Source organism: Pseudorhodobacter ferrugineus DSM 5888 (assembly GCF_000420745.1).
Classification (GTDB): domain Bacteria; phylum Pseudomonadota; class Alphaproteobacteria; order Rhodobacterales; family Rhodobacteraceae; genus Pseudorhodobacter; species Pseudorhodobacter ferrugineus.
The window spans coordinates 57,672-108,126 of the sequence record NZ_ATVN01000012.1 but is presented as its reverse complement, the minus strand read 5'-3'; the positions used below and the strand labels follow the sequence as shown (position 1 = coordinate 108,126).

50 protein-coding genes and 4 pseudogenes (1 of these 54 running past the window's edge) are annotated in these 50,455 nt (G+C 59.8%); 22 read left to right on the top strand and 32 right to left on the bottom strand.

Features of this window, described 5'->3' with window-relative positions:
• Positions 1 to 296 (top strand): transposase (locus tag G560_RS20675; protein ID WP_155947257.1); only part of this gene is annotated, 296 nt, incomplete at its 5' end.
• On the opposite strand, the gene G560_RS21030 is transcribed toward G560_RS20675, so the two are convergent.
• The 17 genes and pseudogenes from G560_RS21030 to atpD form a co-directional block, all read right to left on the bottom strand.
• Positions 280 to 993 carry a hypothetical protein gene (locus G560_RS21030; RefSeq protein ID WP_155947255.1) on the bottom strand — a complete coding sequence of 238 codons (714 nt, stop codon included), beginning with the start codon at positions 991 to 993 and terminating at the stop codon, positions 280 to 282. The genes G560_RS20675 and G560_RS21030 overlap by 17 nt on opposite strands.
• 370 nt (positions 994 to 1,363) lie before the next feature.
• A pseudogene (locus tag G560_RS20010) lies at positions 1,364 to 2,709 on the bottom strand (IS5 family transposase).
• Between the two features lie 263 nt (positions 2,710 to 2,972).
• The gene (locus G560_RS0112080; protein WP_022704568.1) at positions 2,973 to 3,320 is read right to left on the bottom strand and encodes a DUF4440 domain-containing protein; all 348 of its coding nucleotides are present in this window, start codon (positions 3,318 to 3,320) and stop codon (positions 2,973 to 2,975) included.
• A gap of 51 nt (positions 3,321 to 3,371) precedes the next feature.
• On the bottom strand, positions 3,372 to 3,788 hold the full coding sequence (locus G560_RS0112075) for a hypothetical protein (RefSeq protein WP_022704567.1): 417 nt from the start codon (positions 3,786 to 3,788) through the stop codon (positions 3,372 to 3,374).
• A gap of 77 nt (positions 3,789 to 3,865) precedes the next feature.
• On the bottom strand, positions 3,866 to 5,071 hold the full coding sequence (locus G560_RS0112070; protein WP_022704566.1) for an acetate/propionate family kinase: 1,206 nt from the start codon (positions 5,069 to 5,071) through the stop codon (positions 3,866 to 3,868).
• On the bottom strand, positions 5,068 to 6,495 hold the full coding sequence (locus G560_RS0112065) for a bifunctional enoyl-CoA hydratase/phosphate acetyltransferase (protein ID WP_022704565.1): 1,428 nt from the start codon (positions 6,493 to 6,495) through the stop codon (positions 5,068 to 5,070). The genes G560_RS0112070 and G560_RS0112065 overlap by 4 nt, the downstream gene beginning before the upstream one ends.
• Positions 6,482 to 7,246 (bottom strand): enoyl-ACP reductase FabI, encoded by a 765-nt coding sequence (gene fabI, locus G560_RS0112060; protein WP_022704564.1) that lies wholly within the window; start codon positions 7,244 to 7,246, stop codon positions 6,482 to 6,484. The genes G560_RS0112065 and fabI overlap by 14 nt, the downstream gene beginning before the upstream one ends.
• Positions 7,243 to 8,985, bottom strand: coding sequence for a PHA/PHB synthase family protein (locus G560_RS0112055; protein ID WP_197082909.1), 1,743 nt, complete (start codon positions 8,983 to 8,985; stop codon positions 7,243 to 7,245). The genes fabI and G560_RS0112055 overlap by 4 nt, the downstream gene beginning before the upstream one ends.
• 135 nt (positions 8,986 to 9,120) lie before the next feature.
• A complete protein-coding gene (locus G560_RS0112050; RefSeq protein WP_022704562.1) occupies positions 9,121 to 9,963 on the bottom strand; it encodes a F0F1 ATP synthase subunit gamma in 843 nt (280 codons plus the stop codon).
• Entirely contained in the window at positions 9,960 to 11,489 is a 1,530-nt protein-coding gene (locus G560_RS0112045; RefSeq protein WP_022704561.1) for a F0F1 ATP synthase subunit alpha, read from the bottom strand. Before G560_RS0112045 ends, G560_RS0112050 begins: the two co-directional genes overlap by 4 nt.
• Complete coding sequence (locus G560_RS0112040; protein ID WP_022704560.1) at positions 11,479 to 12,225, bottom strand: F0F1 ATP synthase subunit B; 747 nt, start codon at positions 12,223 to 12,225, stop codon at positions 11,479 to 11,481. The genes G560_RS0112045 and G560_RS0112040 overlap by 11 nt, the downstream gene beginning before the upstream one ends.
• 4 nt (positions 12,226 to 12,229) lie before the next feature.
• Positions 12,230 to 12,475 (bottom strand): F0F1 ATP synthase subunit C, encoded by a 246-nt coding sequence (locus G560_RS0112035; protein ID WP_022704559.1) that lies wholly within the window; start codon positions 12,473 to 12,475, stop codon positions 12,230 to 12,232.
• Complete coding sequence (locus tag G560_RS0112030) at positions 12,475 to 13,170, bottom strand: F0F1 ATP synthase subunit A (RefSeq protein WP_022704558.1); 696 nt, start codon at positions 13,168 to 13,170, stop codon at positions 12,475 to 12,477. Before G560_RS0112030 ends, G560_RS0112035 begins: the two co-directional genes overlap by 1 nt.
• Positions 13,167 to 13,472, bottom strand: a complete 306-nt coding sequence (locus G560_RS0112025; protein WP_028914036.1) for an N-ATPase subunit AtpR — start codon at positions 13,470 to 13,472, stop codon at positions 13,167 to 13,169. Before G560_RS0112025 ends, G560_RS0112030 begins: the two co-directional genes overlap by 4 nt.
• Positions 13,454 to 13,747, bottom strand: a complete 294-nt coding sequence (locus tag G560_RS0112020) for an AtpZ/AtpI family protein (protein ID WP_022704556.1) — start codon at positions 13,745 to 13,747, stop codon at positions 13,454 to 13,456. Before G560_RS0112020 ends, G560_RS0112025 begins: the two co-directional genes overlap by 19 nt.
• Positions 13,744 to 14,154 (bottom strand): F0F1 ATP synthase subunit epsilon, encoded by a 411-nt coding sequence (locus tag G560_RS0112015; protein ID WP_022704555.1) that lies wholly within the window; start codon positions 14,152 to 14,154, stop codon positions 13,744 to 13,746. The genes G560_RS0112020 and G560_RS0112015 overlap by 4 nt, the downstream gene beginning before the upstream one ends.
• Complete coding sequence (gene atpD, locus G560_RS19200) at positions 14,151 to 15,593, bottom strand: F0F1 ATP synthase subunit beta (RefSeq protein ID WP_022704554.1); 1,443 nt, start codon at positions 15,591 to 15,593, stop codon at positions 14,151 to 14,153. Before atpD ends, G560_RS0112015 begins: the two co-directional genes overlap by 4 nt.
• A gap of 217 nt (positions 15,594 to 15,810) precedes the next feature.
• On the opposite strand from atpD, the gene G560_RS0112005 reads away from it, so the two are divergent.
• The 3 genes from G560_RS0112005 (at position 15,811) to G560_RS19195 (ending at position 16,990) form a co-directional block, all read left to right on the top strand.
• Positions 15,811 to 16,230, top strand: coding sequence for a cupin domain-containing protein (locus tag G560_RS0112005; RefSeq protein ID WP_022704553.1), 420 nt, complete (start codon positions 15,811 to 15,813; stop codon positions 16,228 to 16,230).
• An 89-nt stretch (positions 16,231 to 16,319) separates the two neighbouring features.
• Entirely contained in the window at positions 16,320 to 16,616 is a 297-nt protein-coding gene (locus G560_RS0112000) for an ElaB/YgaM/YqjD family protein (protein ID WP_155947253.1), read from the top strand.
• A 5-nt stretch (positions 16,617 to 16,621) separates the two neighbouring features.
• Positions 16,622 to 16,990: a hypothetical protein gene (locus G560_RS19195; RefSeq protein WP_022704551.1), complete on the top strand. Its 369-nt coding sequence runs from the start codon at positions 16,622 to 16,624 to the stop codon at positions 16,988 to 16,990.
• Between the two features lie 419 nt (positions 16,991 to 17,409).
• On the opposite strand, the gene G560_RS0111990 is transcribed toward G560_RS19195, so the two are convergent.
• The 3 genes from G560_RS0111990 to G560_RS0111980 are packed head-to-tail and all read right to left on the bottom strand — an operon-like array spanning position 17,410 to position 20,461.
• The gene (locus G560_RS0111990; protein WP_022704550.1) at positions 17,410 to 18,087 is read right to left on the bottom strand and encodes an ABC transporter ATP-binding protein; all 678 of its coding nucleotides are present in this window, start codon (positions 18,085 to 18,087) and stop codon (positions 17,410 to 17,412) included.
• Positions 18,084 to 19,301, bottom strand: coding sequence for an ABC transporter permease (locus G560_RS0111985; RefSeq protein WP_022704549.1), 1,218 nt, complete (start codon positions 19,299 to 19,301; stop codon positions 18,084 to 18,086). The genes G560_RS0111990 and G560_RS0111985 overlap by 4 nt, the downstream gene beginning before the upstream one ends.
• Positions 19,301 to 20,461, bottom strand: coding sequence for an efflux RND transporter periplasmic adaptor subunit (locus tag G560_RS0111980; protein WP_231575927.1), 1,161 nt, complete (start codon positions 20,459 to 20,461; stop codon positions 19,301 to 19,303). The genes G560_RS0111985 and G560_RS0111980 overlap by 1 nt, the downstream gene beginning before the upstream one ends.
• 192 nt (positions 20,462 to 20,653) lie before the next feature.
• Here G560_RS0111980 and G560_RS0111975 point away from each other — a divergent pair, with 192 nt between their 5' ends.
• Together G560_RS0111975 and G560_RS0111970 are read left to right on the top strand one after the other, a co-directional pair.
• The gene (locus tag G560_RS0111975; RefSeq protein WP_022704546.1) at positions 20,654 to 21,601 is read left to right on the top strand and encodes a DnaJ C-terminal domain-containing protein; all 948 of its coding nucleotides are present in this window, start codon (positions 20,654 to 20,656) and stop codon (positions 21,599 to 21,601) included.
• On the top strand, positions 21,598 to 21,936 hold the full coding sequence (locus G560_RS0111970) for a chaperone modulator CbpM (RefSeq protein WP_022704545.1): 339 nt from the start codon (positions 21,598 to 21,600) through the stop codon (positions 21,934 to 21,936). Before G560_RS0111975 ends, G560_RS0111970 begins: the two co-directional genes overlap by 4 nt.
• A gap of 573 nt (positions 21,937 to 22,509) precedes the next feature.
• Here the strand turns inward: G560_RS0111970 and G560_RS20005 are convergent.
• From G560_RS20005 to G560_RS0111940, 4 genes and pseudogenes are all read right to left on the bottom strand, one after another.
• A pseudogene (locus G560_RS20005) lies at positions 22,510 to 23,531 on the bottom strand (IS110 family RNA-guided transposase).
• Between the two features lie 114 nt (positions 23,532 to 23,645).
• Positions 23,646 to 24,531: pseudogene (locus G560_RS20670) on the bottom strand (IS5 family transposase).
• A gap of 232 nt (positions 24,532 to 24,763) precedes the next feature.
• A complete protein-coding gene (locus G560_RS20000; RefSeq protein ID WP_050525299.1) occupies positions 24,764 to 25,147 on the bottom strand; it encodes a class I SAM-dependent methyltransferase in 384 nt (127 codons plus the stop codon).
• Positions 25,148 to 25,165: 18 nt separating this feature from the next.
• Positions 25,166 to 25,627 carry an RrF2 family transcriptional regulator gene (locus tag G560_RS0111940; RefSeq protein ID WP_028914033.1) on the bottom strand — a complete coding sequence of 154 codons (462 nt, stop codon included), beginning with the start codon at positions 25,625 to 25,627 and terminating at the stop codon, positions 25,166 to 25,168.
• Positions 25,628 to 25,747: 120 nt separating this feature from the next.
• Between G560_RS0111940 and G560_RS0111935 the strand changes: the two genes are divergently transcribed.
• From G560_RS0111935 to G560_RS0111915, 5 genes are all read left to right on the top strand, one after another.
• Positions 25,748 to 27,157: a cytochrome ubiquinol oxidase subunit I gene (locus G560_RS0111935; RefSeq protein ID WP_022704541.1), complete on the top strand. Its 1,410-nt coding sequence runs from the start codon at positions 25,748 to 25,750 to the stop codon at positions 27,155 to 27,157.
• 6 nt (positions 27,158 to 27,163) lie between these two features.
• Entirely contained in the window at positions 27,164 to 28,168 is a 1,005-nt protein-coding gene (cydB, locus tag G560_RS0111930) for a cytochrome d ubiquinol oxidase subunit II (protein ID WP_022704540.1), read from the top strand.
• Positions 28,168 to 28,272, top strand: coding sequence for a hypothetical protein (locus G560_RS21025; protein ID WP_022704539.1), 105 nt, complete (start codon positions 28,168 to 28,170; stop codon positions 28,270 to 28,272). Before cydB ends, G560_RS21025 begins: the two co-directional genes overlap by 1 nt.
• Positions 28,273 to 28,303: 31 nt before the next feature.
• Positions 28,304 to 28,750, top strand: a complete 447-nt coding sequence (locus G560_RS0111920; RefSeq protein WP_022704538.1) for a DsrE family protein — start codon at positions 28,304 to 28,306, stop codon at positions 28,748 to 28,750.
• 89 nt (positions 28,751 to 28,839) lie between these two features.
• Complete coding sequence (locus G560_RS0111915) at positions 28,840 to 29,421, top strand: CIA30 family protein (protein ID WP_022704537.1); 582 nt, start codon at positions 28,840 to 28,842, stop codon at positions 29,419 to 29,421.
• A gap of 628 nt (positions 29,422 to 30,049) precedes the next feature.
• Here G560_RS0111915 and G560_RS21360 read toward each other — a convergent pair.
• On the bottom strand, positions 30,050 to 30,685 hold the full coding sequence (locus tag G560_RS21360) for a tyrosine-type recombinase/integrase (protein WP_197082908.1): 636 nt from the start codon (positions 30,683 to 30,685) through the stop codon (positions 30,050 to 30,052).
• Between the two features lie 30 nt (positions 30,686 to 30,715).
• Entirely contained in the window at positions 30,716 to 31,138 is a 423-nt protein-coding gene (locus G560_RS21355) for a hypothetical protein (protein WP_197082907.1), read from the bottom strand.
• A gap of 110 nt (positions 31,139 to 31,248) precedes the next feature.
• Between G560_RS21355 and dusA the strand changes: the two genes are divergently transcribed.
• Together dusA and G560_RS0111900 are read left to right on the top strand one after the other, a co-directional pair.
• On the top strand, positions 31,249 to 32,271 hold the full coding sequence (gene dusA / locus G560_RS0111905; RefSeq protein ID WP_022704536.1) for a tRNA dihydrouridine(20/20a) synthase DusA: 1,023 nt from the start codon (positions 31,249 to 31,251) through the stop codon (positions 32,269 to 32,271).
• Between the two features lie 70 nt (positions 32,272 to 32,341).
• A complete protein-coding gene (locus G560_RS0111900) occupies positions 32,342 to 33,160 on the top strand; it encodes a sulfite exporter TauE/SafE family protein (RefSeq protein ID WP_022704535.1) in 819 nt (272 codons plus the stop codon).
• A gap of 3 nt (positions 33,161 to 33,163) precedes the next feature.
• Here the strand turns inward: G560_RS0111900 and G560_RS0111895 are convergent, their stop codons facing one another.
• From G560_RS0111895 to ccmI, 3 genes are read right to left on the bottom strand one after another with little or no spacing between them, the layout of a single operon-like run.
• Positions 33,164 to 33,388 (bottom strand): DUF1289 domain-containing protein, encoded by a 225-nt coding sequence (locus G560_RS0111895; protein ID WP_022704534.1) that lies wholly within the window; start codon positions 33,386 to 33,388, stop codon positions 33,164 to 33,166.
• Positions 33,381 to 33,851, bottom strand: a complete 471-nt coding sequence (gene ruvX / locus G560_RS0111890) for a Holliday junction resolvase RuvX (RefSeq protein WP_033419382.1) — start codon at positions 33,849 to 33,851, stop codon at positions 33,381 to 33,383. Before ruvX ends, G560_RS0111895 begins: the two co-directional genes overlap by 8 nt.
• A gap of 50 nt (positions 33,852 to 33,901) precedes the next feature.
• On the bottom strand, positions 33,902 to 35,134 hold the full coding sequence (gene ccmI, locus G560_RS0111885; protein ID WP_022704532.1) for a c-type cytochrome biogenesis protein CcmI: 1,233 nt from the start codon (positions 35,132 to 35,134) through the stop codon (positions 33,902 to 33,904).
• Positions 35,135 to 35,394: 260 nt separating this feature from the next.
• On the opposite strand from ccmI, the gene G560_RS0111880 reads away from it, so the two are divergent.
• The 6 genes from G560_RS0111880 (at position 35,395) to rarD (ending at position 42,359) form a co-directional block, all read left to right on the top strand.
• Complete coding sequence (locus G560_RS0111880; protein WP_022704531.1) at positions 35,395 to 36,642, top strand: sarcosine oxidase subunit beta family protein; 1,248 nt, start codon at positions 35,395 to 35,397, stop codon at positions 36,640 to 36,642.
• Positions 36,643 to 36,754: 112 nt separating this feature from the next.
• Positions 36,755 to 37,078: a sarcosine oxidase subunit delta gene (locus G560_RS0111875; RefSeq protein ID WP_022704530.1), complete on the top strand. Its 324-nt coding sequence runs from the start codon at positions 36,755 to 36,757 to the stop codon at positions 37,076 to 37,078.
• Positions 37,075 to 40,044 carry a sarcosine oxidase subunit alpha family protein gene (locus tag G560_RS0111870; protein WP_022704529.1) on the top strand — a complete coding sequence of 990 codons (2,970 nt, stop codon included), beginning with the start codon at positions 37,075 to 37,077 and terminating at the stop codon, positions 40,042 to 40,044. Before G560_RS0111875 ends, G560_RS0111870 begins: the two co-directional genes overlap by 4 nt.
• Complete coding sequence (locus G560_RS0111865; protein WP_022704528.1) at positions 40,037 to 40,591, top strand: sarcosine oxidase subunit gamma; 555 nt, start codon at positions 40,037 to 40,039, stop codon at positions 40,589 to 40,591. Before G560_RS0111870 ends, G560_RS0111865 begins: the two co-directional genes overlap by 8 nt.
• Positions 40,592 to 40,744: 153 nt before the next feature.
• Positions 40,745 to 41,344, top strand: coding sequence for a superoxide dismutase (locus G560_RS0111860; protein ID WP_022704527.1), 600 nt, complete (start codon positions 40,745 to 40,747; stop codon positions 41,342 to 41,344).
• A gap of 76 nt (positions 41,345 to 41,420) precedes the next feature.
• Positions 41,421 to 42,359 carry an EamA family transporter RarD gene (gene rarD / locus G560_RS0111855; RefSeq protein WP_022704526.1) on the top strand — a complete coding sequence of 313 codons (939 nt, stop codon included), beginning with the start codon at positions 41,421 to 41,423 and terminating at the stop codon, positions 42,357 to 42,359.
• Here rarD and G560_RS0111850 read toward each other — a convergent pair.
• On the bottom strand, positions 42,275 to 42,850 hold the full coding sequence (locus G560_RS0111850) for an LOG family protein (RefSeq protein WP_022704525.1): 576 nt from the start codon (positions 42,848 to 42,850) through the stop codon (positions 42,275 to 42,277). The genes rarD and G560_RS0111850 overlap by 85 nt on opposite strands.
• A 90-nt stretch (positions 42,851 to 42,940) precedes the next feature.
• Here G560_RS0111850 and G560_RS19165 point away from each other — a divergent pair, with 90 nt between their 5' ends.
• The 3 genes and pseudogenes from G560_RS19165 (at position 42,941) to G560_RS20665 (ending at position 48,035) form a co-directional block, all read left to right on the top strand.
• Positions 42,941 to 44,341, top strand: a complete 1,401-nt coding sequence (locus tag G560_RS19165; RefSeq protein WP_022704524.1) for a LysM peptidoglycan-binding domain-containing protein — start codon at positions 42,941 to 42,943, stop codon at positions 44,339 to 44,341.
• Between the two features lie 129 nt (positions 44,342 to 44,470).
• Positions 44,471 to 46,267 (top strand): ABCB family ABC transporter ATP-binding protein/permease, encoded by a 1,797-nt coding sequence (locus G560_RS0111840; RefSeq protein ID WP_022704523.1) that lies wholly within the window; start codon positions 44,471 to 44,473, stop codon positions 46,265 to 46,267.
• A 219-nt stretch (positions 46,268 to 46,486) separates the two neighbouring features.
• Positions 46,487 to 48,035: pseudogene (locus G560_RS20665) on the top strand (IS3 family transposase).
• Between the two features lie 44 nt (positions 48,036 to 48,079).
• On the opposite strand, the gene G560_RS20345 reads toward G560_RS20665, so the two are convergent.
• Together G560_RS20345 and G560_RS19140 are read right to left on the bottom strand one after the other, a co-directional pair.
• Positions 48,080 to 49,021 (bottom strand): calcium-binding protein, encoded by a 942-nt coding sequence (locus G560_RS20345; protein ID WP_022704522.1) that lies wholly within the window; start codon positions 49,019 to 49,021, stop codon positions 48,080 to 48,082.
• Between the two features lie 147 nt (positions 49,022 to 49,168).
• Positions 49,169 to 50,455 carry the final stretch of an efflux RND transporter permease subunit gene (locus tag G560_RS19140; RefSeq protein ID WP_022704521.1) on the bottom strand. The gene runs 2,463 nt beyond the window's last position, so the window shows 1,287 of its 3,750 coding nt (coding positions 2,464-3,750); its start codon lies beyond the right edge, outside the window; it ends in the stop codon at positions 49,169 to 49,171.

Here is a 50,455-nt window from a genome sequence, read left to right as displayed (position 1 = left end):
TGGCTTTGCTGAGCAGTTTGCCAAATGCAGAATGGCTGCTTGCAGATCGAGGCTATGATGCCGACTGGTTCCGCGAAGCCTTGTCAGAAAGGGGTACAAGGCCCTGTATCCCAGGTCGCAAATCACGCAACAAGACCATTCGATACGACAAGCGCCGTTACAAACGCCGCAACCGCATCGAAAGAATGTTTGGCAGGCTCAAAGATTGGCGACGCGTCGCAACCCGCTACGACCGCTGTCCAAAGGTATTCCTGTCAGCAATTGCACTCGCTGCAACCGTCATATTCTGGTTATGAGTCCTGAACCTAGAACGTCGATATCCGCCCCATGCATCTCGACTGTGAGAAGAGGCTCTTCATTGTCGACTTCATCAGGAAATTTCAGTGAAGAGAAGCTGCAGCTGATGTCGCAACGACCGTAGACATGCCGATCATTCAATATCGGGAACTTGGACACCACCACGAGGCCGTTAAACGTCCATCCTCCCGGGGACTCAAGATACCGATTATCTTCTATAACCCAAAATGCATCGTTAAAACTCTCAAAGTCCATTGATGACAACATGTCCGTCGACACCCAAGTGCGTTTGCTGTTCCCAGTGATCTGGGCGGCAGGTAGAAGGTTTTCCAACCGAAACTTGTCCAGTTGGCTATTTCTACTAGAAATATAAAAGTCGAGGTATCTTAACGGCCCGGAAGGATGACCCGTCGATATCCCGAATAGATTGGGAAGTTCATCCCGTGCGCCATAGCCAAAACGTGCAAGATCAGTGTACTCATTAACCAGTCCAAAGCCCCTTTCAATTCGATTGTCAGGTCCAGTTTCAAGATACAAGTCAAAACTGAGATTCCACCAAACTGTGCAACAACCTGAACCAGTTGAGTAGTTCTTGCTAAACCAGGACTCTTTTGCCTTTATACCAATTGGAAGAACTCCAAAAAAGCTGCCGTAGGCTGGAAAGTAATAATTTGAACCATCCACTTCGTAAGTCATATACCCCATTGGAAATTGACTACAATCTCGTATCCGGCAAAGTGTATTCCAATCTTGCGCGAGTCCCTTTTTGTCTGAGGAAATTGTTTTGAAAAAAAGTGTAAGGGCTAATGCCAAGCCAAGCCAAGCCAAGTAAAGTAAAGTAAAGTATACAAAAAGATACGCATCTTACAGCTCCAAGCAGAGGAATTGGAATTTGCTTGCCTTTTCAACTTACAGCATCACGCTAAGGTTCACAGCCCATTTTAGTTGAGAAGTCGCCATTCGAACCCAGTGCTGCATTCGGACCATTCTTGCTACTCGCTACCTTTCCCGAAACCCTCCTTTTGGGAACGGTGGTAAAGGGATTAGTTCGCCCTGAACAAAGCTTTCAGGCTGCTGAGAGCAGCTGACGCTGCTCATCTGGATCTGTTTGGGCGGCGATGATGGCGGCGAACATCCAGGCAAGCCAAGCCCGGAGGTGGGCAAGGATCTTTCGGATGTTGTGGCCGCAGGCGCAGAGGACGGCAAAGAGGGTGTCGCCGAGTGTGCCTTTAACGGGCATCGCGACAGGCGGCCATCGGTTTTCATGTGGCCGATCTCGGCTTCGATGGCGCTGCGACGACGGAGGTCTGCGATCAGTTTCGGCGTCAACCCGCGCCTTGTGCCGCTGATCAGGACACGGGTCGCCTCAACGCCGTGGCCGCGGTATCCACGATCGACGACGGCGAGGTCGGGGCGCTGATCGGTAAGGATGGCTACCTGTTCCAGCGCTTGCCTCAGGGTGTGGCCGTCGTAAGGGTTGCCCGGAAAGCTGCGCATGCCGACCACGAAGCCTTCGTCCAGCGTGGTGGTAATGCTGACCTTGCAGCCGAATTCATAGCGCACCCGGGCCTTGCCCTTGGATATGCAATCCACTTCGGGTTCGTGCAGGGCATAGATCTTGTCGGCCCCCTTGGGTGCCTGGTGCAGCAGCTGCGAGACAAGGGCGAGTTTGGCAATGATGCGATCCCGCAGGCTACCCTCGGGGATATCCTGCAGGTGACGGCGGAGGTCACGCATGACCCTACCAGTATAGCCTTTCAGCTTTTTCAATGCCTTGCGCATGCGCTTGAACTGTTTTGCATGGGCATAGCGACCAACCTGCAGCGCCAGTCGCGGCGCAAGGCGGGCGTAGGATTGCCGCAGTTCCACCCCGGCCTCTTGCGCCAGGGCGACCAGTTGATCGCGTGCCCGCTCGTAAAGCCGGGAGTCCGTCGGATAGGGAATATTCTTCTCCATCACGGTGGTATCCACCGCCACGCGCTTGGCGCTGTCCTCATTGATCGCGCCGGATTTCTGCCCGGCCAGGATTGTCTGGGTCAGCAGCCACTCCACGCCCTCTTCGCCGATGCGCTTGCGCCAACGCGTCCGCGACGATGGGTCAATTGGCAGCTTGTGCTGGAAAAAGGTCTCGCCGCTGAGGTGCTGGTAATAGGGATTTTCGACCCAGCGGGCGACTACCGCCTCGTCCGACAACCGATAGGCATGCTGGAGGTAGAACAACCCCGCGACCAGGCGCGGCGGCGTGGCCGCTCGGCCTTTGCCCGATGGAAAGAACCCCGACCATTCCCGCTCGAACACCTCCCAGTCGATCAGGGCTGCAAGCTTCACCAGCTCGTGCCGCGGGTCGATCATGTCGACCAGTCGCGGACGCAGCAGATCATCCTGTTCGGCAGGGCGAGAACGGTGCTTCATGGGCAGAACCAAAATTGCAGGGTTTCACCGCAAATCATACAAAACCCTGCAGGTCATGGCGAGAAAAAACGCGGCTTTTCATCGTAAAATCAACGGTATGGGTGTTGTTCAGGGCGAACGGATTAGCTTTCGGCTCCCGCAAACCCCTTTTAATACCAAACTGGTTGTTGAAGGTTTTTGGCCGTCGAGCGATAGCCGACGTTCAAACACACTGCAGCATCAGTCACTTCGGGCTCGAAGCGGACAGTCCGCATAGCCACCCTTTACCCCACCGGGGTTTGCTGATGCGTCAGGCGCAGCCATTTGGTGTCGTCTTTCACATAGGTCGAGGTGCAGAGTGCCGTGTAGATCGGCGCGTCGCCGCGTTCGGCGGAAACGCCGTAGGTCAGCACGGCGATGGCACCCAACCTTGAAAGATGCCGATCAGACATCACGACCGACCGCCAGCGTTGCGCCACATCTGCCTCGCGCCAAAGCGTCTCGCCGCGGAGGATCCCTGCAGGATACGGATAGACGAAAACCGCATCCTTTGCGGTCATATGGCGCGCAGCATCAGCGCCTTGGGTCCAGAAGCGTTCCTCCATCTCCCATAATGTGTTGTCTGTGGTCATGTCAGGCACCTTTCACAGATGAAATCCGAAGTCTGCGGCGGGTCGGACGTTTCAGTTTCCTTGCGCCAGCGACGCGATCCAGCCGAGGACAAGCACTGTCGCGATAATCCAGTAAATCGGCGCGCCCGCTGGTGGAATCGTCAATGGATCGGATCCGGGTTTGGCCACCGGCCTTGCCGCCGGGGCGTGACTGGGCAGAAGTGCCAGGATTTCCAAGGCGACCCGGCCCTGATCCGACGCAAGTGTCGGCACGTCGGTGAACCGCGTCAGCAACCCCTCCAGCCTTTGGCGTGCAGGGGCGTCTTGCAGATGCGCCAGTTTGGCTGCCTCGACCCATGGATCGATATCAAGCCGGGCCAGCATTGACAGGACGGATACCTTTGCGCCTGTCTCATCCGCACCAACCGCAGCCGTCAGAAAGGGCGCATAGGTGGGATCATGGGTGAACTGGGTCATGGAAAGTGCCATCGCAGACTCCTTGCTGACCGGTGTTGGACCGATCTTGCAAGGATAGACCGGAATTCCTGTCACCGGGCTGATGCAGATCAGGCCTGGGCGGCTTTGGTTGGGGAAACAGGGCTGATCAGCGCCAGCGTGGCGCGCGCAATGACGGCTTCTTCATTCGTCGGGATGATCAGCACATCAATAGTCGAGTCTGGTGGGCTGATGCGGGTGGCGTGGCTTTCGTTGGCGCCTGTGTCGAGGTCCACGCCCATCCAGTGCAACTGCGCACATATGCCCCTGCGCACCCGTGCGGATTTCTCGCCGATGCCCGCCGTGAAGACAATCGCGTCCAACCCGCCAAGGGCAGGCACAAGGGCCGCCAACTGGCTGGCAGCGCGATAGCAAAACAGGTCTATCGCCTCTTGCGCCTGTGGGGCGGTGCTGGCCTCCAGAATGGCCATATCACTGCTGATGCCTGATACGCCCAGCAGGCCAGACTCTTGGTAAAGCAGCTGTGTGATTGCCTCTGCGCCCCAGCCTTTGTCCAAAAGGTAAAGCACAACACCGGGGTCCAGCGTGCCGCAGCGGGTTCCCATCACCAGCCCGTCCAGCGCGGTAAATCCCATGCTGGTCGCCACACTCTGGCGGTCCTTCATGGCGCAAAGGCTGGCCCCGTTGCCCAAATGGCAGACGATAACCCGCCCATTCCCGCCCTGACCCAAATTGTTGGGAAGGGCACTGGCAATGTAGTCATAGGACAGGCCGTGAAAGCCGTAACGCAGGATGCCATCGTCCGCCATAGCACGGGGCAAGGCAAAAAGCTGCGCCAGCCTGCTTTGGGTTCGGTGAAAGCTGGTATCAAAGCAGGCGACCTGCGGCAGATCAGGCAACAACGCGGCGACCGAGCGGATGGCCGCCAGATTGTGCGGCTGATGCAAGGGGGCCAGCGCGACCAGCGCTGCAAGGTCGGCCAACAGCGCATCGGTGACACGCGCAGGTGCGGCATGATGCTGCCCGCCATGCACCACGCGGTGCCCAACAGCGCTGAGGGTAATGCCGCCCGAGTGGGCCTGCACCCAGTCAAGCAAGGTGGGGATCAGACGATCAAGGCCCGTGCCACGATCCATCGGCGGGAAGTCGTCGGGAACCGTGCCCCCCGCGCTATTCTGCGCCGAAAACATGGGATCGGTCCCGATGCCTGCGATCTTGCCGCGCATTGCCGGGGCAAGTATGTCCTCATTGCCGGTAAAGACCGCGAATTTCAGGCTGGAGGAACCCGCGTTCAGCACAAGGATGGCATCGCTCATGGCACAAGCGGCTTCTGGTGGCTGATGAAAAGCTGCGCCAGCGCACAAGAGGCAAGGCGCGCGGTTGCACTGTCGGCGCGGCTGGTCAGGATGATCGGCACTCTTGCGCCCAGCACGATCCCCGCCGCATCGGCACCCGCCAGATAGATCAACTGCTTGGCCATCATGTTCACGGATTCCAGATCGGGGGCGACTAGGATATCGGCCGCACCCGCGACCTCGGACACGATCCCCTTGGCGGCCGCAGCCACTGGTGAGATCGCATTGTCAAACGCCAGCGGCCCGTCAAGAACCCCACCCGTGATCTGGCCCCGGTCGGCCATCTTGCACAGCGCCGCTGCATCAAGGGTCGAAGGCATGCGGGGGTTGACCGTCTCGACCGCTGACAGGATCGCGACCTTGGGGCGCGCGATCCCCAAAGCCTGCGCAAGGTCGATGGCGTTTTGCACGATGTCGCGCTTGACGCCCAGGTCGGGCTGGATGTTGATCGCCGCATCGGTGATCAGCAGCGGCTTGGGGTAGGTTGGCACATCAAGCACATAGACATGGCTCATTCGCCGTTCGCACCGCAGGCCAAGGCTGGCGTCGATGACAGCCTCCATCAACTCATCGGTGTGCAACGACCCCTTCATCAGAGCCGCCACCGTCCCCGCCCGCACCAGTGCCACGGCGGCGGCGGCAGCGGCGTGGCTGTGGGGAGTATCAAGGATTTCAAAGCCTTCCAGATTGCGCCCCGCCTGATCTGCGGCGGCCTCAATCCTGGCACGCGGCCCGACCAGAACCGGCACGATCATGCCCTGATCCGCCGCCTCTAGCGCGCCCGTCAACGACAGCGCGTCGCAGGGATGCACGACAGCGGTGCGCACCGGATCCAAAGCCTCGGTCGCTGCGATCAGCCGTGCGTATTGCGCGCCTTGCACATGCAGATGCACCTCGGGCAGCACCACACGCGGGCGGCGCACCTTTTCGCGCGGCGCGATGACGCGGGCGACACCTTCGATCACCATCTTGCCGTGTTGATTGAGGCAAGTGCAGGCCAACAGCAGGCGGCCCTTGTCCTGCTTTTCCGTCACCTCGACCCGCACGGTGACGGTATCGCCCAGACCGACTGGGGCCTCAAATTTCAGGCTCTGGTCCAGAAAGATCGTCCCCGGCCCCGGCAGTTCGGTGCCAAGCACAGCCGAAATCAACGCAGCCCCCCACATTCCGTGGGCAATAATCCCGTGGAACATGTCGTCCTTGGCATAATCCGCATCCACATGCGCGGGGTTCACATCCCCCGACATCACCGCAAACAGTTCGATATCCTGCGGTTTCAGCCTGCGCGTGAGTTCGGCATGATCGCCAACCGCAATCTCGTCATATGTCCGGTTTTCGATAAACTGCATCGTTGCAGCAGGGTCGCCCGGTTCATGCGCGAACATGCAAGCCTCCGTCAACGTAAGTGATATCGCCGGAAATGCTGCGCGAAGCGTCGCTGGCAAGCATTGTGGCAACCGCTCCAACATCCTCAATCGTGACAAGGTTCTGCTCGGGTGCGCGCGCCCGAGCTGCGTCGATTAGTTCGTCGAAATGCGCGATACCCGAGCCTGCGCGGGTCTGCAAAGGCCCCGGCGAAATTGCATTTACGCGGATGCGTTTTGGCCCCAACTCGACCGCAAGCGCACGCATGGTGCCCTCCAGCGCGGCCTTGACCGGCCCCATGATATTGTAGTGATCGACCACTTTTTCACCGCCGTAATATGTCATGGTCAGGATCGACCCGCCCTTGGTCATCAAAGGTTCTGCCAGCCGCGCCATGCGGATCAGCGAATGCACCGAGATATCCATCGCCCGCGCAAATCCCGCCTGAGAGCAATCGGTGACCCGCCCATGCAAATCATCCGCCGGGCAAAAGGCGATGGAGTGAACAAGGATATCCAGCCGCCCCCAACGGTCTTTGACGCCCGCAAAAACCGCCTCCATCTGCCCCGGCACCTCTACGTCCAGCGGCAGCAGCAGCTTTGCCCCCACGGCATCCGCAACCGGCTGGACATAGGGTTTGGCCGTCTCGTTCACATAGGTCAGGGCAACCTCGGCCCCCGCACCTGCAAAGGCCTGCGCGCATCCAGCGGCGATGGAATGGCCGTTCGCCACGCCGACGATCAGCGCAACCTTGCCTTCAAGCGCGCTCATCGTTGCATCACATAGGTGCCGGGCGCATCGCACAGCGCCTTGTATTGGCCGGACTGTGCGCCCATCTGCGGCGGAGCCATGGGGTCGCCCGACCGCGCCACAAGCCAGTCCGCGAAGGCGGGCCACCAGGAACCGTCTTTGGCTTCTGTTTCGGCAAGCCATTGATCGGGATCGCGGTAGGCGGCATCCGCGCCCGTGTCGGCAATCCTGAAATGCCGCCCCGCATGACCGGGCTCTGACACGATCCCGGCATTGTGCCCGCCGCTGGTCAGCACGAAAGTCAGGTCTGTATCGGCAAAGAGATGCAGCTTGTAGACCGACCGCCACGGGGCCACATGGTCATCCTCGGTGCCAACCGCAAAGATCGGCACGCGGATATCGCCCATGGCTATCGCGCGGTCGCCCACGTGATACCGCCCCTCGGCCAGATCGTTGTTCAAGAACAGTTTGCGCAGATATTCTGAATGCATCCGCGCAGGCATCCGTGTGGCATCGGCGTTCCACGCCATCAGGTCAAACGCATCGCTGCGCTGCCCCAGCAGGTAATTGCGGATCGCGGGGTTCCAGATCAGATCACGGGCGCGCAGCATGGCAAAAGCTCCCGCCATCTGATCAGACGACAGATAGCCTGCCTCAGACATCATGTCCTCAATCAACGTCACCTCGCTGTCATTGATGAACAGGCGCAACGGTCCGGCTTCGGTGAAATCGACCTGCGCTGCCAGAAAGCTGGCCGAAGCAAGCCGCGTGTCCCCATCCCGCCCCATCGCCGCCGCCGCAATCGACAGCAAGGTGCCGCCAAGGCAATAGCCAACCGCGTGCAGCTTTTCCGCCTTGGTGATTGCCAGCGCCGCATCAATCGCCGCCATCACGCCAAGCTGGCGGTAATCTTCCATCCCCAGATCGCGGTCACCGGCATCGGGGTTTTTCCACGACACCATCAACACCGTGAAGCCTTGGGCCACCAGAAACCGCACCAGCGAATTTTGCGCCGACAGATCAAGGATATAGTATTTCATGATCCACGCCGGCACGATCAGGATCGGCTCGGGCCGCACGCTTCCGGTGGTGGGGGTGTATTGGATCAACTCGATCAGATCGTTGCGAAACACCACTTTGCCGGGGCTGGTCGCCAGATTGCGCCCGACTTCAAAGGGTTGCGCGCCCGCTGGCTCTGCCGTGCCGGATTTGGCAACCATGTCGTCCAGCAGGTTCTTTGCACCCCGCAGCAAATTCTGGCCGTTTTCGGCACGTGTTGCCTCGATCACATCGGGATTGGTCAGCGCAAAATTTGACGGTGCGGCACTGTCAGAAATCATGCCCGCAACGAACGCCATCAAGTTCTCATGCGCAGGGGTAACCCCATGCACGCCGGTCATTGCGTCCTGCCACCACTGCCACGACAATTGATGCGCCATGCCCATCACATTGAACGGGTATTTCTGCCAATGCGCGCTGGCAAAGCGACGATCGGGCGCTGCGTCAGGGGCAGCCTCCGGCGCACCGAAGCCAACACCAGCGGCCCACAGCGCCTGACCGCCTCGCATTGCCTGCTCCGTCAACTCCAGCCGTTTGCCCGGTGAAGACGCAAGGTGCGTCGCCCAGTCCATCCACGCTTCGGCCAACACCGAAGGCGATAGTCCCGAGGTCGCCGATGCCAGGGTGGCATGGGCCATCCGGTCCAGCGTTTCATAGGGCCTTTCTGGTTGCGGGGCGATCTGCTTGGGTTTGGTCGGCATTGGATGTCCTTCCATATACGATGCGAAAGGCGCATCAGTTTTCAAAACCCTATCCGCTTTGCTGCGTTGCGGCATTGATCTGCGTCAGTCTGTGCGCAGAATGGATCGGGGTTTCGATATTGGCTATCGCAAGGGCTATCTGGCCCGCACTGCCACAGCCCCTGTGCCAAGTTCGATGATTTCCGCCGTGATCGCCTCTTGCCGGACCCGCCGCAGCGTGGCTTCAAACTCTTCCAACTCGCGCGCAATCTGACTGCCTGCCGAAGTCATGGCCTCCATCCGGGCCTCGTTTTCGGCGGCAAAGGCGTGCAGGGCCGCCTTGCAGACCTGTGCGTTGAAATAGTCCTGACCCAAAGAGGCGAGCAGCGCGTCCTTGGGCAGTTGGATCAGCGGCGGCTCTGCCGTGACTGGCGGAAGATCGGCCAGATCAATCGGAAACAGGCGCTGCCGCCGCACCGTCGGCCGCCCCGATGTCCAGCCGGTGAAAATCACATCCAGCCGGTCGATCCGCCCATGCCCCACAGCGTCAAAGATCGTCGTGGTGATCCGGTCTGCCAGTTTCGGGATGCCCGGCGTGTGCGATGGCAAAGCCGCCGTCCAACGCGGTGTCACCCCGCGCGCGGCTGCAACCGACAGCCCCCGTGTGCCGATCAGGAACAGGCTGGCTGGGTCGATCCCAGCGCCAAGGCCGTCCAGCACCCGCTCGCTGAACGCACCCGCAAACCCCTGTTCAGCGCAAAACACCAGGAGGCCGGTTTTGTCATTGCCCTGCGTATTGTTCCCGTCTGTCACCCCGTCCTTGGGCAGGAGGCGGGCCATAGCCGCCGCGATGGTCCCCGCATAACTGTCAACGGCCGCAAGCTGGCCGCGCGCCACATGCGCGCGCGCAGCGGCGATGCCCTTCATGGCATTGACCACCGCGCCCAACTGGCGGATGCCGTCGATCCGGGCGCTGATATCTGCCAGCCGTTCGGTCATGGGTTGGCCGGAGCTGTGCCATCAGCAAGGGACGTCACAAAGCGGGCCAACACATCCATCAGGTCTTTGTGGGTGGTGTCATCCAGCTCTCCCGTTTTGGCAAGAACGCTTGGAAACTCGGGCGCGTCGCGGTCCAGAAGCGCAGGCAGCTTGGCCCGGAATTGCGCCACCGCCGCCAGCGGCAACGGGTCCAGCAACCCCGCCTGCACCGCCAGCATCAGGGCAACCTCATCGGCCAGCCGCAAGGGCGCGTGTTGCGATTGGCGCAGGGTTTCGCGGATGCGAGCGCCGCGCGTCAACTGATCGCGCACGCGGCCATCGGGCATCCCGCCAAAGCGGGTGAACACCTCCAGTTCCAGAAACTGCGCGTAATCCAGCCGCAGGGTGCCTGCGGCGCGGCGCAACACCGGCGCTTGTGTTTTGCCACCCACCCGGCTGACCGACAGGCCCACATCTACGGCCGGTTTTTGCCCCTGATGAAACAGCGCGGCATCCAGAACGATCTGCCCATCGGTGATCGAGATCAGGTTGGTCGGGATATAGGCCGACAGGTTCCCCGAATCCGTCTCGGCAATCGGCAAGGCGGTCAGCGAGCCGCCGCCACGTTCTTTCGACAGCTTGGCCGCACGTTCCAAAAGCCGCGCGTGGATATAGAAGACATCGCCCGGATAGGCCTCGCGCCCCGGAGACTGGCGGGTCAGTAGCGCAATCTCGCGGTGGGTGGCCGCGTGTTTTGACAGATCGTCGATCACGATCAGCGCGTGCTGGCCCTTGTCGCGGAAGTATTCAGCCATCGTCATGCCCGCATAGGGCGCGATCCATTGCAACCCCGGCGCCTCGGACGCCCCCGCCACGACCACGATGCAGCGCGCGAAATTCCCCTGCGATTGCAACGCGTCAATAGCGCGGCGCACGCTCGATGTCTTTTGCCCTACGGCGACGTAGATGCAGATCATATCGCTGTGCGCCTGCGCGATCATCGCGTCGATGGCCAGCGTGGTTTTGCCGGTGGAATGGTCGCCCACGATTAACTCGCGCTGCCCGCGACCAAGGGCAAACAATGTATCCACCACCACAATGCCGGTCTGCACCGGTTGCGTCACCAGATCCCGCTCGATGATCGACGGCGCGGGGCGCTCAATCGGCAAATGCGCCTCGGCCTCAACCGGCCCCTTGCCATCCAGCGGGCGGCCCAGCGGATCGACAACGCGGCCCAAGAGCGCCTCGCCCACCGGCACACCCACGACCTCGCCCGTGCCAAAGACAGCATCACCCGCCTGCACATCCATGGCGGCGTCCAGCAGGACACAGCCGATCAGACCCGGGTCCAGCACGCGGGCAAAGCCGGTTTGACCGCCTGCAAAGCGCAGCACCTCATCCAGCCGCACATCGCGCAAGCCCGATATCATTGCAACGCCATCGCCGATTTCCTCGACCCGCCCGCGATGTTCGGCGCGCGGGCCAAGGGCCGTCGTTTTCAACGCGTCTTTGGTGGCTGTGATCCAGTCGGCGGGATCAAGCGGCATCTTTGACCGCCTTGGTGATCTGTGCCAGATCCGCTTGCCAGCTGTTGCGCAGCACGAAATGCGGGCTGCGCAATTCCAGCCCGGCAATCAGATCTTGGTCGGTCACAAAGCGCAGGTCTGGCGTGCCGCCAAGGGCTTTGTGAACCGCCTGCACGATCTTCTTGCGCTCTGCGGCGCCCTTTTCCCCCGCATCCAGTGCGGTGACAATCTCGATCCCGGCCGGGTCGTCCACCAAAGCCGCACGATCGCCTTCGGGCATTTTCCCGATGGCCGCGATCAGGTGCGACAGAAAGCCAGATTGCACCGCCGGGCTGGCCATACGGCCCAACAGGTCCGCGGCGATGGTCAGCGCAAGCCCGGTCGCCTCGGTTGCATTGGCCTTGCGCGCGGCTTCGGTGGTCTTATCGATGGTCGTCTTTGCGGCGACCAGCAGCGTATCCGCCTTGGTCCGAGCTTGCTCAAGCGCGGCTTTGGTTGCGGCCTCTGCCTCTGCCCGCGCCGCATCCAGAGCCGCAGTCCGCTCTTGGGCAATGCCATCGCGGGCGCGGGTCGCCTCGGCCAGCGCCGCCTCGGCCTTGCCCTGTTTGTCCTTGCCGTCCGCAATCAGTGCCGTCGCCGCCTTTTGTCGATTGGCAATGGCTGCCGAAACCGGTCGCCAAAAGACCCGGCTCAGCAGCCAGACAAGGATCAACACGTTGACCGCTTGCAGCCCAAGACCCCAAAAGTCGATACTCATGGCGTCAGGTCAGCAACGGATTGGCGAACAACAACAAAAGCGCGATCACCAGACAGTAAATCGCCGTCGTCTCGATCATCGCAAGGCCCACGAACAGCGTGCGTGATATGGTGTTGGCGGCCTCTGGCTGGCGGGCGATGGCGTCCATCGCGGCGGCCACGGCGCGGCCTTCGGCAAGGGCGGGACCAAGCGCACCAAATGCCACGGCAAAGGCCGCGCAAAATATGCTGACAAGGGGGGCATAATCCATCAGATATCCTCGTTTGTTGGGGAAGGGGGTTCGGATTTGCCGTCCTCGACCGTGGCGGTGATGAACACCATCGCCAGAACCGCAAAGATATAGGCCTGCACAAGGCCCGTCAGCAGATCGAGCGCCATCAGCGGGATCGGCACCAACAGCCCCGCAAGCGAGGCGACAATCCCGATCACGAAAACGCCGCTCATCACATTGCCGAACAGGCGCACGAACATCGAAAAAACGCGCGTCACGCTTTCCAGCATGTTCAGCGGGATCATAACCGGATTGGGGGCGGCAAAGGATTTCAGCCAGCCGCCAACCCCGCCCGCGCTGATGCCAAACCAGATCACCGACAGGAACACGAGGATGGCAAGGGCGGCATCGGTTTCCAGCTTGGCCGTTGGCGGCTCTACCCCGGGGATCAAGGACGACCAGTTCGCCACAAGGATGAACAGGAACAGCGTGCCGATAAACCCACGATAAGGGGCGGGGTTGGCCCCGGTCGTATCGCGGATCTGGCTGTCGATGGTGGTCACGATCAATTCAAGGGCGGCCTGCCTGCGCGAAGGCGATGCCTCCAGCCTGCGGGTCAGCGCAAAGGCACCGACCACCAGAACCACCATGATCGCCCATGTGGTCACGATCGCTTGGGTGATTGCGAATGGCCCAAGCTGGAACAGCGTGACGGAGGCGAGCGGCGAATTCATGCGCGGCCCCTGTCGGTTTGCCACAAGATCAATGCCTTGGCGCACAAGACGCCCGCCAGTGCCGCCAAAAGCGCCAATGCCCCGCCAAGAACGGCGACATAGAGACCTAGCCCCAGAAAACCGACCCGCCCCAAGGTTAGGCCAAGCCCCAGCAACACCGACCCGCCTCCAACAATCAGGTCAGCCGTCGCACGCAAGGCCCGGAAATAGGCATATCCCAGCATAAGCCCGCCCATAAAGCAGGCAATCAGGATCAGAGCCAAAGGCAAAACACTAAAGTCAATCATCGTCCATTCATCCATTTCCAGGCTGTCCAGCCGCCAAGGCATACGCCCAGAAACATCAAAGGCGCGCTCCAGAAAATGCCCGAGGCCATCCGCGCATCAATCCAACGGCCCAGAAACAGGCCCGCCAGTGTTGGCGCGACAAAGATCCAGCCCAGCACGCCGATCTGCGCCAGACGGCGGCCAACCGACATATCGCCCTCGCGCAGCCAGCGGTCGCGCCGCTCACGGCGCAGGCGGGCCTGGGCTACCAGCGGGTCATCCTTCGGTTTGTCATCAGGCTTGGGGCTCATCGAAACTCGCCCATATTCGCGCCGGGTTTCAGCCGGCTGACCATGTGACGGATCGCATTGAATTGCAGACGCATGGCTTCGGCATGTTCGGTCCGCTCGTCGTCGGCGTCAGACCGGAACCGCGCCAGAACATCTGCACCCAAGGTCGCAAGATCATCCCCCGTCACGGCCTCACGGGTCGCAATATCCACGTCTGATTCGTTCCCCACCGTCAACACGCCACCCCGCAGGGCGCAGAAATGCTCGGTGTCGGAGGTGCGCCAACTGACGATGGAAACCGCCAGCGCGGTCAGAAACGGCGCATGGCCGGGCAGGATGCCAAAGCTGCCGCTTGCATCCTCGGCGCGCAGGCTGATGGCGGTCTCGTCCACCACGACCGACAAGGGTGTGACAATGCGCAGCCTCATGCGGCAGCCTCTTCGGGTGTCTTGTCGGGCGTTTTGTCTGCGGCATTTGCCTCTTTCGCGCGTGCATCCGCAATCGTGCCGACCATGTAAAGCGAACTTTCCGCCCAATCGTCGGCCTCGCCCGCCAGTATCGCGCGGCATCCGGCCAGCGTATCGGCCAGCGGCACCGTGGCACCGGGGGTTCCGGTAAACGCCTCGGTCACCATGAAGGGTTGGGTCAAAAACCGCTGCAACCGGCGCGCGCGCTTTACGATCAACCGATCAGCCGCGCCCAACTCCTCAACCCCTAACAAGGATATGATGTCGGTCAACTCGCGGAACCGCGCCAGCGCCTGCCGCACAGCCTCTGCAGTGCGATAGTGATCTTCGCCTACGACCAACGGATCAAGCAGCATGGAGGATGAGGCCAGTGGATCAATCGCCGGATAAAAACCCTCGGCCGCCTGCGCCCGGCTTAGCACGATCACGCAGTCCATGTGACCAGAGATCGTGGTGACGGCCGGATCGGTGAAATCATCGGCGGGCACATAGACAGCCTGAATAGCCGTGACCGCAGACCCTGCAACCGATGCGATGCGTTCCTGCAAGCCCGCCACTTCGGTCGCCAGCGTCGGCTGATAACCCACGCGCGAGGGTAGGCGGCCGAGCAGGCTGGACACTTCGGCCCCCGCCTGCACAAACCGAAAGACGTTATCCATCAACAGCAGCACGTTTTGGTGCTTTTGATCGCGAAAATACTCCGAAATGGTCAGCGCCGTCAGCGGGGCCCGCCAGCGCGCGCCGGGCGGCTCATTCATCTGGCCGTAAACCAGAACCGTGCGTTCCAACACCCCCGATGACTGCATTTCGGTCAGCAACTCATGCCCCTCGCGTGACCGCTCTCCTACGCCGGCAAACACTGAAATGCCGTCGTATTTCTCGACCATGGTGCGGATCAACTCCATCACCAGAACGGTTTTGCCCACCCCCGCGCCGCCGAACATCGCCGCCTTGCCGCCCTGCGCCATCGGCGTCAGCAGGTCGATTACCTTGATGCCTGTCTCAAACACCTCCGTTGTGCGAGTCTGGGCGTTCAAGGCGGGGGGCTGCGCATGGATCGACCGCCGCGGCGTGTCGTTTGGCAAAGGCTCCCCATTGTCTTGCGGATCACCCACCACATCCAAAAGACGCCCAAGCACCGCATCGCCAACCGGCACGGTCACCGGCCCGCCTGTGGCCCGCACCGTCACCCCGCGCGCAAGACCCGCCGTGGATTGGAACGCCACGGCGCGCAGGGTGGTCAGGTCCAGATGGCTGTGAACCTCTAGAATCAGCGGTGTGGAGCGATCCCATTCCACCACCAGCGCCGTATTGATCGCCGGAAGGTCCGCCTGCGCAAAGACCACATCCACAACAGCGCCCCTGACGGCATCCACGGTGCCGATAGGATGCAGGGTCATAGGATTGTCGGATGTGGGCATGTGATGGGGCACTTTCTGAAATACACCTGCGATTGAAGCGTCATTTTAGGCGCTGAGCGCGCTGGCGCATTGATCTGCATCAGCCACTTGTCGCATTTCACTTCAGCACCCTAACCCCAATCAGTGCAGCACCGGCATCCTTGCAGCGATCTGTCACCAGAGCGGCCATGGGCCCGCCCATTGAAGGAGACATTTCGTGATAGGATTTTTTGGAAACATCGAAGACCTGACGGAAAACAACACCGATTTTCGCCGCGTTCTTTATTCAGGCACCAAGCTGCAACTGGTTGTGATGTCCGTCTTACCGGGCACCGAACTTGGCGGCGAAATCCACGACGACACTGATCAATTCTTTCGTATCGAGGCGGGCAAAGGCATGGTCGTGATCGACGGTGCAACCCACAAGGTCACTGCGGGCGATGGTATCGTGGTGCCTGCAGGCGCGCATCACAACGTGATCTGCACCGGCCATGACGCCCTGAAACTCTACACGATTTACGGTCCGCCCCATCATCGCGACCAACTGGTTCAAACGACCAAAGCCGAAGCAGATGCGTCGGATGAGGCCTTCGACGGAAAGGCAACAGAGCAGGCGGCAAAGGTGGTGCGGGCCTAGCGCAACTGACGCCCCGCTTTTCGCGCGCAGATACAACCCTCAGCTATGGTGCCGCAAAATCACGTCCCTCAAAACACATGGAGTTTTCAATGTCAGTTGATACCAAATCCAATGCCAATGATCTTGACGCCCTGAGCAAACAGTTGGCAGCGCTGCGCGAAGACATGTCTCGCCTGACCCATACTGTCACAGGGATCGCCGGGCGGCGGGGCGGCAATATGGCGTCCGACATTGCCGAAGGATATGATGAGGCAAAACACTATGTCGAAAAAACCGGGAAATCCGCCGAGCATCAGCTTGAGGCGACGGTTGCCACTCATCCGTTGTTGGCCATCGGGCTGGCGGCGGGCGCGGGGCTTTTGATCGGGGCCATGACACGGCGGTGAACCCGATGTTCCAAACCCTGTGGCGCGGCCTTGAAGGCCGCGTCCAAGCCGATCTGCGCAAACTGCTTTGGCCGGTCATGCTAATGCTGTTGGCGTGCCTGCTTGGCTTGGTGGGGATCGGTTTTCTGACAGCATCGGCCTATCTGGCGATCAGCGCGGCCTATGGCCCGGGTTCGGCCACGTTGATGTTGGGCGCGGGGTTCACGGGTCTGGCGGGCGTTGCCCTGCTACTGTCCCGTCTGCGCTTGACGAAACCTGCTTTGGCAGCGCCAGTCACGGCCCCGACTGCGACCCCGAGCGAGGCCTCAGCAACAGTCGCCTTTACGGCGGCTTTTGTGCTTGGCCGATATCTTGCGGGCAAAAAGCGGGGCTGACATTGGCCCGCATCAGGCCGGGCTACTGCAGGTCTGCGGGCGTGGCTTTTGGGGCCGGGTTCGTGACTTTTTCAGATCAGCATATTGTCAAACAGATCGTCACTGTCTTCGGGCAAGGAATCGCGTTTCGCGCCTTTTGTCCCCGCCGGGATGTCGCGCGGGTCGGTTGTTCCTGATGCGCTTGTCGGGGGCGCTTTTTCCGGGTGATATCAGATCAGTTTTGGGTCTGTTGCCCGGGTCTATAGCGGCCATCGCAGTCTCGCTTTCCGTTGAAGAAATGGGATGAATGGCCTGCCAAACCATTTCACGGCAAATCTGCAGGCCATGACCGATCGTAGCATACAAGGCGCCAACCATATCCTGATCCAGGTTATGCCCAGCGGGATTACGCCTGTGAACGCTCCACCGGGCTGTGCAGCCTACCCCGTCACCACCCCATCCCCCACCACGATTTGGCGCCTGCAAAGCCCCGCGATCTTTTCGTCATGGGTTGAAATCAGAAAGGTCGTCCCCTCATCCCGATTTATCTGGCCGATCAAATCCATCACCTGCATCGCCGAGGCGCGGTCAAGGTTGCCCGTCGGCTCGTCCGCCAGCACCAGTTCGGGTGCGTTCATCAGGGCGCGGGCCACAGCCACGCGCTGTTTCTGGCCGCCCGACAGATTGGCCGAAGGAAAGTTGATCCGCGCCTCCAGCCCCATGCGCACTAAAAGGTCACGGCCGCGTGCGCGGGCGGCAGGCGTTTCACGGCCCATCCGCACGGCGGTGGGAAAGATTACATTTTCCAGCGCGGTGAAATCAGGCAGCAGGTTGTGAAACTGGAACACGAATCCGATGTGCAGGTTGCGAAATGTGGTCAGCGCCTTGTCATCCGCCGCGATCAGATCCTGCCCCAGCATCGCATAGCTACCCGAAGTAGGCTTCATCAAGGTGCCCAAAATCGTCAAAAGCGTGCTTTTACCCGACCCTGAAGGCCCCAGCAGCGCCGCCATCTCGCCCGCCTCCAGCGTCAGGGACAACCCGCGCAGCACGCGCGTCGCCGCCTCTCCGCTACCAAAGGTCTTGACCAGATCGCGCACCTCCAACAACGCGCTCATTGGCCGATCGCCGTGACCGGATCAACCCGCGCCGCCGAACGGGCGGGCAGGATCGAGGCCAGGATCGCGCCGATCACCGTCAGGGTGATGGCCAGACCGTAGGAGCCTTGGGTGATGTCGAGTGGCAAGGTGCCGGCCTTGAACGCATCGCGCGCAGGAAACGGCAGCAGCGCCAGATAGCCAAGCGTTGCCCCCGTCACCCCGCCCATAACCCCGATCAGCGCGCCTTGGGTCACGAAAACAAAGATGACAAAGCCGCGCCCCGCGCCCATGGCCCGCATGATCCCGATCTCGGGGCGGCGGCGATAGGTGGACAGAAGCAGCGCCGAGGCAACGCCGATCACGATGGTTATCAGCGCAAAGGTTTTCAGGAAATACCCGGTCTGGGCTTGGGCATCCAGCGCCTCCATCAACTGCTCGGCCCCGTCGGTCCACGGCACCGCATCAAGGCCGGTCAGCGCCCGGATGCGCAGGGCCGTTGCATCGGCGGCGTTCAGGTCGGCCAGCTTGATCTCGATCCGCGTCACGCCCTGCGGCATGGCAAAAAGCGTGCGTGCCGTGCTCAGGCTGACAAAGGCACGCGCGCCGTCGATGGCCCCATTGCCGGTTTTGAAGATGCCGCTCAGCGTCAGGGTGGCCGTGACGCCATTGGTGCTTTGCAGCCGCAGCGTTTGGCCCAATGTCAGGTCCAGATCATCTGCAAGGTCACGCCCCAGCACGATCAGGCCGGACCCCAGCCGCGCCGAACCCGCAACCATATAGCCGTCAAGGTTCAGGATCACGGATTCGCGCCCCGGTTCCACCCCCGTCACGCCAACTTGGCGCACCTGCGCGCCGCGCGTCACGAACCCCGCCCCGGTGATCTGGGGCGAGACCGCCCGCACCCCCGGAACGGCTTCGATCAGGGGCACCCAGGTGGGGGCATCGGCCAGCGTGGCCGTGCGTGCGCCCCCCCGTTCGGTCACAAACAGCAGATGCCCCGCGCCATCAGGGACGGGTGCGATCAGCAAGGCCGGATCGGAGTTTTCCGCCTCGATGGTGATGTGCGAGATATCGCCTACAGTGCGCGACAGGATGAATTCGGCCAGTCCCCCGATCAGCGCCGACATGAAGATGAAGATGAACACACCCACTGCCACCCCCGCCACCAGAAGGGCCGTTTGTGCCTTGCTTGCCGTCAGATACCGGGCCGCAATCTTGAACGCGTAAAGCATCAGGGTTGCTCCACTGCCACGGCCTGTCCTTCGACGATCTCTGTTGCATCGGCGATCACCGCGTCACCTTCGGTCAGGCCCGCGGTCACGATCAGTCGCGCGGCAGGCCAGTCCACCACCGTCACAGGATGCAGCTGCGCCGTGCCGTCTTTCACGACAAAAACGGCCATCCCGCCCCCTGTGTCGCGCAAGGCGGTGCGCGGTACACTCAGCGCCGCATCCCTTTGCTCGACGATGATGTTTGCCGTGACCGTCAGGCCGACAGGCGCACTGACCGGGGCGTCGAAATCCATCTTGATTGCAAGGCCGCCGGTTGCCGCATCAACCCGCGCGGATACGAAACTGACATGACCGTCGCGATTGGCCGTCTCTCCGGCCAATCGCAGGATGACCGGCTGACCACGGGCAACCTGCGTGGCATAGGCTTCGTCCACATCGGCCTCGACCAAAAGGCTGCCCAGATTGGCAAGGGTCAAAAGCGTGGTCGTCGGAGTAGCAAGCTGCCCCATCTCGGCGTCAAGTGTCAGGATCGTGCCCGCCAGCGGTGCGCGCAGCGTATGGTTTTCAAGTCCGATCAGCGCCTGATCCACACCGGCGGTTTGCCGAGCCACCTCTTCGGTGGCCAGCTCAACCGAATGGGCAGCGGTCTCGACGACCGTTCTGGCGACATTGGCGCCCAGCGATACGGCCCGCTCATAAGCCTCGGTCGCCTGTTGCCGGGTGACAAGTGCCGCGTCAAGTCCTGCCACCGCCTGCCGGACGATGGCGTTTTGCGCCATCGGATCAATCTGCACAAGGGTCTGGCCTTCTGCGACCTCATCACCCTCGGCCACAGGAAGCGATATGATCGTGCCAGTGACAACCGGCCTGATCGCAACCGAACTGAGCGCTGCAACCCGGCCATTCACGGCCAGAACCCGTGTCACAGGGGCAAGAGCGGCCGTTTCTGTCGCGACGACCGGGGGCGCACCCATCCAAATTTGCGATGCGACAACAGCCGCCAGCCCAAGGCCAAACACCCCCGTCATGCCCCAAATCCACCAGCGGCGTTTTGGGGCGATAGGCTGCGGGGCAGGGCGCAGGGCAGGCAGGGTTGATGACCGCTCGGTTTCCGAGGGTGGTGCGGATGCCTGCACGTTTTTTGGTTCAATCGTGCCCAATGTGCCGTCCTTCCTGCGCTTCCGGCCGGGTTTTCTGCCCGACCAGATCTTTATCGTTGCACCATAGGTGCCTCTTCGATCCCCGCATTGATTTGGATCAGGGAGCGGCGCGTGCCGTTGTGACATGTCTGAGAGAAAGCAAAAGGCACGCGGCAGTGGCGGGTTCACGCTGGAAAAGTTGAAGGAGCCTGAATGTCCAACGATCCGTATGACGTCCTGGGCTTGACCAAGGCAGCCAAGCCTGCGGACATCAAAAAGGCGTATCGCAAGCTGGTGCGCGACAGTCACCCCGATCTGCACCCAGATGACGCGGGCGCCGATGCGCGGTTCAAGGCAATTTCTGCCGCCTATGACATTCTGAAAGATCCCGAAACCCGCACGCGTTTTGATGCGGGCGAGATCGACGGGCTGGGCGCAGAGCGTCCGCCGCGCCAATACTACCGGGATTACGCAGATACCCCCGGCAACGCCTATCACCCAAGACAGGGCTTTGACCAAAATGCCGATCTTGGCGATATTTTCGCCGAGATACTGCGCAATCAGGCACGCCATGGCGGTGCGGATGATTTAGGCTCTCGCGGGTTTAGGGCGCCGGGTGCGGATGCGCGCTATACCCTCGACGTGCCGTTTCTGGATGCCGTGCGTGGGTCGGAAACCCGCATCACGCTGCCGGATGGTCAAAGCCTTGCCGTAAAGATCCCGCCCGGCACCGAAGACGGCCAGACCCTGCGATTGCGCGGCAAGGGCGCACCGGGGCATGGCGGCGGCACGCCGGGCGATGCGCTGATCACCGTGACCCTGCGCCCGCATCCGGTGTTTCGCCGCGACGGCGATGATATCCTGCTCACGCTTCCGATTACCTTTGATGAGGCCGTTCTGGGCGCAAAAGTTACCGCACCAACCATCGATGGCCCCGTAGGGCTGACCATCCCACCCGGTGCAAGTTCTGGGCGTGTATTGCGCCTGCGGGGCCGTGGCGTTTCTCGGGCTGGGCAAAAGGCGAAAGGCGACCAATTGGTCGAGCTGAAGATCACCGTGCCATCTGCGCCTGACGCCGCCTTGCGGGATTTCCTGTCGGAATGGCGCAAGACCCAAACCTTCGACCCGCGGTTTGAGATGATGAAAGGGGCACAGACATGACAGAGCTTTTCTCGGAAGACGATGTGGTGGCCATTGTTACGCGGCTGACCCGTAGTGACCTTGTCCGCTTTGTCGAAGTGTCGTTTGTGCGACCCGAGCGCGGCCTTGGTGGTCACTTTTTTCGGCGCATCGACATCGCGCGGCTGGAATTGCTGTGTGATCTGTCCCATGACCTTGATCTGGATGAGACAGCCCTTGGGATCGTCATCTCGCTGATAGATCAACTGCACGGCGCAAGGCAGGATCTGTCGGCCATGGCACGCGCGATCCACAGTCTGCCTGCTGATGTTCAGGCCAGCATCGCGGCGGCGTTGCATGGTGGTGATGGTGCCTGACCGCAAACCGTCTCGCGACTTGCCGATCATCCGGGGTTGATGACATCATTGTCTTGCACGCGTCTGGAGTTGACTTGATCTGTCGTTGCACAGAGAAAAGTGAAGTTTTCCTGCGCTGCAACTGGAATGCCCCCACTGAAGTGGTCCACCTTTTGGGATATGATCGTCCCGCTTTCAGGAGGACTAGGGTCAGAACTTCGGTAACGGGGACGTCTCAGTCAAGCGCTTTTCGACATGCGCATCCTGCCGCACGGTTGCGGATTTGATCGTGTTGTTCTTCTCGTCTGTCCTGCTGCCACTTCAGCCTTCGTCTGAGATCGTCCCGGGTGCATGCTTCGGTCCGTGGTTAGCGCGATGGCTGCCTACATGATGCTGGTTCAAATGCAATTCCGATGTGCCCATCTCGTAGGCGTGCTCAATCTGGATCGGCAACAGTCCTGACCACGGCATCATCGGAACCACGTCCCTGGGAGAACCTCGAAGGCCTGCGGTTAGACAGGCATGGGTTGCGACCGCAAATCTTCAGGCGGCATGGAGCGCTGCGGTGTCAGACCTGAAGTCGGCATCATCAACTCACATTTGGTGCAGGATCACGCTGATACGCCGGGCCAGAGCAACCATGGCGCGCTTGGCACCGCGACGGCGGGCGACCCGCGCAGCCCATGTTCTCAGCCATGTCGAGCGCCCACGGTGCATCATCACGGTCGCGGCCTGACACAGCGCGCGGCGCAGGTTGACATCGCCGGCCTTGGTTATGCCGCCCGAGACGTCGCGTTCACCGGATTGGTTTCGTGATGGCGTCAAGCCGACCCATGGCCCGACCTGTTTGGATGACGTGAATTGAGAGGGATCATCAACGGCGGATTGATAGCTTGGCGCGACAACCGCGCCGACCCCCGTTGCCCGGCAAGGCATTGCTCCGCAATGGCCCGAGAGGGGGGCATCGACATTAGCCGACGGCATACTGGGTCATCTTGCGCGAGTTGGCGAACGCAGCGTTCCAACCCCGCCAGTTCCTGTCGCAGCGATGCCCGTGCCCGAGGCATCGGCCATGTAGCGGCCTCCAGCATCGGATTGCCCTCTGCCAGTTCGCGGATACGGTGGTCATACCTGCCGCGGGAGATGGTGCCGACTTTCAGTCCGAAGTTGCGCAAGAGGCCGCGCATGGACATCTCCAGCGAGAGCATGGCCTGTTGGATAGCTTTCCGGGCCCCGAGCAAATCACGGAGCTACTGCACCGAGACTGATTTGCAATGAACCGGACGGAACCAACCCATGTGCAGCAGTCGCGCAATTCCCTCCGCGTCACGGCGATCTGTCTTGCTCGGCATGGCCTTCAGGGCGCCCTTCACCTGACGGGTTTCCATCAGGACAACATCCAGACCCGCTGCGCTCAACCCGCGATGCAATCACTGCGACAAAGGTCCAGCCTCGAGTCCGATAGCGGTAATCATTCCCTCCTGTTCTGGGGCCCAACGCAGCAATTCTTCAGGTTTACTGGCGACCCGCGCCTCTTTCATGATCTTACCATGCTCGCTGATCACGCAAACCGCAGTCTTCGCCAGCGACACATCCAATCCGACAAACAGCTTCATCCCGCAGTCCTCCATGTGGATCCAATACGGGAAGGTCGACAACTTGCCCCTGATCTTGCAAACGGTAACAGGCAGTGCGCGACACAGGCCCCGTTACGGCACCTCGTTCTCGTTTCATAGCCAGAACATCACAGTGGTTGCGAGGGCGACGGCGGAGAGAAAGACTTTTGGGCATCGGTCATAGCGCGTGGCAACCCTGCGCCAGTCCTTCAAACGCCCAAACATGATCTCGATACGGTTTCGACGTTTGTAGCGGCGCTTGTCGTATTTAACGGGCTTGCTACGGGACTTCCGACCTGGGATGCACGGCTTTATCCCCTTGTCTTTCAACGCATCTCTGAACCAGTCGGCATCATAGCCACGGTCACCCAGCAACCATTCTGCCGCTGGCAAGCTGCTGAGCAGGGCCGCAGCCCCGGTGTAATCGCTGACCTGACCTGCGGTCATAAAGAACCGGATCGGGCGGCCATCAGAATCCACTGCCCGGCAGTGGTTTGCATGCAAACCACGAGAGGGGGTGACGGCATGCAGCTTGGTGTTCATCCCACCCTTGGTTCGGCCTATGAGACGGCCTCGTTGGTCGTCGGGCCCCCCTTTTTTACCCGCAGGCTGGTCGCAGTGCCCCTCTCGCACATGCCTTGCATGTGCTGCCGGGCAATGGGTGCGCCTTGAGATAGGTCGCGTCCGCTGCCCGGCAGCGGTTTGTCTTCAAACCGCGAGAGGGGATCATCACCGTCTGCGGCACCGCCGCCTCTGCCGCCAGCCCGTGCATCATCCGGGCGAAGATGCCCTTGTCGCCCCACCGCTTCCATCGATTATAGAGAGTCTTCGCGGGACCATACTCAATGGGTGCATCACGCCACCTTAAGCCATTGCGATTGATAAATATAATGCCACTCAAAATCCGCATATCATCGACACACGGCCTGCCATGGCTCTTCGGAAAGAAGGGCCGAAGCCGCTCCATTTGAACATCTGTCAGCCAGAAAAGATTGCTCATTATCACCCCCGTCAGTTCGGGAGCTTGAATCACGCAGCCAAGAGAGCCTCAAGCCCAACAGGGGGTCCTGACCCTAAGCCCGAGTTGAGGATCGCCGCACGCAATTGCACTGCACTGTGCATGGTTGCGGCGGGAAACAGGCCAAATGCACAGAGTATGCGGAACTGCACCCGCAATGACAGCCGCATATCGGCAAAGCACTATGTTTTGCTGATCAACTGCCCGCCGGGTTTCAAGTTGGCATGGATTTGTGCAGCACCTGCGGCAAATCATCGACCAGATGTGGCACGTTGAAGGCGCATATCGCGTCGAACGGCCCACCGTCAAAGGTGTTGGACGCATCGACCACTTTGAACACCACAGTGTCGCCCGCGGGTTTGGCCTGTGCGATTTTCACCATCTCAATGGAAAAATCGGTCGCCGTCCATTGCGCCACAGCGGGCGCCAGCCGGATGGCGGTGCCGCCCGTGCCGCAGCCGATTTCCAGCACTTTATCAGTGGGTTTCAGTCGCGCGGCGACATCCGCCAGCATCGCCTCATAGGCGGGAACGTTTTTCAAAGGGCGCGCCGCATAGCGGGCCGCGAATTTGTTCCAGAACTTTTGGCTTTTGGTCATGGTATGCTCTCAAAAATATCAGAGTGTGCTGGCGTCCGCATCATCGGCCACCAGCCCAAGACGGACCAAAAGGTCAGCCCGGTTTGCGGCAATCTGCGCCACGGTCAAATCATCCAGAACCGCCATGAAGGCCGCAGTTGCCTCCCGCAGTTTGGTGGACAGATGGCAGGCACCGCGCAATCGGCAGGCGTTGGTTTCGGCATTGAAACATTCCACCAGATCTAGCGGCCCTTCGGTCAGGCGCACCACATCGCCCACGATGATCTGATCGGCGGCGCGGGCCAGCCGCACACCGCCCCGCGGGCCGCGCAGGGTGTCAAGATAGCCTGCCTGCCCCAGCTGATGCACAATTTTCGTCAGGTGGGCGCGGTTGATGCGGTGGGCGCGCGCCACCTCATCAATGCGCACCAAATGGGGGGCGCGGATCGCGGCCATCTGCAAAACCCGCAGCGCATAATTGGTGTAGCTGGTCAGCCGCAAGATTTGGTCCTTTCCGGGTGGGGCAATCGGGTGCGACACCACGTCCTATATTGAAACTTGAATATGTTTAGAAGGCGCTATATTAATATATAGAAAATACATCAATCGAAAGGCAAGCCCATGTTCGGCTTTGACGCGATCGAGCTGGCGCGGATTCAATTCGCTTTCACCATCTCATTCCACATCATCTTTCCGGCCTTTTCCATCGGCCTTGCCAGCTATCTTGCGGTTTTGAACGGGCTGCATCTGTGGACGGGGCGCGCGGTTTATCTGACGCTGTTCAACTATTGGAAAGCGATCTTTGCGGTGGCCTTTGGCATGGGTGTCGTGTCGGGCATTGTGATGTCGTATCAATTTGGCACCAATTGGTCGGTGTTTTCCGACAAGGCGGGGCCGGTCGTTGGCCCGCTGATGGGGTATGAGGTGCTTTCGGCCTTTTTCCTGGAGGCGGGGTTTTTGGGGGTGATGCTGTTTGGCCGCGAAAAGGTTGGCCCAAGGCTGCATTTCTTTGCCAGCTTGATGGTGGCTGTGGGCACACTTGGATCGGCCTTCTGGATATTGTCGGTCAACAGTTGGATGCAAACGCCGCAGGGTTTTGCGATCAATGATGTGGGGCAGTTTGTGCCGGTGGATTGGTTGGCGATCGTGTTCAACCCGTCCTTCCCTTACCGCTTGGTGCATATGGTCTTGGCGGCTTATCTGACCACGGCTTTGGTGGTGGGGGCGGTTGGCGGTTGGCATTTGCTGCGCGATCGCACCAACAAGGGCGCGCGGACAATGTTTTCCATGGCGATGGGGATGCTGATCGTGGTGGCACCCTTGCAAATTGTGGCGGGCGATTTTCACGGGTTGAACACGCTGGAACACCAGCCGGCCAAAATCGCCGCGATGGAAGGGCATTTTGAACCCCATCCAAACGGCGGCGCACCGCTTATCCTGTTCGGCCTGCCGGATGCGGAAAACGAAACGGTCCGCTATGCCGTTGAAATCCCTTACCTGTCATCCTTGATCCTGACCCATGATCTGACCACGCCGCTGCCCGGCCTAAAGGATTTTCCGCGCGATGAGCGCCCGCCTGTGGCCATCGTATTCTGGTCGTTCCGGGTGATGGTTGCCTTGGGGTTTGCCATGCTGGGCCTTGGCCTTTGGGCGGTGATCTTGCGTTGGCGGGGGGCAATGTATGACCGGCCGATGCTGCACCGCGCGGCGATTGCGATGGGGCCCATGGGGTTTGTCGCCGTGCTGGCCGGGTGGATCACGACCGAGGTGGGGCGCCAACCCTGGACGGTTTATGGCGTGCTGTCCACGAATGACAGCGTGGCCCCGATTCAGGCGGCAGCGGTGGGGGCGTCCTTGGTGGCCTTTATCATCATCTATTTCCTGCTGTTTGGGGCGGGCACCTTCTACATCCTGCGTTTGATGGGCAAACGGCCCGACCAGGGCACGCCAATCGACGGCATCGGCCCGACACGGGCGGCGGGAATCACCCCCGCGCCTGCCGTCGACGACAAATTCATCCCAGCGGAGTAACCAGCCATGGAAGTTGATCTTGCATTCATCTGGGCGGGGCTGATCGCCTTTGCCGTGCTGGCCTATGTTGTGCTGGACGGGTTCGACCTTGGCGTCGGCATCTTGTTTCCCTTCATGCGGGAGGAGGCGGAAAAAGACCTTGCCATGAACACGGTCGCCCCGGTTTGGGACGGGAACGAGACGTGGCTGGTGCTGGGCGGTGGCGGGCTGTTTGCGGTGTTTCCGCTGGCTTATGCCATCATCATGCCCGCGCTTTATGTGCCGATTATCGTGATGCTGCTGGCGCTAACCTTTCGCGGCGTGGCATTCGAATTTCGCTGGCGCACGCAGCGCGGCAAGTTCCTGTGGGACCTTTCGTTCTTTGGCGGCAGCTTTGTTGCGAGTTTCGCACAAGGTGTGGCGCTGGGGGCCTTGGTGCAAGGCATCGCAATCGAAGGGCGGGCGTATGGCGGCGGTAATTGGGACTGGCTGACGCCGTTTTCCATACTGACGGGGCTGGCGCTTGTGGCAGGTTATGCGCTGCTGGGGGCGACTTGGCTGGTTTTGAAAACCGATGGTTCCGTGCGACGTGTTGCGCGCAAGCTGGCATGGGGGGCGGGTGCCGCGACACTGGCGCTTGTCGGGTTGGTCAGCGTGATAACCCCTTTCCTGAACCCGCTGTATCTGGACCGATGGTTTACCTTTCCCAATGCGCTGTTCTCCGCCTTTGTGCCAGCGGCCATTCTGATAGCGGCCTTTGTCTTTCAAAAAGGGCTGCGGGAAAACCGCGATGCTTCGCCGTTTCTGGCCGCACAGGCGCTGTTTGTTTTGTGCTTCATCGGTTTGGGGATCAGCTTTTACCCCTATATGGTGCCGCCCACGCTGACGATCTGGGACGCCGCCGCCCCTGATGAAAGCCTGTGGTTCTTGCTGGTCGGCGCGCTGGTTCTGGTGCCCCTGATCCTTGCCTATACCGGATATGCCTATTGGGTGTTTCGCGGCAAGGTGAACCCGGCCGAGGGGTATCATTGATGCCCGGAGCCCTGCGCAAAGCTCTTTGGTTTGCGGCGTACTGGCTTGGCGGTGTCGCCACGCTGTTTGTCGTCGCCATAATCATCCGCGCGATGATTTTCTAACGACCCACCCAATCTAGCTTACGGAGATACCATGAAAAACCTTTTGCCCGCCTGCGCCTGCGCCTGCGCCTTGTCCTTGGCCGCTGCCCTGCCCGCCGCTGCCCAAGATCAGCGCAATATGGTCACCATCCTGACCGCGCCCGAACCCCAGACCCAGCTGATGGCGATGGTTCTGACGTTGGGGGCCGTGCAACAAGGCGCGACGGCGCAGATCCTGCTGTGCGGCCCTGCGGCCGATATCGCGCTGAAGGCAGCCCCCGCCAGCGCCACAACCGGCCAGCCCCCACGCGATGCCAGCCCGCAAGGCCTGATGCAAATGTTGATGGCGCAACACAGCGTCAAGGTAGAGGTCTGCGCGATCTATCTGCCCGGCCTTGGGGCGGATGCCTCGGTGTTGGTGGACGGTGTGACAGCCGCCGCGCCAGATGCCGCCGCGCGCGCCATTCTGGCCGATGATGCCGTTGTCATGAGCTTCTAAAGCGCGATCTTTGCCCTGCACGTGCCGCGTGTGGGGCAAGATTTGCAAACCATTTGCCTTTGCCAAGATCCATCAAAAGGACTTACTTCATGGCCACCGATACCCCAATCTTTCGCCCAAGCCGGTTTTTTGCGATGATTGGATTGTGCGGCACAATCCTCGCCGCAACCACAGCCCAGGGAGGCGCGCAGATGATCGAAGATTTCGCAGGCAAACCTGCCGCACGGTGGGAGTTCATCAGCGATCAAGTTATGGGCGGCCTGTCCACAGGCAACGTGACGCTGGAGCGTGAGGGCGAGCAGGCGATCCTTCACCTGCAAGGCACAGTTAGCACCAAAAACAACGGCGGTTTCATTCAGGCGCGCCTTAAGCTGCCGGAAAGGCTTCCGAAATCGGCGATTGGGTTGGAGCTGCGCGTGAAAGGCAATGGACAGGCCTATTACATCCATGCCCGCACCGGCGGCACGATCCTGCCGTGGAATTTCTATCAGGCCGCATTTGACGTGACCCCCGAATGGACCGTCGTGCGCATCCCATTTGCGGATTTTAACGCGCAGGGCCGGTTGCTGCGGGGGACGTTTGCAGCGGACGCGGTCAAAAGCATCGCGGTGGTCTGTTATGGCCGGGACCAAACGGCAGATGTGTCAGTTGCAAGCATTGGCTACTATTGATTTTGCCTTTGGACATTCATCTTGAAGCAGTCAGGTCAGCGGCAAGGTGCTAGCTGGCGGTGTAACTGAAATCAGTTTTGTCACAGTGTGTTGCTATGCCGCTGAATTTATTTACTTTTGTGAAATAGCCCTAAACCAGATGCCCCTACTTGTAGGCCTAGGTGTCGTCGTCACGCAGTTACTTTGCTTTGATCCTGGTGGGATCATTGCCATTGCAGCACGCGCATCCAGACCTTCCGTAAAGGCCGTAAAGCGTTTCCAGAGGCTGATTTGGCAACGGGAGGATTGATGAACGCGACTTTGCATTCGAAATTGGAAAGGGCGAGGTCTTCGGAAGGGCAGGACCCTGAGGTGCTCGCAGCGGAGGTTGTGCTTCCACCCTTTGTCTCTACACAGATTCTTACAGATTTATTGTTAAAGTGATGAGTTTCAATAAGATAAGGGAGGGCGGTCATTACCAATTGCGGGCATCATACAAAGGCAAGTATTTGTAAAGTCGAGCTCCCGCAACCAACGCTTACTATATAAATCTTGCGTTGGGTTGCCATCTCAAGCGGATGTGCGCGGCGCGAAATAGTATCCAAGTCGAGTCCCCGCAACCAACATTAATCTTGTGTCGGTGACTTCATCACATGGATTTCCGGTTTTCCAAACGCTTCCAGCCAACCCAGTCGTCATACTTGTCGCCCGTTTTCCGAAGATGGGTGTATCGTTGTAAGGATTGCCAGCTACGATGGCCTGAAACCGCTGCGGCTTGCGGGATTGTTCGGCCCATCTCGAAGAGCCTGGAAACTGCCTCATGGCGAAGATCGTGGAAGTGAAGATCATCGATATCGAGAAACTTACAGGCGAAAGTGAATCTGCGGCTGACGGTGTCTGAATTGTAAGGGAAAATCTTTCCCTTGCGGTGCGGCTGAAGCTGCATTGCTCGCAGGGCCTCGGGGGGTGTTTCGCATCGGACATCGTTGCCTTTCTTCTGCCCTGGATGCTTCATGTCCCGCACCAGCTGGGTCATGTCGGCCTCGTGGAAATCTTCCCATGTGATCCGGGTAATTTCCTCTTGGCGACGTGATGAAAACATAGCGAAGGTCATCACGATATGCATGGGCAGACTGCGCTTGTCGCGGGTGTGGGTTTCAATGAAATACATCAAGAGGCGGTCAATCTCTTCGAGGGTAGGGCGCCGGGTGCGAGATTGGGATTTGCCCGCAAGCTTCAGATGGCGCGCAGCGGTGATCCCGTCTTGCGCTACATCGCGGCTCATATCGTAGTCCCAGGCTGTTCGCGCTATCGATTACACGGCGCTCAGGTGGCTAAGATAATTTTGAACAGTCGACGCTGATCTGCCCTTCGATAAGGTCCTGGCGAAGTCGGTGATGTCGCGGGGCCGAAGTTCATCACATGGGATATCGCTGATGGCGAATTCCTCGCGGATTTTGCGCAGCACTTGGGCTTTGGTGCGACCGATATCGCCGCCGGTGGATTTCAGGTAGTCATCGATGACATCGCCAACCGATCCGCTCTTCCGTCGTGCAGCATCGAGACCGCCTGGAGCTTCCAGCTCTTTGTCGCGGCGCTTCAGCCACGCCTTCGCTGTGGTCAGTCGATCAAAGCTCGACGACTCCTGGTGGACGATCCGACCCTTCGACTTTATAAGGATCTGTGCGCGATAGCTGACCGTGCCATCCTTCCGTTTGCGTTCGACGATTGAGCCCATTTCAGTAGTCCTCGACAAGATTTTGGTAGTCCTGAGGACTACCTATGGGGATGTATAGGCCCAAATATGCCAAAATGACACCAAATACGACCTAGTGAGATCTTCCATATATGACTGATTTATCAATACAAAAAGGGTTTCGCGACGCGCATCGCCTCAGCGTTGCGCCGATGATGGATTGGACGGATCGCCATTGCCGCTATTTTCACCGGCTGATGACGCGCCATGCGATGCTTTATACGGAAATGGTCACAGCGCCTGCCATAATCCACGGCCCGCGCGACCGCCTTTTGGCCTATTCGACCGCCGAACATCCCATCGCCTTGCAGCTTGGCGGGTCCGATCCGCGCGAATTGGCGCAGGCCACGCGCCTTGCCCAACCCTTCGGATATGACGAAATCAACCTCAATGTTGGTTGCCCCTCGGACCGTGTCCAATCAGGCTGTTTTGGCGCGGTGCTGATGGAGCGCCCGTCACTGGTGGCAGATTGTGTGGCCGCAATGCAGGCGGAAGCCCGTGTTCCCGTAACAGTGAAATGCCGGATCGGGGTGGATGACGACGACCCCGAAACCGTCTTGCCGCGGTTCTTGGAAACCGTGGCGGGCGCGGGCGTTCAGCATTTTATCATCCACGCCCGCAAAGCATGGCTCAAAGGCCTGTCGCCCAAGGAAAACCGCGAAATTCCGCCGCTGGATTACGGGTTAGTCCTGCGAATGAAGCAACAATTCCCCGACCTCACCATTTGCATCAACGGCGGCATCGCCTCGCTTGATCTGGCGCAGGATCTGTTGGGGCAGGGGCTTGACGGGGTGATGATCGGGCGTGCGGCGTACCATGACCCGGTCTCGGTTTTGCTTGGCGCAGATGCGCTCTGGCCTGCGGCTGCGCAAGATGCCCCCACCCAAACCGCCATGGATGTCGCCGCCAAGATGCGCCCCTATATTGCCGATCATCTGGCCGCAGGTGGCCGCTTGCACCAGATCACCCGCCATATGTTGGGCCTGTTTCACGGCCGCCCCGGCGCACGGGCCTGGCGGCGGGTGCTGTCCGAAGGGGCAAGCCGCGACGGCGCGGGCCTTGATGTCTATAACGCGGCGCTGGCCGAATTGGACATGGCCGCCGCAGCGCAATAGCCCCGACCCTCTGGCGCAGGCCTGCAAGCCGCGCTATGCACAACAAACCCACCCCATAAGGCTGCACACCATGCCCGATATCGCAACCCTGCTTCCGATGATTGCACTTTTAATGGCCATTGGTGCTTTTGCCGGTGTGATTGCCGGATTGTTGGGGGTTGGTGGCGGGATTGTCCTTGTGCCTGCGTTCTTTTACGCCTTTTCCCATCTGGGTTACGGCGGGCCGGAATTGATGCAGGTCTGCCTTGCCACCTCGCTGGCCACGATCATCGTCACCTCGGCCCGGTCGGTCATGGCGCATAACAAAAAAGGCGCTGTCGATTGGGACGTGCTGCGCGGCTGGTGGCCTTATATCGGGTCCGGCGCGGTTGTCGGTATGCTTGTTGCATCATCGCTGCGCACGCCAACCTTGCAAATCATCTTTGGCGTGCTGGCCCTTTGCGCGGGGCTTTACATGGCCTTTGGCAAATCGCATTGGCGGCTGGGCCAATCCATGCCTACAGGGCCAAAACGTGGCGGCATCGGGGCGGCGGTCGGGTTTTTCTCGGTGTTGATGGGCATTGGCGGCGGCTCGTTCGGCGTTCCAACCATGAGCCTTTATAACATGCCGATCCACCGCGCCGTGGCGACAGCGGCAGGCTTTGGCATCATCATCGCGGTGCCCTCGGTGATCGGGTTCTTGCTGGTCGATATCGCCAACCCGCCACCCTATACGATTGGCGCTGTGAACCTTCCGGCCTTTGGCCTGACCATCGCCATGACCCTGCTCACCGCACCCATCGGCGTGAAACTGGCCCATACGATGGACCCGGCCCCGCTCAAACGCATCTTTGCGATTTTTATCACTCTGGTCGCGCTGAACATGCTGCGCAAAGTGATCTTTGGTTAAAGGTTACAGCCCGCGCCCGCTGCGCCCGCCACGCCGTTTGGTCAAACCCTTGGCCCGCGCGGGCAGCTCGGCCATCACCTCGCGGCGCACCTCGGGCGTCATCCTCGACCACTGCGTGATCTCGTCAATCGACCGGTAACAGCCCACACACAGCCGCGCCTCGGGGTGGATCACGCACAGCTTGACGCAGGGGCTCTCCACCTCGTCGCGTTTCCAGATATCATCCAAGGCTTGCGCTCCGCTTGATATGCGCCAACCTGTCCAGCGCCCCTTGCAAGATATAGCCCGCCGCCACATGGTCGATCAGCTCTTTGCGACGTTTGCGCGACATATCCGCCTCAAGCATCGCGCGCTCGGCGGCCACCGTGGACAGGCGCTCATCCCAATAGACCAAAGGCAAAGGCGTCAGCCGTGCCAGATTGCGCGCAAAAGCCCGTGTGGCCTGCACGCGCGGCCCCTCTGACCCATCCATATTGCGCGGTAGGCCCAAAACCAGACCCACCACCTCACGCTCGGCCAAAACCTTGATCAGCGCCTCGGCATCCAGCGTAAACTTGACCCGCCGAATGGTCAGCGTTGGCGTGGCCACCCCGCGCAACCGGTCGGAAATGGCCACGCCAATAGTCTTATCGCCAAAATCAAGGCCCGCAAGCGACCCCATCGCGGGCAACACAGAGACGAAATCCTCCATCAGCTCATATTGGCTGGCAGGTTGGTTCGCAGGTTGGCTCACTGGCTGGTTCACTGGCCCACTCCGGCCTCAACCGCCGCCTGCCTCAGCCCGCTCAGCTCTACCGTGCGACCCGCAAATGTCTTTTGCGCCTCGGCGTAAATCGCGGCGGCGCGGTCCTTTTCACCCAGATTGGCCAGCGCGGTAATCAACCGCGCCCATTCCTCGGCGCTGCCGCCTTCGGTTGCCAAACGGTCGTTCAATCCTTCGACCATGCCACGGATCATCGCTTGGCGCTCTTCAGGGCTCATATCCTGTGCAGCGGCCACGGCGTCGGCATCCGGGCCGGGCAGGGCAGGGGCCATAGACGCGGCAGGCGGCTGATATTTCACCCCAGCGACCTCTGCCAAGGCCACCATCCGCGCGGCCACTTCGGCGCGCCACGGGCTGTCGGCTGGGGCCGTGTCCTGCAACCTTTTCCAATACGCAAAGGCAAGGTCGTAACGCCCGACCTGCATGTTCACGATGCCGGTGAAAAACAGCGCGGTGTCATTATCGGGGCTGCGCGCCAACACAGATTGAAACAACGCCTCGGCCTCGGGCGAAACCTGCCCATCGGCCGCTTGCACCATCAAGGTCGCTTGGGTCAACAGGTCGGCATCCGTGGCCTCGGCCCCTTTAATCGCCAACACCCGTTCCTGCGCACGGTAGGCCGCCGTCAGGTTGCCCAAATTCGCCTCGTTGCGCGCGAGCAACATCTGGCCTTGCAAATCATCGGGGCGGTTGGCCACCGCCGCGCGCAGCTTCTCTACCAGTTCCACAAAGGCCGGATCCACCGCTTCCAATGCAGGGCGGGCCGGCAACGCGGCCTCAAGCACCGCTTGATCGCGCCGCTCGGCGCGCCGCTCTTCGGCAATGATAATCCGCGCCTTCAACGGCAAATCGCCATACCCCGGTTGCCCCAGCCAGGCATAGCCCCCAAAACCCGCCGCAAGCACCAAGGCCACCGTGCCCAACACCCAAACCGAACGCGGCCCGCTTTTGCTGACCTCGGCCACGGCCTCCACCCGGTCCGTCGCCAGCAACCGCCGCGCCACTTCCGACCGCAGCCGCTTGATCTCGTCCTCGGCAATTATACCACGGGCCTGATCCCGCTCGATCTCAGCCAATTGGTCGCGATAAACCCTTTGGTCAAACGCCTCTGGGGCCAGCGTGCTGTCAACGTTTTGGCGAATGGCACGCAGCAAGATCACGGCAACTGCCAGCGTGATAATCCCTGCTGCTGTCCAAAATATGATGTCCATCGCGTGAAACCTGCCTTTTGTTATACTCCTCTCCCCATGTAATACCTCTTGCGCATGGGCAAAAGCCTTAATGCGGAATTGGTTTGAGACGTCTGGCCGCACCCTGAACCCGCCCTATATCCAGCCTCAACCTGCGCAATGTCGCAATTATCACCATTGTGCCGCTGGTGGGTGCGGATATATCTGGGACCCGTATCAAAAGGCAGGTAACAACCCGGCCCAATGCCCGCCTGTAAGACCGCCGAAATGGAGTGCCGCGCATGAGACGCTATTCAGTTTTCGCCATCGCCCGTGAGGCGCTTCGCCATCATACCGGCTGGGAACGGGCATGGGCCTCGCCCACCCCCAAAGCCTCCTATGATGCGATCATCATCGGGGCGGGCGGCCACGGTCTTGCAACCGCTTATTATCTGGGCAAAAATTACGGCATCACCAATGTCGCGGTGATCGAAAAGGGCTGGCTTGGCGGCGGCAACACAGGCCGCAACACCACGATCATCCGCTCGAACTACCTCCAAGATCCCTCCGCCGCGATCTATGAAAAGGCGCGGTCCTTGTATGAAACCATGTCCCAGGACCTGAACTACAACGTCATGTTTTCGCCTCGTGGGGTCATCATGCTGGCCCAAACGCATCACGAGGTGCGTGGCTATCTGCGTACCGCGCACGCCAACGCCCTGCAAGGCGTGGAAACCAAATATATCGACGCGGCAAAGGTCAAAGAACTGGTGCCGATCATCAACATCGACGGCCCGCGCTACCCCGTGCTCGGCGGCCTTTGGCAACCGCGCGGCGGCACTGCGCGCCATGACGCTGTGGCTTGGGGCTATGCCCGCGCCTGCTCCGACATGGGCATGGACATCATCCAGCAATGCGAGGTCAAAGGCGTGCGTTCTGAGGGCGGCAAAGTCATCGGCGTCGACACCACCAAAGGCTATATCGGCACCAAAAAACTCGGCATCGTCGTCGCAGGCCATTCCGGACAAGTCGCTGATATGGCAGGGTTTCGCCTGCCGGTCGAGGCCGTGGCGCTGCAAGCGCTGGTGTCCGAACCCATCAAACCCTGCATGGATGTGGTCGTCATGGCCAACACCGTCCACGGCTATATGTCGCAATCGGACAAGGGCGAAATGGTCATCGGCGGCGGCACTGACGGCTTTAACAACTACACCCAACGCGGCTCCTTCCACCATATCGAGGAAACGCTGCGCGCATTGGTCGAAACTTTCCCCATGATCTCGCGCCTCAAAATGCTGCGCCAATGGGGTGGCATCGTGGACATGACCGGCGACCGCTCGCCCCTCATCTCCAAAACCCCGCTCGGCAACACGTTCATCAACTGCGGATGGGGCACCGGCGGCTTCAAGGCCATCCCGGGTTCCGGCTGGGCTATGGCCGAACTGATGGCACGCGGCGAACCCGGCCCCTTGGCCGCCGCCTTCTCGATGGACCGCTTCAAGGAAGGCCGCTTCATCGACGAATCCGTCGCGGCAGGGGTGGCGCATTGATGCCCGTATCCCTTCAATCCCCCGCCCTCTGCTTTCTTTTCGGCACAAATATCCACGGGGGGTCCGGGGGGCAGTCAGCCCCCCGGCCTTTCCGCAATCGCGAGGCCTCAATATGCTGACCCTTCAATGCCCCTATTGCGGCGTGCAAGCCGATGAAACCGAACTCAGCCCCGGATACGAGGCACATCTGAAACGCTACGGGCCCGACTCGACGCCTGAAGAATTCGAATCCTACATGTTCGCCCGCAAAAACCCCAAAGGCGTGCATTTCGAACGCTGGCGCCATGCTTACGGCTGCGGCAAATGGTTCTTGGCGGCACGTGACACCAACACGCTCGAAGTGTTCGGCACCTATCCAGCCCAAAGCACCGAACCCCCTGCCGACCTACAGGCCAAAATCAAACAGAAACGACCAGATTGGGAGGGCTACAAATGAGCACACGTCTCGCCACGGGCGGCCGCCTGATCGACCGCTCCACCCGCGCGGAATTTACCTTTAACGGCAAGCGTATGATTGGCCATGCAGGCGACACGCTTGCCTCGGCCCTTCTGGCCAATGACCAAATGCTTGTGGGTCGCTCGTTCAAATACCACCGCCCGCGCGGCATCATCGCGGCTGGCCCCGAGGAACCGAATGCCTTGGTCAATCTGGGTCGCGGCGACCGCGTGGAACCGAACCAGCGCGCCACCACGACCGAACTGTTCGCAGGTCTTGAATCCAGCAGCCAGAACCACTGGCCCAGCTTGGAATTTGACGTGGGCGTGGTCAACAACAGCCTCGCGCGCTTCCTGCCGGGCGGTTTTTATTACAAAACCTTCATCCACCCGCGCGCGGCGTGGAAACACCTGTTTGAACCCATCATCCGCCAATCCGCAGGCCTTGGCCCCGCACCCAAAGAAGGCGATGCCGACCGCTACGAACATGTCTACGCTTTCTGCGATCTTTTGATTATTGGTGGCGGCATCGCGGGTCTGCAAGCAGCCTTGACCGCTGGCCAAGCAGGCAAGCGCGTGATGCTTCTTGAACAAACCGCCCATTGGGGTGGCCGCGCGGTGGTCGATGGCGACACGGTCGAAGATGAGGCCGCCGAAGACTGGGTCAAATCCGCCGTTGATGCCCTGAAAACCATGAAAAACGTCACCCTGCGCACCCGCTGCATGGGGGCAGGCGTCTACGATCACGGCTATGTCTTGGCGAACGAACGTGTGGCCGATCACACCCCCATGGATGGCCGCCCGAAACAACGCCTTTGGCGGATCCGCGCGGGCCATATCATCACCGCGACAGGGGCGATTGAGCGCCCGCTGTCCTTTGCCGGCAATGATATTCCGGGCGTCATGCTCGCCGCATCCGTTCGCGATTATGTCGTAAACTTTGCCGTCTCGCCAGGCGACCGCACTGTCGTTGTGACCAATAACGACGATGCCTATCTCACAGCAATCGCGCTGGTCGAGGCTGGGTTGTCCGTCCCCGTCATCCTTGATGCCCGCGCCGATGTGACAGGCGATCTGCCAGCCCGCGCCCGCGCGATGGGCATTCGGGTCGAGGCTGGTCGCGGTATCGCAAAGGTCAAAGGTGGCAAGCGTGTGACTGGTGTGCAGGTTTGCCTGCAAGCCGGTGAAGGTGCCGTGATGGAAGACATCGCCTGCGAAGCCGTCGCCATGTCGGGCGGCTGGTCTCCGGTCGTGCACCTGTGGTCGCATTGCGGCGGCAAGCTGACATGGTCCGATACCCTTTCAGCCTTTATCCCCGATCCTGCCCGTCCACCCCTTAATCATGATGGTGCGGCGATGGTTACCTGCGTCGGGGCTGCCGCTGGTATCTATGATCCCGCCGAAATTGTGCGTACAGCTGTACATACGGATGGCATACAGGAAACAGACGCAAAACAGACAGGCAATATCGCCCCGATCTGGGTCATGCCACAAGGCGCGCCGATCGCGTTGCGCTCCAAAATGTGGCTCGATTATCAGAACGATGTCAAAGTGTCCGATGTCCAACTCGCCGCCCGTGAAGGCTACGAATCCGTCGAACATACCAAGCGCTACACCACGCTGGGCATGGCGACCGATCAGGGAAAACTCAGCAATATCAACGGCCTTGCGGTGCTTTCTCAGGCGTTGAATATGGATATTCCCCAAGTCGGCACCACCACCTTCCGCCCCCCCTATACCCCCGTCACCATCGGGGCCTTGGCGGGCGAGGCGCGGGGCGATGTGTTCCAACCTCTTCGCCGCACCCCACTGCATGAATGGCATGATAAATCAGGGGCTTACTGGGAACCCGTGGGCCATTGGCGCCGCCCTTACTGCTACACCCGCGGCGCGGAAACCCATGCGGAATCTGTGGTGCGCGAGGTGAACAACACCCGCGAAAACCTCGGTTTGCTTGATGCCTCGACCCTCGGCAAAATCATCGTCAAAGGCCCCGATGCGGGCCGCTTCCTTGACATGTTGTACACCAATATGATGTCCAATCTGGCCGTCGGCAAATGCCGTTACGGTTTGATGTGCAACGAACAAGGGTTCCTGTCGGATGACGGCGTCGTCGCGCGGATTGATGAAGATACATGGCTATGCCACACCACATCGGGCGGCGCGGACCGTATCCACGGCTGGATGGAAGACTGGCTGCAATGCGAATGGTGGGATTGGAAAGTCTATACTGCCAACGTGACCGAGCAATATGCGCAAATCGCCGTGGTTGGCCCTAACGCACGGAAATTACTTGAAAAAATTGGCGGCATGGATGTCTCGAAAGAGGCGCTTCCGTTCATGCAATTCGCCGATGGCACGCTTGGCGGCTTCCCCGTTCGCGCCTATCGGATCAGCTTTTCGGGCGAATTGTCCTATGAAATCGCCGTGCCCGCCAGCATGGGCGCCTCGTTCTGGGAATTGCTGCATGCGGAAGGTGCCGCGTTTGGCGCGATGCCTTACGGCACCGAATGCCTGCACGTGTTGCGCGCCGAAAAGGGCTTTATCATGATCGGCGATGAAACCGACGGCACCGTGACGCCCCTCGATCTTGGCCTCGCTTGGGCCGTGTCGAAAAAGAAAGCCGACTTCCTTGGCAAACGCGGGATGGACCGTAATTACCTGTCCGATCCCGACCGTTGGCAGCTTGTGGGTCTTGAAACACTGGACGGGTCGGTCATTCCGGACGGGTCTTATGCGGTGGCGGCAGGCAGCAATGAAAACGGCCAACGCAACACCGAAGGTCGTGTAACATCAACCTATTACAGCCCGACCTTAAAGCGCGGGATCGCAATGGGCTTGGTCAAACACGGTCCCAAACGGATGGGCGAAGTGGTGGAAATGAACAAGATCGACGGCAGCACCGTGCAGGCGCGCATTGTCGATCCGGTGTTCTTTGACAAAGCAGGAGACAAGCAAAATGCATGATCCGGTAAGCGCCCTGAACGGGCAAACCTTTGACGGTTTTGCAAAAATTCGTGAAATCGGGCCACTGGGTATGATCACCCTGCGCTGTGATCTGGCCGAAAAACCCTTGGCCGCTGCGTTGAAAAAGCTGGGCCTGTCGGTTCCAGCGCCCCGCCGCATTGTGCAAAAGGATGGGTGGTCTGCGGGCTGGATGTCACCGGATGAATTGTTGATTATTCTTCCTTATGCGCAGGTCACGGATACTTTAGAAACCTTGCGCAACGCATTGGCCAAAATACACTTTCTGGTCGCAGACGTCTCAGATGCTCGTGCGGTATTCCGGATAGAAGGCGACAAGGCAGGGCAGGTCTTGGCCAAACTCTGCCCCGTCGATTTGACCACGATGGAGCCGAACGAGCTCCGCCGCACCCGTGCCGCCCAAGTCGCCGCCGCCTTTTGGGCCGAAGGCAACGGCTACACGCTGGTCAGCTTTCGGTCGGTTGCGGGCTATGTGATGGGGGTGTTGTCCCTGTCGGCCACCAATGGGTCCGAATTGACAGGCGCGTGACGGAACCAAACTGGCGCGTATCTGGTTTGCAAGGGGCGGCAGGCGCACTATCTCTTTCGTAAGGCTTGGGGCGCGGTGGCCCTTCGCCCCTTGACGTTGGGCCAGCATCGTTCCTTATTGGCCCCCAATGAAACCAAAAGCAGGAGTTACCCCATGGCTTTTACCCTTCCAGATCTTCCGTATGCACATGACGCCTTGGCAGCCCACGGCATGTCTGCCGAGACGTTCGAGTATCACCACGACATCCACCACAAGGCCTATGTCGACAACGGCAACAAGCTGATTGCCGGCACCGAGTGGGAAGGCAAGTCGGTCGAAGAGATTATCACCGGCACCTATGCCGCTGGTTCTGTTGCACAAAATGGTATTTTCAATAATGCCAGCCAGCATTGGAACCACGCCCAGTTTTGGGAAATGATGGGGCCGGGCGGCAAGGCTATGCCGGGCGCGTTGGAAAAGGCGATCACCGAATCCTTCGGTTCGGTCCAAAAGTTCAAGGATGATTTCGCAGCCGCTGGCGCGGGTCAGTTCGGCTCGGGTTGGGCATGGCTGGTCAAGGACAAAGACGGCAGTCTGAAGGTCACGAAAACCGAAAACGGCGTGAACCCGTTGTGTTTTGGCCAAACCGCCTTGCTGGGCTGCGATGTGTGGGAACATTCCTATTACATCGATTTCCGCAACAAGCGCCCTGCCTATCTGACCAATTTCCTGGATAAGCTGGTGAATTGGGAAAACGTGGCCTCGCGCCTCTAACTCCTGTCCAGACCGCACAAAAAGACCTGCCGAGGAGCCCCTTGGCAGGTCTTTCCGTAACCGCAAAGGCCACAGAATGACCGAGACCCAAAAAGGCGTTGTCGCAATGATCTGCGCCTGTGTGGTTTGGGGGCTGTCGCCGCTTTATTACAAACTCCTCTCGCACGTCCCCGCGCTTGAGGTTCTGAGCCACCGCACCCTTTGGTCGGTGGTATTTTTCGTGGTGCTGTTGATGGTTCAAGGCCGCCTGTCTTGGGTCCGCCCGCTGCTCTGGGGCCGGACAGGGCTGATCACGGCGCTGGCGGCATTGATGATGTCGCTCAACTGGTTCTTCTTTATCTTTTCCGTCCAAAATGGCCATACGGTCGAAGCGAGTTTGGGCTTTTATATCTTTCCTTTGGCGGCGGTCGCGATCGGGGTGCTGGGCTTTGGCGAACGGCTGCGCGTGGGTCAAATTCTGTCGATCCTGTTGGCGCTGGGGGCCGTGGTCACACTTGCCGTGGGCCTTGGCGTGACACCTTGGATCGCGCTTATCCTCGCCATCACCTTGGCGCTGTACGGGGCCGCCAAACGCTTTGTGCAAGCTGGCCCCGTGGTGTCTGTCGCGGCCGAGGTGATGATGGTTCTGCCCTTGGCCCTGATCTGGCTGTGGCTGGCCCATGCAGGCAAAACGCCAGTTTCTATGGGGCAGGACGGGCAGTTCGGGCGCGACCTTGCGATATCGGCGTTGTTGGTGTTTTCCGGCATTATGACCGCTACACCGTTGATTTTGTTTTCCTATGCCACCCGCCGCGTGGCGATGACCAGCATCGGTTTGATCCAATACCTCAACCCCACGCTCCAATTTTTCTGCGCCGTCTTGGTGTTTGCGGAACCCTTCACCGTCTGGCACAAGATCGCCTTTCCGTTGATATGGGCCGCCTTGGCGGTTTATTCGCTCGAGGCGTTGTGGCGTGAAAAATCCTTGCGCAACGCCACCCGCAAGGCAGGTGCATCGGTCACCACCTCGACATAACTGCGCATCGTTTCGTCGGCAAACCCTTGGGCGATTACATGGTCCAGCAAGGCCAACAATGGCTGCCAATAGCCCGCCACATCCAGCAGAAAAATCGGCTTGGCATGCAGGCCCAATTGCCGCCATGTCAGAACCTCGAAAAACTCGTCCAGCGATCCGCCACCACCGGGCAGTACGACGATGGCATCGCAGTTCATGAACATCACCTTTTTACGTTCGTGCATAGTTTCGGTCAGGATCAACTGGCCCAAATCCCGTTTGGCAATTTCGCGGTTTACCAGATGCATCGGCATCACACCCAATGTGTCGCCGCCCGCCGTTTTGGCCGCGCGCGCCACGTCGCCCATCAGCCCGATGTCACCGGCACCGTAGACCAGCCGCCAGCCTTCATCGGCGATCAATTGGCCGGTTTCGGTTGCTGCGGTCGTGTATTCGGGGCGCAAGCCCGACCGTGCGCCGCAGAAAACACAAATAGACTTGGTGGATGACATAGGGAATTCCGCAATAAAGGTTGCTTTACGCGGTGATATCGGGGTTCTTGTGAAAGGGGAAGTGTGCAGGCAAAGGGCAAGGATACGGGGATGGCTGGTTTCAAGGGCGCTGGCGGCAAGGCTCCTGCCATATTTGGTGGCGGTGCGGTTGCTTTGGGCTTGGCGATTGCTGTGCTGTATTTTTTGCCTGAACAGGAATTCGGGCCTGATACAGCCGCGCCAATGTCTAAAACCGCTCCCGCCCCTGCAACGGACCCTGCGCCAAGGGTGGTGCCACAAGGGGACGCGCAGGTTGCAAACCTTGGGCCCGACGCTGTCGATACCAAAGAAGCTGTGCCTCCGATGGCTCCCCGCTTTGACCTTGTTCGTATTGAAAAAGACGGATCTGCGTTGATCGCGGGGCAAGCTGCATCGGGCAGCGGGGTGTCCGTTCTTGTGGATGCGGCCATTGTTTCAACCGTGGTGGCGGATGGGGCGGGCGGCTTTGTGGCCTTGTTCGATTTGGCCCCCAGTCTCCAGCCACGCTTGTTGACCTTGCGGATGCGTTTGCCGGACGGGCAAGAGGTGGCATCCGAAGAACAGGTCATTCTGTCGCCAGATGATATCGTGCCGCCGGCTGTTGCCGATCTCGTTCCGGATGTCTTGGCCGCGGCGGCCTCCGGAAAAGCGCCCGAAACCGGCCCAGAAACCGCATCCGTTGCAGCGGCGACTATCGGCACAAATGCCATTGCTGCGGGCACAGCACTGGCCTCTGATACTGCCGTTGAAACGGCTGCCCCCCTAGCCATTCTGGTTGGGCCAGAAGGGGTGAAGGTTCTGCAAGACGCAACGGACGCCGATCCTGCAACGCGCCCGACAGTCAGCATCGATGCGATATCTTACACTGCATCTGGTGCGGTGCAATTGGGCGGTCGAGCGGTTGCCGGGGCTTTGGTGCGGCTGTATTTGAATGATGCATTCCTGACCGATTTTGCCGTAGGGCAAGATGGTGGATGGGGCGGCGTTTTGCCTGATGTCGCGGCGGGCATCTATACGTTGCGCGCGGATCAGATTGGTGCAGACGGCAAAGTCACGGCGCGGTTTGAAACCCCGTTCCAACGCGAAACCCGTCAGTCCTTGGCCGCGTTGTCCGCCCCACCTCCGGCACCCGTCGCCGCGACAACCGCCCCTGCAAACTCGGCGCCCGTCGCCGCCGAACCGGCCCCTATCACCCCGGCACAATCTGACACTGTCACAAGCCTTACGCCCCCATCCGCGGCCGCGCCTAACCTTGCGGAGGCCCCTGACCCTGCACCAGTGCCGCCCGCTCCCGTTTCGGTCACGGTTCAACCCGGCTTTACCCTTTGGGCCATTGCGCAGAACCAATTCGGCGATGGGGTGCAATATGTGCAGGTCTATGAGGCGAACAAAGACCGCATTCGCGACCCTGACCTCATCTATCCCGGACAGGTTTTCACCTTGCCTGACCCATCTGCTGCCGCGTCGCGCTAATCGCCCCTTGCCCTCTGGCCATTGCCTGCGTAGCGGATTAGGTAAGGTCCCAGATATATGAGGGACCGAATGCGCAGGACCACAAGTACCGTCACCAGTGCCGACGCCAGCAATACCGAAGCACCGGCAATGCAGACCATCCGCCGGGTTATCCCTTATCTGTGGCCAAGCGATGCGCCTTGGGTACGCCGCCGTGTGGTGATTGCCCTGTGCCTTTTGGTGATGTCCAAGATCATATCGGTCTCGACGCCGTTTTTCTATAAGGCGGCGGTGGATTCCTTGGCAGGCGAGGCCCCAAGCGCGAGTGCGTTGCTGATGTTTGGCGCGGTTGGCCTGACCATCGCTTACGGCGTGGCGCGGCTCAGTGCGGTGGCCTTTGGCGAATTGCGCGACGCGGTGTTTGTGCGGGTCGGTCAACGCGCCTTGCGCAAACTGGCACTAGAAACCTTCACCCATATTCACCGCTTGTCGATGCGCTATCACATCACGCGCAAAACGGGCGGGCTTAGCCGGATCATTGAACGTGGTGTCAAAGGCGTGGACTTTTTGCTCCGCTTTATGCTGTTTTCCATCGGGCCGTTGATTTTGGAACTGTCGATGGTGGCCGTGTTGTTTGCGGTGCTGTTTGGCTGGCAATACATGGTCGTCGTCGTGGTCACGATCACGCTTTATGTCATGTTCACCTTTAAGGTGACCGAATGGCGCGTGAAAATCCGCCGCCAGATGAACGACCAAGACACCGATGCCAACCAAAAGGCGATCGACAGTCTTTTGAACTTTGAAACCGTAAAATATTTCGGCGCTGAACTGCGTGAGGCAAACCGCTATGACGGCGCGATGCAGCAATATGAGGTGATGGCCGTCAAAACGGGGCAAAGCCTGTCGTTTTTGAACTTTGGCCAATCGCTGATCATTACCTCGGGCCTTGTGATCGTTATGGTCATGGCGGCGATGGGCGTGCAGCAAGGCATTCTGACCGTGGGCGATTTTGTTATGGTCAACGCCTATATGATCCAGATCACCATGCCGCTGAACTTTCTGGGCACGGTGTACCGCGAAATCCGGCAGGCCTTGGTCGATATGGGCGAAATGTTCGGCCTGCTTGGCCAACCGACCGAGGTGAAAGACAAGCCCGACGCGCCTGATTTGCAGATCAAGGGCGGTGAAGTGGTGTTTGACAATGTGGTGTTCGCCTATGACCGTGAACGCCCTATCCTGAAAGGGGTGTCGTTCACCGTGGCCCCCGGCCAGCGCATCGCCCTTGTCGGCCCGTCCGGTTCGGGCAAATCGACCGTGGGGCGCTTGTTGTTCCGGTTTTACGATGTCGTGGGCGGGGCTGTGCGTATTGATGGCCAAGACCTGCGCGACATTACCCAAGACAGCCTGCACGCCCAAATCGGCGTGGTGCCGCAAGACACCGTTCTGTTCAACGACACCGTGCGCTATAACATCGCGTATGGCCGCCCCGAGGCAACCGAGGCCGAGGTGATTGCCGCCGCGCGTGCTGCCAAAATCCATGAATTCATCCTGTCACTTCCCGATGGCTATGAAACCACTGTGGGCGAACGCGGTTTGAAACTGTCGGGCGGGGAAAAGCAGCGTGTGGGTATCGCCCGCACCTTGCTGAAAAACCCGCCGATTTTGTTGCTGGACGAGGCGACTTCTGCGCTGGATACCCAAACCGAACGCGATATCCAAGACAGCCTGCTTGCTATGGGCGAAGGACGTTCCGTGATCACTATCGCGCACCGTTTGTCGACCATCGCCGATGCCGATCAGATTATCGTGCTTGAGGCAGGCAATATTGTGGAACAAGGCACCCATGATCAGCTTTTGGCCAATAGCGGCCGCTATGCTGCGATGTGGGCGCGCCAATCGTCCGAGGAAGAAGAGGCCGCAGCAGGCGGCGCTGCACAGGCCATCTAACGCAAAAAAACGCGGCCCTTTGCATGGGGCCGCGCTTTTGATGTCACTATGTCAAATCCCTATAGCGTTTCGACTTTAACTTGACCCAGCATACATCACATAACGCGCCCCAATCTTTGATTTCAGGCAGCGTTATGTGGGCAAGGTTTAAGTCGAAAGGGGGTGCGGACGAAAACGTGGACCATCTTGGAGAAGTTCACGTATCGCTACGAAGAGCGAATGCGCGCGGTTGAGCTTTATATCAAGCGCGGCAAGCGCGTGCGGGCCACCATCCGTGAGTTGGGGTATCCATTGAAGAATGCCATGAAGGGCTGGCATCGAGACTATGAGCGTCGGCAGGATTTGCAGGTCCGTTCAGTGCCGCGCCCGCCCAAATTCTCGGCGGCACAAAGGCGGGTGGCGGTAGAGCATTATGCCAGCCAAGGGCGCTGCATTTCATGGACGCTGCGGGCCTTAGGCTATCCAGGCCGGGCCACGCTGACTGCTTGGGTGCGCGAGGCCTTTCCCGAGGCCGGGACGGTTTCCACCGAGGCATATGGAGGAGGAAATCACTCTGACGCGTGAGGAAAGCTGCTGTGGTTGGACTTTATAGTCATCAAGAAAATGCGCAGGCTTTGGCAGAAAAGGTCGGAGTTAGCAGGCCAACGCTGTATGCTTGGAAAAATCAACTCCTTGGCCCAGTTCCTTGGCCCAGATCTTTGGTCCGGAGGCTCCTGCCACGATGAAACGCCAGAAAAGTGCATCCTTGGTTCCAGAGGCCGAAGAATTGGAATGTCAACGTGAAGCCCTGCTGTGCTGCATCCGCGAACTCCAGATTGAGCATGATTTGCTCAAGACAGCGCGTGAACTGATAAAAAAGGATCTTGGCGGCGATCTGCAGGGCCAGTGTTAAGTGTCACGGGGCAATCGGGAAAAGACCATGCTGATCGTCGCCCTAAAAAATCGGTATAAAGCACCGGCGCTGTTGGCCCGGCTGGGTCTCGCGCGGAGTTCTTACTTCTACCACCGGCTCGTATCACACTGGAAGATAAGTATCTTCCCGTGCGCCACGCCATGAAGGAGGCCTTGTGAGCGCAACCATCGCGGCTTGGGCTACCGTCGCCTCAGAGCCTCTATGACGCGGCACTCCATCTCGATCTCCGAGAAAGTGGTGCGGCGCCTGATGAAATGGTGCGCTTTGATCGTCCCAAAGCCCAAGCGGCGGCGTTACAGCTCATACTTGGGAAAGATTAGCCCCGCGCCGGGGAACATCATCAACCGTGACTTCCAGGCTTCCGCGCCCAATGAGAAATGGCTGACAGACATCATCGAGTTCCACATCCGCGCTGGAAAGGTGTATCTTTCTCCTATCATCGATTGTCTCAAAGGCCTCGTCATCAGTTGGGCCATCGGGATTAAACCGGACACCGACCTAGCAAACACCATGCTTGATGCAGCGGTTGAGACTATCGCTTACAGCGAAGTGCTACCCATAATCCACAGCGATCGCGGAGGCCACTATCGCTGGCCTGGCTGGCTGGAACGTATCGACGCAGCAAAGCTCGTCCGTTCGATGTCACGAAAGGCGAGCTCGCAAGACAATGCCGCATCTGAAGGCGTCTTCGGGCGCCTGACGACCGAGTTCTTCTATCCTCGTGATTGGCGGGCCCTCACCGCAGCCCAGTTTATTGACGAGGTTGACGCCTACATGCGCTGGTATAACGAAACACGCATCAAGATGTCCCTTGGTGGTCGAAGCCCAATCGAATACGTAAAAGCCTCGGCCTAATGCCGTGAAAACAGTCCAAGTTTTCGTCCGCACCCCCAAACGCTTTAGCGGCCAATGGGTGTCAGGGTGATTTGGTTCACCGTCAAGTTTTGACCACCGATCACATTGGCAATTGTCATGTCGTTGAACAGAACCAGCGTGCCTGTGTTGTCGGCGTTTTGCATCAGACTGATCACCGGCAAAATCTCTGCACCCAAAGCGTCACGCACGGGTTGATAGGTGATTTCAACACTATCACCGGCGGCATAGTCGTTCACTTGTGCCACCTCGGTCAGGTCGGTGCGGCTATGGTCGATCACAAATTCATCATCGCCCGCGCCGCCGACACCAACATCACCGGGGCCAAGGAACAAACGGTCATTGCCATCGCCGCCAACCAGCGTGTCGATACCGTCAACCACGGTCGATCCTTCGGCCGTTGAAAGACCTGGTGCCAAACCATACAGCACGTCATCGCCCGCGCCACCAAACAGCAAATCGGTCCCCGATCCGCCGCTCAGCACGTCATCATCCTCTTCGCCGTACAAAATATCATTGCCGCCGTTGCCGGTCAGCGTGTCATCGCCCGCGCCGCCATACACCGTGTCAAACCCGATGCCGCTATCAATTGAATCATCGCCATCCCCGCCATACGCAAGGTCGCGGCCATCGCGCAGGGTCATGGTATCGTTGCCCGCACCGCCCTCGACATAGTCGTTGCCATCGCTGCCGTCCAAGCTGTCATTGCCACCGTTCAAAAACCACGCCAGCACCTCTTCATCACCAGCGTTCAGCGTGTCATCGCCTTCGGTGCCAGTCACCACATTTGAATACAGCGAGGCATCAAACTCTCCCGGTACGGCTACGTCCTCATCGGGCGTTTCCTCCACGGGTGTTTCGTCAACAGGTGCTGCATCCGCGTCCGAGTCGTCATTGGTGAAAAGCCCAAGATCAAGACCCAAGGTGGTCAGAAACAGCAGAACAAAGGGTGCAATGACAGGATCCATTGGGGCTCGGCCTTCTGAGGAACAGTGACGATTGTTTCTCAGTACATATCAATAAAGATTAAAATGCGGCAGGCATGGGGCATGTCTATGGCCGTAGAGCGGGGCCGGATAAACGGGAGGGCGACCGTGCCGCCCCCCCGCCTGTCGTTATTCCGCGGCCCGCAGTGGCGGGTTTGGCACCCCTTGTATCGGCGTCTCGCCGTGTTTATTGTCTTGCACCCTGTTGGGTGCAGCCCCTGCCTCGTCCGCATCTTCCCAGATTATGACGGGCGATACGAGCTTGCTTGCGGCGCGGTTCACCGCAATGTCACGCGCCGCTGCACTGCCCGCCCCGCTGGACAAGGCAGACAGAACGGCAAAGCTACGATAGGCCCCAACCCCGAACCATACCCGCAGCGCCAACAGGGCAGGGGTAAAGATCAGGGTCAACACAGTCGCAATCCCAAGGCCGAACACTACGGCCGTGGCCAGCTGTTTCCACCAAAGTGCTGTCGGACTGTCGATGCTGTAGCCACCGCCGATGAAATCAAGGCTAAGGCCAAACATCATCGGCGCAAGCCCTGCCATCGTGGTGATCGTGGTCAGCAGCACGGGGCGGATACGCTGTTCGGCGGTGCGGATAATCGCCTCGATGCGTGGCATGTAGCGGCTGAACTCTTGATAGGTGTCGATCAGCACAATGTTGTTGTTCACCACAATCCCCGCCAGCGCCACAATCCCTGTGCCGGTCATGATGATGCTGAAGGTCTGGTCCATTACCAACATTCCGATCAGCACGCCTGTAGTGGATAACACCACCGCGATCAGCACCAGAAACGCGTTGTAAAAGCTGTTGAACTGCGCCAGCAGAATGATGAACATCAACCCCAACGCGCCCGCAAAGGCCTTGGACAGGAACGCGCCGCTTTCGGCCTGATCCTCTTGGTCGCCGGTCCATTCCCATTCCACACCTGCGGGCAGGGGCTGGGTGTCGGTCAGCCATTCCGTCAGCACCGCAATTCGTTCGTTCGCGTTGATCGGTTCGAAAACAATTTTGCTCCGGTCAATGCCATCCAACGGTTTAACCATATCTACCACGGCATAGCCGTAGTCGCCGCCCTGCAAATCCTGCGGTGTGGTAGAGTTTGCGTCGCGCACCTTTGCAGTGCCGATCACCGCCAAGCTGCCATCGGGCATCTGTTCCTTTAGCTGGACAAACCCAGGTGTCACGTCGGCCTTGATGTCATAATACCGCGTTTGGTCTACGCGGTCGATCCGCCCCAGCTTTTGCACAGGGGTGCGGGTGATAAAGTTGGACAAGGGCACCAAACCGTCGCGGGTCCGCACCTTGAGCGTGTCCAGCGTCGACAAAACGCGGTCCGCCTCGGGCAGCCGCACGCGGATCTCGATTTCTTCGTCCGAGCTGTCAACGCGCATCGTGTCCAGCAAAACCCC

What these genes read in the sequence shown, in the direction of transcription:
- G560_RS21030 (WP_155947255.1), bottom strand. Translation starts at nt 993, where the DNA reads ATGACTTACGAAGTGGATGGTTCAAATTATTACTTTCCAGCCTACGGC.
- G560_RS0112080 (WP_022704568.1), bottom strand. Translation starts at nt 3,320, where the DNA reads ATGACCACAGACAACACATTATGGGAGATGGAGGAACGCTTCTGGACC.
- G560_RS0112075 (WP_022704567.1), bottom strand. Translation starts at nt 3,788, where the DNA reads ATGGCACTTTCCATGACCCAGTTCACCCATGATCCCACCTATGCGCCC.
- G560_RS0112070 (WP_022704566.1), bottom strand. Translation starts at nt 5,071, where the DNA reads ATGAGCGATGCCATCCTTGTGCTGAACGCGGGTTCCTCCAGCCTGAAA.
- G560_RS0112065 (WP_022704565.1), bottom strand. Translation starts at nt 6,495, where the DNA reads ATGTTCGCGCATGAACCGGGCGACCCTGCTGCAACGATGCAGTTTATC.
- fabI (WP_022704564.1), bottom strand. Translation starts at nt 7,246, where the DNA reads ATGAGCGCGCTTGAAGGCAAGGTTGCGCTGATCGTCGGCGTGGCGAAC.
- G560_RS0112055 (WP_197082909.1), bottom strand. Translation starts at nt 8,985, where the DNA reads ATGCCGACCAAACCCAAGCAGATCGCCCCGCAACCAGAAAGGCCCTAT.
- G560_RS0112050 (WP_022704562.1), bottom strand. Translation starts at nt 9,963, where the DNA reads ATGACCGAACGGCTGGCAGATATCAGCGCCCGGATCGACGGCATCCGC.
- G560_RS0112045 (WP_022704561.1), bottom strand. Translation starts at nt 11,489, where the DNA reads ATGCCGCTTGATCCCGCCGACTGGATCACAGCCACCAAAGACGCGTTG.
- G560_RS0112040 (WP_022704560.1), bottom strand. Translation starts at nt 12,225, where the DNA reads ATGAGTATCGACTTTTGGGGTCTTGGGCTGCAAGCGGTCAACGTGTTG.
- G560_RS0112035 (WP_022704559.1), bottom strand. Translation starts at nt 12,475, where the DNA reads ATGGATTATGCCCCCCTTGTCAGCATATTTTGCGCGGCCTTTGCCGTG.
- G560_RS0112030 (WP_022704558.1), bottom strand. Translation starts at nt 13,170, where the DNA reads ATGAATTCGCCGCTCGCCTCCGTCACGCTGTTCCAGCTTGGGCCATTC.
- G560_RS0112025 (WP_028914036.1), bottom strand. Translation starts at nt 13,472, where the DNA reads ATGGATGAATGGACGATGATTGACTTTAGTGTTTTGCCTTTGGCTCTG.
- G560_RS0112020 (WP_022704556.1), bottom strand. Translation starts at nt 13,747, where the DNA reads ATGAGCCCCAAGCCTGATGACAAACCGAAGGATGACCCGCTGGTAGCC.
- G560_RS0112015 (WP_022704555.1), bottom strand. Translation starts at nt 14,154, where the DNA reads ATGAGGCTGCGCATTGTCACACCCTTGTCGGTCGTGGTGGACGAGACC.
- atpD (WP_022704554.1), bottom strand. Translation starts at nt 15,593, where the DNA reads ATGACCCTGCATCCTATCGGCACCGTGGATGCCGTCAGGGGCGCTGTT.
- G560_RS0112000 (WP_155947253.1), top strand. Translation starts at nt 16,320, where the DNA reads ATGTCAGTTGATACCAAATCCAATGCCAATGATCTTGACGCCCTGAGC.
- G560_RS19195 (WP_022704551.1), top strand. Translation starts at nt 16,622, where the DNA reads ATGTTCCAAACCCTGTGGCGCGGCCTTGAAGGCCGCGTCCAAGCCGAT.
- G560_RS0111990 (WP_022704550.1), bottom strand. Translation starts at nt 18,087, where the DNA reads ATGAGCGCGTTGTTGGAGGTGCGCGATCTGGTCAAGACCTTTGGTAGC.
- G560_RS0111985 (WP_022704549.1), bottom strand. Translation starts at nt 19,301, where the DNA reads ATGCTTTACGCGTTCAAGATTGCGGCCCGGTATCTGACGGCAAGCAAG.
- G560_RS0111975 (WP_022704546.1), top strand. Translation starts at nt 20,654, where the DNA reads ATGTCCAACGATCCGTATGACGTCCTGGGCTTGACCAAGGCAGCCAAG.
- G560_RS0111970 (WP_022704545.1), top strand. Translation starts at nt 21,598, where the DNA reads ATGACAGAGCTTTTCTCGGAAGACGATGTGGTGGCCATTGTTACGCGG.
- G560_RS20000 (WP_050525299.1), bottom strand. Translation starts at nt 25,147, where the DNA reads ATGACCAAAAGCCAAAAGTTCTGGAACAAATTCGCGGCCCGCTATGCG.
- G560_RS0111935 (WP_022704541.1), top strand. Translation starts at nt 25,748, where the DNA reads ATGTTCGGCTTTGACGCGATCGAGCTGGCGCGGATTCAATTCGCTTTC.
- cydB (WP_022704540.1), top strand. Translation starts at nt 27,164, where the DNA reads ATGGAAGTTGATCTTGCATTCATCTGGGCGGGGCTGATCGCCTTTGCC.
- G560_RS21025 (WP_022704539.1), top strand. Translation starts at nt 28,168, where the DNA reads ATGCCCGGAGCCCTGCGCAAAGCTCTTTGGTTTGCGGCGTACTGGCTT.
- G560_RS0111920 (WP_022704538.1), top strand. Translation starts at nt 28,304, where the DNA reads ATGAAAAACCTTTTGCCCGCCTGCGCCTGCGCCTGCGCCTTGTCCTTG.
- G560_RS0111915 (WP_022704537.1), top strand. Translation starts at nt 28,840, where the DNA reads ATGGCCACCGATACCCCAATCTTTCGCCCAAGCCGGTTTTTTGCGATG.
- G560_RS21360 (WP_197082908.1), bottom strand. Translation starts at nt 30,685, where the DNA reads ATGAGCCGCGATGTAGCGCAAGACGGGATCACCGCTGCGCGCCATCTG.
- G560_RS21355 (WP_197082907.1), bottom strand. Translation starts at nt 31,138, where the DNA reads ATGGGCTCAATCGTCGAACGCAAACGGAAGGATGGCACGGTCAGCTAT.
- dusA (WP_022704536.1), top strand. Translation starts at nt 31,249, where the DNA reads ATGACTGATTTATCAATACAAAAAGGGTTTCGCGACGCGCATCGCCTC.
- G560_RS0111900 (WP_022704535.1), top strand. Translation starts at nt 32,342, where the DNA reads ATGCCCGATATCGCAACCCTGCTTCCGATGATTGCACTTTTAATGGCC.
- ruvX (WP_033419382.1), bottom strand. Translation starts at nt 33,851, where the DNA reads ATGGAGGATTTCGTCTCTGTGTTGCCCGCGATGGGGTCGCTTGCGGGC.
- ccmI (WP_022704532.1), bottom strand. Translation starts at nt 35,134, where the DNA reads ATGGACATCATATTTTGGACAGCAGCAGGGATTATCACGCTGGCAGTT.
- G560_RS0111880 (WP_022704531.1), top strand. Translation starts at nt 35,395, where the DNA reads ATGAGACGCTATTCAGTTTTCGCCATCGCCCGTGAGGCGCTTCGCCAT.
- G560_RS0111875 (WP_022704530.1), top strand. Translation starts at nt 36,755, where the DNA reads ATGCTGACCCTTCAATGCCCCTATTGCGGCGTGCAAGCCGATGAAACC.
- G560_RS0111870 (WP_022704529.1), top strand. Translation starts at nt 37,075, where the DNA reads ATGAGCACACGTCTCGCCACGGGCGGCCGCCTGATCGACCGCTCCACC.
- G560_RS0111865 (WP_022704528.1), top strand. Translation starts at nt 40,037, where the DNA reads ATGCATGATCCGGTAAGCGCCCTGAACGGGCAAACCTTTGACGGTTTT.
- G560_RS0111860 (WP_022704527.1), top strand. Translation starts at nt 40,745, where the DNA reads ATGGCTTTTACCCTTCCAGATCTTCCGTATGCACATGACGCCTTGGCA.
- rarD (WP_022704526.1), top strand. Translation starts at nt 41,421, where the DNA reads ATGACCGAGACCCAAAAAGGCGTTGTCGCAATGATCTGCGCCTGTGTG.
- G560_RS0111850 (WP_022704525.1), bottom strand. Translation starts at nt 42,850, where the DNA reads ATGTCATCCACCAAGTCTATTTGTGTTTTCTGCGGCGCACGGTCGGGC.
- G560_RS19165 (WP_022704524.1), top strand. Translation starts at nt 42,941, where the DNA reads ATGGCTGGTTTCAAGGGCGCTGGCGGCAAGGCTCCTGCCATATTTGGT.
- G560_RS0111840 (WP_022704523.1), top strand. Translation starts at nt 44,471, where the DNA reads ATGCAGACCATCCGCCGGGTTATCCCTTATCTGTGGCCAAGCGATGCG.
- G560_RS20345 (WP_022704522.1), bottom strand. Translation starts at nt 49,021, where the DNA reads ATGGATCCTGTCATTGCACCCTTTGTTCTGCTGTTTCTGACCACCTTG.